We start from the raw sequence: 57,671 nt of genomic DNA on the forward strand, positions 1-57,671 counted from the left end.
TTGAACACTTTCCCGAAGACATCCTGGACCGTGCGGATATTGGCGCCGATCGCCAGCTGCCCGCCCAGCTTGTCTTTCAGATAAGGCGCAGCGGACAGATGGTCGGCGTGCACATGGGTCTCCAGCACCCAGTCCACATCCAGCCCCTGCTCGGTTACATAGGCGATGATGGCGTCCGCGCTCTTGTGATTGGTCCGGCCGGACTTGGAATCGTAATCGAGCACGGAATCTATGATCGCCGCCTTCCGGGTGGCGGGATCGGACACCACGTAACTGACGGTGAACGTGCCAGGGTCAAAGAAGGCTTTGACCGTCGGAATCGATAGGGTGTCGGAGGCTGTCGTCGTCACGTTGCGCTCCCTTTTGACGGTTTCGGACCAAAGGCCAGGCACAGCGCCGCCACCAGCTTCTGGATGCGGGCATCCGCCAGACTGTAATAGACATGCTTGGCGTCGCGGCGCGGGGTCACCAGACCCGCGTCCCGCATGCGGGCGAGATCACGAGACAGGTTCGGCTGCCGGACGCCCGTGCGGGCCTCGATTTCGGAGACCGAACACTCACCCTCCATCAATTCGCACGCCACGAGAAGACGGCCGGGATGGGCCAGGATCTTCATCAGACTGGCGACCTCGTCTGCACGCTCGCGCAGATCAGCCAGTTCAAGTTCAAGCATGTCGGTGTCGGCGGCCATCAGGCGACCCTTTGTCGGTTCAAGAGTTTCCAATTTTGATAATTGATGCGTTGCAGGCCGTCTGACAAGTCTTCCGCTCAGCCCGGGCATCTGTTTGTATGGGCGTGACCAACTGGCGTGCGGTCTTCCGACCTTTCTGACGCCCACAGGAGCCGAACTCGCATCATGAGCGTCCTCAGCCTGCTCGCCCTGAATCTGGGGGCTGTTCTCATATTATTTTCAGCGCTTTGGCTTCTAGCCCAAGTCAATCGCGACCCCAGTTTCGTGGATGCGTTCTGGGCGGGCGGGATTGTGCTGATCGCCTTGATCACCCTGGCCGCAACACAGGGCGCGACATGGCGACACATGCTTGTCACAGGTCTCACGCTGATCTGGGGCGTGCGGCTGGGCGCCCATCTCTTGCTGCGCTGGCGGGCGGAAGGGGCGGACCGCCGCTATCAGAAACTGCTCAGCGATGTGCGTGAGAAGCGCGGCTGGAGCTATGCCCGAACCACTCTGATCTTTGTCTTCCTGCCTCAGGCTGTGCTGCTCTGGCTGACGAGCCTGCCCGTCCAGCTCGGACAGGCCTTCGCACTAGAGACCCCGCTCGGCCTGATCGGGTGTCTGGGCGGCGCGTTGGCGCTGTTCGGTATCGGATTTGAAACACTGGCCGATCATCAGCTTGCGCGCTTCAAACATGATCCCGACAAGCGGGGCCAGGTGCTCGACACTGGGCTGTGGGCCTGGAGCCGGCATCCCAATTATTTCGGCGAAGTCTGTGTCTGGTGGGGGCTCTGGCTGGTGGCGGCCGAGACAGGCTGGGGCGCGCTGGCGCTGCCCGGGCCGGTCTTCATCACCTTCACCTTGCTCAAGCTGTCGGGCGTGACGATGCAGGAAGCGGGCATGGAAACGCGCCGTCCGGCTTACGCCGCTTACAAGTCGCGCACTCCGGCCTTCATTCCCAGGCCGCCGCGTCGTAATGATTGAGAATTAGCTGCGGCGCACCGGAGCGATATCAAACCCGTCAGGCGCGCTGTCCAGGAACCGCTCGACGAAGCGAATCGCTTCTTGCGTCTGTTCCTTGCACAATCCGGTCTTCAAACCGGTCATCGCAAGACCTGACGCACCCAGAGCCAGAAGGCCCACACCAGCAATCACCATAATCAGTCGCATAACGCCCTCCCCGGCGAACACGACTGAAGCGTAACATTACGCGATGTTCATTAACAAGCGGAAAGGTACGGACTAGAGCGAATCCTGCTCCTGAGCCTCGAACATGTCCGATTCCGTAGGAGCGGACATGGCCGCGCCAGCCTGCTTGAGCGCCGCAAGCGCTTCCTGGATGCTGGTCTCCATCAGGCTCGCCGCGCTTTCCACGCGATGACTGGCGGCATCATAGCGATCCACGTCCAGCTGACCCACCGCAGCTTCAATGCGTTGCGCCGCGCCGTCCACGCGCTGGCCCAGCTCGCCCGACAGGGATTCCAGCCCTGCCCGGAAATCAGACAGGGTGGCGTCCAGCCCGCCAGCCGGAATGGACTGGGCGATGGCGCGCATTTCCTCACGGAACGCGTTCAGCTCCGCCGCCACGTCCAGATTGCTGCCCAGTCGGGTCTCATGCAGTGCAGAGGCTGCGATATCGTCAATATCGACCGTGTCCACATCCTCATCCCAGATCTCGGTCTGGGGCGGACGGGATTCCTCATCCTCGAGGACGAAGTCTTCAAGCTCGTCCTCGATATCAAGCGTATCGCGAATGTCGTCCTCGAGCGCCGCATCAAACGCCGGCTCAGTCGCCGGCTCCGCGTCATACTCCAGATCCGGTTCGTCCCGATCAGCTGAAACGTCTTCGTCTGACGCTTCCTCCGTCAGGACGGCATCGGGCTCAGTCGCCGGCTCTGAAATCGTTTCCGGGTCCTGGGCGGTCTCGATGTCTGCGCTCTCGGCCTCAGCCTCAAAGCTGTCGATGTTTGCGACATCGGTCTCTTCGGCTTGAGGATCTTCGATGTCGGGATCGAACGCGATCGGCTCGTCAAACGCGTCCGCCTCACTCACCGCAAACGGGTCTTCATCGGTCGGTTGATCACCTTCAGGCGCTTCAGGCTCCGCAGCCTCGTTGTCCTGAACCGACAAGGCCGCGTCGTCCGCCGCTTCGGCTTCGGACGCTGCGTCCTCCATCATCTCGGACGCTTCAGACTCAATCGGGTTTTCAAGCTCCCAGTCATCCTGAAGCTCGGGCGGCGGCACGAAATCGTCGAGATCGACCGTATCGTCGTCATCATCCGCTTCAAGGTCGACAACGCCGTCATTGGAGGCTTCTTCAGCGTCAGAACGGTCATCCTCGCCCGTTGCGAAGTCCCATTCATGCTCGGCCAGATCATCCATGACAGCTTCGCCCTCTTCATCGGAGAGCGACTGGTTCTGGATGCCGAAATCCTCCTTGCGGGGATGATCGGGCTGGCGGGCGAGATGCACGGCTTCGCTCGACGGGTCGCCAAACAGGGTCTGGGCCAGCTCGTCACAGGCCGCATCCACCTCATCCACGCTTTCGACCGGCGCGCACAACGCCCAGGTCAGAGCGCCCAGCGGCGTGAATCGCACATGCTCGGCCGCTGCCCGTTCCAGATACAGGGATGTGAAGCGCTCAAGCTCCGTCGCCAGCGCATCGGCATGTGCCGTCGCCGGGGGGCGCAATTGCAGGATGAACGCCGCTTCTCCCTCGCGGGGTTGAACAGCGTCTGCGGTGGCCAGCTCCATACGTCCCAGCCGGAGCGAATCACCCCGGTCCCTAAGTCATTTAGACGAACACCAGAGCGCACCGACCTTGCGAAGGTCTTAACATAGAGTGAAATGGACTATTCGAAGCCCATAATGGTCGATGCGCCCGCACCGCCCGGCGACATCGACACGCCGTCGGCATGGATGATGGCGATATCATCCTGCCCCAGATGCGCGCCCAGCATGGACGGCGCATCATCAATGGCGTGCACCACCAGACCGGGAATGTAGACCGGCGCGGCCTGGGCCCCGGACGGCGCAATCTCCGCTTCCGAAACCTGCAACAGGGTGAGGTCTGACAGGGCGCGCACATCCACGTCCAGCCCCGCGCCCGACTGCATCACCAGACGGTCGGCATAGACCCGCAAGGGCGAGCTCACATTGCCCGGGGCATTGTTGATGGCCAGGAAGGGACGCCCCACGGGCTCGGACCGGCCATTATCGGTCGGTACGAACCGATAGCTCAGATCCGCTTCCGCCGGCGCGAACAGAGCCAGCGATTCCGCCGTAACCCGCGCCATGACCAGGCGCTGATCCATGCTCATCATGTCGGGCAGGCGCACTTCCAGCCCTTCGGCGAACGCCCCCGGCAAGGCGGTGAAGCCGCGCTCATCGCGATCGCCTTCAAACAGAAGCGCGCTGTCGCTGGCCAGTTGCACGGGGTAACGCTGCTGGGAAATCTCACAGCCGCCATCGTCACGCTGGCGCTGGAGCGCGACCGCGATCTCATTGGACAGGCCCTGCCCCTGCGCAGGCAGATCCACGCGATAACGCACCTGCCCCGAACCGCCCAGGCGACGGGAATCAATGAGCTGTCCGTTCAGCGCCACATGGGCCACGGTCGTCACGCCGACCGGACCATCAGGCAGCCGGAAATCCAGCCCAACGCCATCGGCCACGCGCCCGTGAGGCGCGCTCGCCAGATCATAGTCAAAGCGCCATTCGCGACGGTCAGAGACCTGCTGCACGCTGGTGTCCACTCCCAACGCATCAAGCGTCAGGACCGCCGGCCCGCGAGCGGAAAAGAACTGGACCGGGTCCACGGAAACGCCGCGGGCGATCGTGGACAGTTCGCTCGTCAGGAAGCGCACGGTGTCGATGCGTTCCGGATCGGTCACCGCCACCATGGTCCCGCCCGCGCGTCGCCAGAGGCTGGCGCCGGCCGGCGCCCCCTGGCCCACAGGCTGGAAACCGGCACGCTGCAAGTTTTCCCGCGAGCCCGCCAGGATCACGCCTTCAAGGCCGGAATCCACCGCCGCCATGGCGTCGGCGAGGTCCATCATGGTCACCACAAATCCGTTGCGGTTCAGACGCGCGCCCAGCCGGGTGGAGATTTCAAACCAGTCCTGGCCCTCATCCATGGCGATCACGACATGACGCGGCGTCAGCGCCAGCACGTCGCGCACCGAGGTGAGCGGACCCTCAAGCTCGATTTCCATGCCCGAACGCGGGTTCAGGGTGAGCACCGCGCCCATGGAGCGGTCCGAATGGCAGACCTCGGCGGAGACATCGCCCGCCAGCTGCACGGCGACGCGGGCTTCGGTCGAGCCATCGAGCTGATCGGTCAGATCAAACACCCAGTTGAAATCACGTTGCCCAGGGGCGAGCACGCGCTCCATGACCCGGCGGCCATTCACCGTGACGCGCAGGGCGGTCACAGCATCCAGGCTGACATCCTGACGCCCCTCCAGAACCAGGCGCACCGCCCGGGTCTTCTGGTCGCGCACCAAGGGCAAGGTCGCGGAGGCGTAGGACGGATAGCCCGACACCACGAGGCCATCAGCATGGCCCGCATCAGCGAAGCTCACATCATAGCGGCCATCGCGCCCAAGCGCCGCCTGGGCGGTGGTCAGCCGGTCAAAGACCTGACGGACGAACAGACCGAACTCGCCATGACCGGCATTGAGCTGCCCGGAGACAAACAGGGTCGCCACGCTGGCGAGCGCGATCACGCCCAGAGAGGCGGAGAACCAGGGAAAGCGTCGCTTGTATTCGCGATTGGTTTTCATATCGAACTCGCCCCTTTTTCAGAGCCGCTCCGGTCTGCCGAATATTCAGCGCCCATCGCGTGCGAGAGAGAAAATCTGTTGATCCCGACGGGCGCTTGCGCCTCGCTGGAGCCTGTTGGACTGGCCTGCGCCATGGGGTAGCCGGCCTTTAGAGTGTGAGCGAAAAGCCGGCGCGGAAAGTCGCGCCGTCATAATCGCGCGCCCGGATATTGGATCGGTTGTCGAGATAGCCCGCCGCCACGAACGCGTTCACGCGCTCTGTCAGCTCCCGCTCATACCGCGCCTCGATCTCGAAGCGCTCGTCTTCGCGGGCGAACGGTTCCTGAGTCGAGAAGGAGGCGTCGTATTCGCGATCGCGGAAGTCCGCGATTAGCGCCGCAGAGCTCTTCTCATCGATATTCCAGACGACCTCGCCGCGCAGGCGGGTTTCATCAAAGGAGAACCGCTCTTCATCGGCGTCGGCCTGCTCGAAATAGGCGGAGAGGCGCACCGTCAGCGCCTCATCCATCGGGCGGAAGAATTGCTCAACGCCAATGCGCAGGCGTTCTGAATCAAGACCCTGCAGATTGGCGCGCTCAAAGTCATAGGCGTTGGCGCGCACCCGAACGACGGTTTCCAGGCTCCGATCGCCTTCGGGCCGCCAGCGCAACTGGGCTTCGGCCTCGGGACGGGTCCAGTGCGCGTCGCCATCGCGGCTGAGCGCGCTATACCCGGCCGACAGGCGCAGCTGGAGCGTGTTGTCCGAGGTCGTGTTCCAGTACTGGACGCGCGGCGTGACCAGAACCGAGTTCAGTTCATCACGATCAGGATAGCCCCGAAGCCTTACCTGTCCTTCAAACCGCAGGACCTGACGACCGGACAAGGGCTGAACGCGGCGCACCCAGGTGTTGGAATCCCAACCTGTCTCAAGATCGAACACCCCCGCGCCGAAAGCGGTCAGCTCTTCATCCGCCGAGAACGGATCCGACCGGGTGAGCATGTTCGTGGAGTGAAGCTCGAAGCGCCCGTCCGCCTGGGCCGCGCCCGTGCAAAGCGCAGCCAGTCCCACGGTGAAACAGCAGATCCGCTTGAAGTCGTTCATCGTGTCACCCCTGATCCCATCTGCGGTCGAGATGGAATTGCCCTTCCTGAAACATGGTTTTAATGCTTCGTTAAACCTGACAGATAATCCAGTACGCGGGCGAACCTGAACGCGTCATGAAGCGGTAAGGCGTCGCGCCCATGCTCAAGGACAAAGACCCGTCACCTGAGACCTTGTCTGGCAAGACTTATGCCGTTGATGCGCCGTCGGAATCCGTAACGGAACGGGACAAGCCCGCAGCCCGTCTGGATGATCAGGGACGCCGGACGGATTTTTTCCGATCCGTGGATTCAGCCCCTGTCGGCGTTTCGGTCGCGCGGCCGCGCTGGATTCAGGACGTCGCACTGGTCACCTTCACCTTCTTCGCGATCATTCTTCTGGCCCTGCCGGAACTGGCGCGCGCCCTGTATGATGTGGCGATACCGCGGGACTTTGTCGGCTTTACGGCGGATCGCATGAATGCGGTTCTGCCCGTACGCACCTTCTTGCTGAGCTTTTTCCTGACCTATGCGCTGTTCGCCCATGGTCGACCGGACAAGCGGCTGATGCTCGCCTTCAGTTTCGTCGTGAAATTCGCGCTGGCATGTGCCCTCGTCGACCTGGCGGCCTTCATGAGCTGGCGATGGGCCAGCGCGGTCTGGCCCGTGCATTTCCAGCAATTCCTGGCCGGCATGGCGGGCCTGATCATATTCCCGCACACACTGATCAGCCAGGCGCGTCTGCCCGTCAGTTCAGGCACGCCCGTCCTGCGTGGCGGCAAGCTGCACGAATACGCCATCCTGTTCGTGGCCGGCGCCATCGCGGCGCTGACGGCCGTGCTGGTCTCCACCGTCTATGCTCCCGAGGCGGAGTATCTGCGCTCGATCGCGCTATTGGGCGGGATGGGCCCGGGGGTCTTCCTCGCCCAGCAGGTCATGGGCGTCCAGCTCGCGCTGATTGGCTGGATCCGCAATAAACTCTCCCGGCGTCGGGCCTTCGCCCCGCCTGTGGCGGTCATGATCCCCGCCCACAATGAAGCCCACCAGATCCGCGAAACCCTCTTGGCCGTGGACGCCGCCGCAGCGCGCTATAAAGGCGATGTGCGCGTGATCGTTATGGAGAACTGCTCCAGCGATGACACTGCGCAACTGGCCGAGAACACGCTGGCCAAATGCGAACACCTCGCCGGCTGGCGCGTGGACGCCAGCACCATTCCGGGCAAGGCCAAGGCGCTCAATCGCGGGCTCGACCTGATTGAGGAAGGGTTCGTGGTGCGCATCGACGCCGACACGGTCATCGGCCGCGATGCACTGAAGACCGGCATGCGCCATTTCGCCAGCAACAAGGTCGGCGGCGTGGGCGGCCTGCCGCTGCCCCATGAGGGCGAAGGCCTGCTATCCAAGGTGCGCGCCATCGAAGTCCTGCTGCGTCATGGCTTCGTGCAGGTGGGCTTTGGCGCCTTTGGCGGCGTCTTCGGCCTGCCGGGCATGTTCGTGATCTATCGCAAGACCGCCCTTGATGAGGCGGGCGGGTTCACCGAAGGCATGAATGGCGAGGACACCGACATCACCCTGCGCATGGCCTCTCTGGGCTATCGCATGGTCGCGGACCCCAAGGCGAAATTCTACACCGAGACGCCCGACTCCCTCGCCTTCCTGCGCGAACAGCGCACGCGCTGGTTCCGCTCGCTTTATCACGTGACCGCGCATAATCGCGATGTCCTGTTCCAGCATGGCTCGGTGATCGGGAACGTGTCCCTGCCCTTCACGCTGCTCAATGGCGCGCGACGGGCCATGATGGCGCCACTGCTGATCTATGGCCTGGTGGTGTTTTTCCTGTTCGGCGGCGTTTATGGCCACCCCGGCTTCGCGACGGTCATCGCCGTGATCATGGGCATGCCCTTCGTACTGGCGCTGTTCGTGCTGATCATCTGGAGACGGCTCGATCTCATCCCGATCCTGCCGCTCTATATGGGCTTTCGCTTCCTGCGGTCGTACTACACGCTCGGCTCGACGCTTTCGCTGATTTATCCCGACACTGCGGCCGAGCGCGCCTTCAACGCGCCCAAGCCCCGTCAGAAGCCGCCCTTCGCCAGCTAGGCCGCGGCCTTGCCCTCGACCTCATCGGGTTTGATCCGGAAGAACAGGGCATAGAAGACCGGTGTGGCGATCATGGTCAGCACCGTGGCGAAAGCGAGACCGCAGATGATGGTCACCGCCATGCCCTGGAAGAAGGCGTCAAAGATCAGCGGCGTCATCCCCAGGATCGTCGTGCCCGCCGCCAGCAGCACCGGCCGCAAGCGGCTGACCGAGCCCTTCACCATGGCGTCAAAGCGGGCCGCGCCGCGATTGATGCGCTGATCCACCTCGTCCACCAGCACGATGGCGTTCTTGATCAGCATCCCCGACAGCGACAGAAGGCCCAGCAACGCCGTGAAGGAGAAGGCCACATTGGTCGCCAGAAGCCCCATCGATACCCCGCAGATCGACATGGGCACGATCAACCAGATGATCAGCGGCTGACGCACGCTCTGGAACAGGACAAAGCTGGTCACCAGCATCACCAGGAAGCTGAGCGGCAGCACGCCGCCAAGGGATTCATTGGCTTCGCTGGACGCTTCATGCTCACCGCCCCATTCGAGCGAGTAGCCATGGGGCAGCTCGATCTGGGTGACGATTTCGGCGAAACGCGGGAAGGCCGACGCCGCCGTGGTGTCATCCGAGCCCGGATTGCCCTGCACGGTCAGGGTGCGGACCCGGTTGCGGCGCTGGATCAGGCTTTCATGGGCCTCGAGCTCGAACCCGCTCACCACCTGGCTGATCGGCACATAGGCGTTTTGTGACGGGCTCCAGATCAGCCGGTCGGTCAGACTGTCCGGCGTCGCGCGTTCTGCGATCGGCGCCCGGGCGATGATGGGGATCAACAGATCGCCCTCGCGGAACACGCCCACTCGGGACCCCGATGTCGCATAGCTGAGCGCTTCGGCGATGTCCGCGCGGGTCACGCCGATTGTCCGGGCGCGTTCGGCCAGGATTTGCGGCTCCAGCACAAGCTCGCGATTGCGCCAGTCCGTGCGCAGATCGCGGAACTCGCCCGCTTCGTTCAGCCGACGCATGGCTTCATTGGCGAGCGTACGCAGCACTTCCGCGTCCGGTCCCATGAACCGGGCTTCGAGCTGGGCGCCGGAGGGCGGACCGAAGACGATCCGCTCGGACCGCGCTTCAAGCTGGGGATGGGTGTTGTCGATATAGGCGAGGATGGAGTCCGCGAGCGGCGGGATCTCGTCCAGCGTTTCGGTCTGGACGATCAACTGGCCATAGGCGGGGTTGGGTTGCTCACTGGCATAGGTCAGCATGAAGCGCGTCGCGCCCCGGCCCACAAAGGCGTCCACGGACCGCGCATCCGCCTGCTCGCCCGCAAACCGGGCCACATCCTGAACCACCGCATCGGTGTCGAGGATATCGGCCCCCTGGGGCATCATCATGTTCACATAGAACATGGGCGTATTGGAGTTGGGGAAGAAGGCCTGACGCACCGAGCCAAACCCGATGATGGAGGCGATGAAGATCACCACCAGCGCGCCCAGTGTCACGATCCGGTGCTTGAGCGCGAGGATCAGCATCCGGCGATAGGCGCCGTACATGCCGTGGCGATGGGGGTCTGACTCAGGGTCCGCCTTCTCCCCCTTGAACAGGTGATAGGCGATCATGGGCGCGACCGTGATGGCCAGCACCCAGCTCAGCATCAGGGAAATGCCGATCACCGCGAACAGGGAGAACAGGAATTCACCGGTGGAGTCCGGCGACAGGCCGATGCCCGAAAACGCCATAATCCCGATGATGGTGGCGCCCAGCAGGGGCCATTCAGTGGAGGACACCGCGTCTTCGGCCGCCTTCATCCGGTCCTCGCCGCGCTGGACGGAGACCTGGATGCCTTCGGTGACCACGATGGCGTTATCCACCAGCATGCCCATGGCGATGATCAGCGCGCCTAGCGAGATGCGCTGCATGGTAATGTCAAAGGCGTTCATGAAGAACAGCGTGCCCAGCACGGTCAGGAACAGGACCGCCCCCACCGTCACGCCGGCCCGCCAGCCCATGAACAGGCACAAGACCCCGATGACGATGCCCACCGACAGAGCCAGATTGATCAGGAAGCCATTGGTCGCTTCCGCCACCACCGTGTGCTGTTCGTAGATCGGCTTGAGCTCGACGCCCACCGGCAGGTCTTGCTCCAGCTGCGCCAGTCGCGCCTCCACCGCTTCACCCACATCCACGATATTGGCGTCGCCCAGACCGGACACCCCCAGCGTGAAGGAGGGTTCGCCATTGTGGTAGATATAGACGTCCGCGCGTTCGACCGGGGCCCGGGTCACCGTGGCGATGTCGGACAGGCGCAGGGTCTGGCCTGCATCGCGGGGCGAGATCAGCAGGTTCTCGATGGATTCCACCCCGCCGATGGATTGGGGCATCTCGATCCGCAAAAGCCGGTTGCCTGACGGCGCCTCGCCGGCCGAAACCACGGCGTTCTCATTGGACAGTGTGGACAGCACCGCTTCCACCGGCAGGCCCAGACGCGCCAGATCCTCCTGGGAGATCTCGATATAGATGCGCTCTTCGGGAACGCCGGAGACCTGAACCTTGGACACCCCGTCCACGACCAGAAGCTCGCGGCGCAGATCGTCTGCAATGTCGCGGATTTCACGGTCGGAATAGCCGGGCGCGACCACCGCGTAGAGAATGCCGTACACATCGCCGAAATCATCCAGCACGACCGATTCCTGGACACCGGGCGGCAAGGTATTGGCGGCGTCGCGAATGCGTTTTCTCAACTCGTCCCAGATCTGGGGCAGCTCGGAGCCGTCAAACTCGTCCCGCATGCGCACATGGATCTCGCTGACCCCTGGCGCGCTCTCGGAGAACACCTCGTCGAGCTGACTCATCTGCTGGATCGCGGTCTCCAGCCGTTCGGTGACCTCATCCTCCACCTCTTCCGCCGTGGCGCCGGGATAGGGCGTCACCACGATCGCTTCCTTGATGGTGAAGGAGGGATCTTCCAGCCGGCCTACCGACATGAAGCCCTGAACGCCGCCAAACAGGCAGAACAGGATCACGATCCAGGTCAGGACCGGGCGCTCGATGGACAGGCGGGCCAGATTGAATTTTCCGCCGGCGTCAGACTGTGCGGTCTCGCTCATAGGTCTCGCTCCCGAACCGGATCAATCAGCGATTGCCCGGATTGATAGGCCGCACGAGCATGCCCTCATGCAGGGCGGTGACGCCTGCCGTGACAATCTCCTCGCCCGGTTCGAGACCGGAATGAATGACCACCTGGCCGCCCTCGATCGGTCCCGCCAGCACATCGCGGCGGCTGACGGCGCCCGTTTCGTCATCATAGATCCAGACCGAGAAGGATCCGTCCGGATTGGAGCTGAGCGCAGACAGCGGGGCGACCACGCCCTGCTGATCGGCCGAGACCGATTGGGGCAGGTTCACCGTCACCGAAGCCGTCATCCCCGGCAGAATGTTCGCCGGCAGGGTGTCGGGCAGCGCCAGGAGAGCCGTGTAGGTCTGGGAGGCCTGGTCCGGCTCAGCAACCAGTTCACGGTAATCCAGCGAGAAGGTCTGATCCGGCAGGAAGGGAAAGCGCGCCGTCATTTCAGGCGTCTCTTCACGGTCGACCTGGGCGATCAGGCTTTCGGGCACCTGAATGGCGACCCGCAGCTCGCTGATATCCTGGATGCGAACCACTGGCTGACCCGGCGACACCGTGGTGTAATTGTCCACCAGACGGCGGCTGATCAGCCCGTCAAAGGGCGCGTTGATGGTCGCGTATTCAAGGTTCTGGCGCGCATTGTCGAGCGCGACCGACCGCAAATCATAGGCGGTTTGGGCGTCTTCGAGCGCCGCGTTCGAGGCGATGCCGCGTTCATTCAGAGTGCTCTGGCGATCAAGATTTTGCCGCGCCTGCTGGAGCTGCACCTGCGCTTCGCGTCGCGCGCGCTCGAAATCCTGCGTTTCGAGCCGGGCCACCATGGCGCCTTGCTCGATCAGCTCGCCCTCGGACACGGGGAACTCGGCCAGCTGGCCGCCCACCTGGAAGGACAGGTCCACGGTCAGACGCGCCTCAACCCGTCCCACGAATTCACGCTGGTTCGAGGTTGCAGCCGCTTCGACCGCCTCGATGCGGGCGGCGCGCGGCGGCGCCTGCTCTTCGGGCTCTGCGGGCGAACAGGCCGCCAGGACTCCAAGGGCGCATATTGCGAGGAGGGTTGTACGGGCGATCATTGGGGAGACTCCGTCACCAGGGCGACGAGGCGGGCTTCTATGGCCCGGCGCTCGTCCGACGAGCAGGATTCCAGTCCGAGAATTTCCGCGAAGTGCAGACCATCCGAAGCCAGAAGCGCAATCCGGCCCATGACCGGATCAGGGGCATGAGTGAGCATGTCATCGCGGATCTGCAGGTGCACTTCACGCACAGGCTCGATCAGCTCGGGGTTCTCCGCCAGGGCGGCGAGCAGGCCCATATAGACTTGCCGGTCCACATGCTTGTCATCGAAAAAGGCGCACAGCATGGCGGGCAGCATGGGCGCGTTTTCTGAAAGCGCGCGCGCTTTGGCGGCCTCATGGCGCACCAGAAAGCGGTTCGTCATGCGTTTGATCATGCCTTCGATCAACGCGATCTTGGACGGGAAGTTATAGAGCACGCCCCCCTTGGAGAAGCCGCTCTCCTTGACCACGGCGTCAATGGTCAGATGTGCGCCGTCACGGGCGACCACACGCTCTGCGGCGTCCAGAATCAGATCCGACGTGCTGACCTTATCGGCGGCCTTTTGGGTGTCTTCGGGCTTCAACCGGCGCTCCATCCTGTCGCGATGCGTGTTTGCTGCACTGCATCTATACCGTCTGGACGGTTTTACAAGAGGCAAACCGTCCAGACGGTACACATATTATTACAGGCGAGCCGCAACACCTTCTACGCGCACAGGGAAGTCGCGAAAGACACAGCGATATGACAGAATTTTGAAAAAGGCGGCTTTAACCGTTCCTTTGACTTTCCGGCTGGCTTCACCCTTGCTATCGGGTGCGCACGGCGGGCGTCCCTGCATCGCCTGAGGGCAGTACATAGAGGATATGATCTCATGGCGGATCTTGGGCAGCTGGGCATTTTCGGCGTCCCGCTCTTCGGGCTGATAGGCTTCATGTTCGCCGCCTATGCGATTGTAGCGAACGATGTCATCCAGACATTGGGCACATTCCTGGCGTCCAACTCCAAACGTCCCTGGCTGGTGCTGTGGGCCTTTGCGGCGGCCATCATCGTCGCAGTCATGCTCTACGGCTATTTCGGTCAGGGCGGCGATATCGCCTTTGGCCGCCTGAACCGCATTCCCTATCCCGAGACCGGCATTCAATGGTGGCATGTGCTGCCGCCGCTGGTGCTGCTCATCCTCACCCGTTTCGGCATTCCGGTCTCCACCACCTTCCTCGTGCTCACCATTTTCACGCTGACCGGCGGCGCCGCCACGGCGGGCGTTCTGGGCAGCATGATGATCAAGTCGCTGCTGGGCTATCTCGTCGCCTTCGGGGCGGGCGTCGTCCTCTTCCTTCTGATCTCGCGCATGTTCGAGACCTGGGTGTTCAAGACCGATGTCGAGGACCATGGCACGCCGGACTGGCACATTCCCATGGTCGCCGGCCTGACCGCGCTTCTGGTCTATCTTCTGGTGAACGGCCCGACCCTGCCGGACCTGTCACAGGCCAACTGGGTCGCCACCGGCCTTGTGATCGCCGTCAGCATCGCCGTCGCCTTCATCACGCACCGCTTCAACACTTGGTTCGTGCTGCAATGGCTGTCGACGGGTTTCCTGTGGTCGCAATGGCTGATGCAGGACCTGGCGAACATCTTCGTCTACCTGCCGCGCGAAACCGTGGTGGACCCGGTCACCGGCGATGTCAGCGTCACCTTCTCCATCGGCCTTCTGATCTTCGCCACCCTCCTGATGCTTGGCCTTCACGCCATCATCTTTGCGGCGCGCGGCGGCGAAATTCAGAAGATCGTCCTGTCCAAGACCAATACCGTGGATGTCCGCGCCGCAACGGTGGTGGACTTCGCCTTCGGCGTCATCCTGATGTACTTCAAGGAAATCAACGACATTCCCATGAGCACGACCTGGGTGTTCCTGGGCCTGCTGGCCGGGCGGGAGCTGGCGATTTCCATCGCTGCGAAACTGCGCGGCATCAAGGACGCCGCCTTTGACGTCTTCACCGACATTCTGCGCGCCTTCATCGGCCTGGTGATTTCCGTGATGATGGCCCTGGGCCTGCCTTTCCTGGCCACCGGCGAGCTGCCCAATATCGGCGAGGCTCTAGGCCTGGCCCAGGCCGAGCCCGCCATCACGGCGCCGGTTGAACAGGTCGAGGGACCGGCCACGCACGCCCAGCTGCGCTGACCCGACCTTTTTCCGCACTCTGAAGGCCCCGCCCGACAGGCGGGGTCTTTGCTTTAAGAGCCCGCGGAAAACTGTAAAATTCCCCATTGTATGATGGCCGCTCCGTCCCGCCGTGCTACATCGCGGATGGGCAGGCAATTGATCAGGGGAAGGGCGAGGCATGCAGACCTCTACCCAGAATGACGCGCAGGATGCGGACAAGAACGGCTGGATCGGCTGGCTGCAGATCGGCGCCATCATCGCCGTCATCGTGCTCGCGATGATACTCACCACCCTTCTGTCGACGGGATCGGACGCGCCCCGGCAAGCCGCGCCAGAACGCCCGGCGACCCCGGTGGAAATCGCGCGCCCCCAACCCGCCGACCATCAGATCGAAATCACCCTGACCGGGACAGTGACGACCCCGTCCGATATCAGCCTGTCTCCGCAAGTGGGCGGACGCGTGATCGCGGTGTCCGACGCCGTGCGCGCCGGGGCGCGGTTTGAAGCGGACGAAGTGCTGTTTGAGATTGATCCGCGCGATTATCAGGTGGCCCTGACGCGCGCCCAGGCCGGCCTGGCCGATGCGCAGAGCGCACTGGACCAGCTGAACGCCGAGGCGGAGATCAACCGCGAGGAATGGCGCCGCGAATATCCCAATCGCGAGATCACGCCACTGGCCGCGCGCGAACCCCAGCTCGCCGCCGCCCGCGCCGCCGTTGAAGCCGCGCGGGCCGACCTGGCCCAGGCGCGACTCAATCTGGAGCGCACCCGGATCAGTTATCCCTTCAGCGGTCGGGTCATCGACAGCGAGATTGTCACCGGACAGCTGGTCAGCGCCGGACAGCAGTATGGCTCCGTCTATGACATCGAGAGCCTTGAAGTGGTCGCTCCGATCGCGCCGTCTGAACTGGCGCGTCTGGATGGCGCCGTCGGCCGGCAGGCCCGCCTCACCCTCACCGAAACCGGACAGACGCTCAGCGGCGAGATTGTCCGCGAAGGCGCCAGCCTGGATGCGCGCACGCGCTTCATCGATCTGTTCATCGCCCCTGAAGCTCCCGGCACGCTTCGCCCTGGCCAGTTTGCAGACGTGCAGGTGACCGGTCCGGATCTGAACGCCGGGCTGGTGATGCCCGGTTCCGCGCTCGCCGGTCTTGATCAGGTGCGCGTGGTCCGCAATGGCGAGATCGAACAGCAAGAGGTCGAGGTTCTCGACCGCTGGGGCGACACTGTTTTCGTCGCACCGTTCGATTATGCGCAAGGGGTCATCGTGACCCCGGTGCCGGAAAACGCCCTGGGACGCCGCGCCAACATCCTCAATGAAGATGAGGCCCGTCAGTGAGCGACTCCGGCCTGCTGCCCTCCGCCCATGCCGGCTGGCCCGGCAAGGGTCTGATCGCCTGGTTCGTCAGCAATCCGGTTGCGGCGAACCTTCTGATGATCCTGTTCCTTCTGGGCGGCGCCCTGACGGCCTTCACCATGCAGACCGAGGTCTTCCCTACCCTGCAGCCGCGCACGGTGCAGGTGGCGGTGATCTATCCCGGCGCCACGCCCGGCGATGTGGAGGATTCGATCACACGCCGGATCGAGGAAGCGGTGATCGGTCTGGAAGGTGTGGATCGGGTGCGGTCCGTGGCCTCGGAAGGCCGGGGCACCGTCACGGTGGAATTGCAGGATTTCGCGGACGCCCAGGTGGTCAAGGATGATGTGGAGACCGCCGTCTCCGCCATCGCCGACTTCCCGCCCGCCGACGCCGAGCAGCCCCAGATCCGCGTGCCCCAGCCGGTCACGACCATTTTGACCTTCGCCCTGTCGGGCAGCGTCGATGAAGCAGGCTTGCGCGAAGCGGGCTCGCGGCTGGAACGCGACATGCTGGCCGAGGACGGCATCTCCACCGTGCGCCTGCGCGGCGTCAGGGCGCTGGAGATCTCCATCTCCGTCTCCGAGGACGCCTTGCGCCAGTACGGGCTGACCTTCAGCGAGGTCGCCGATGCGGTGCGCGCCGCGTCAGTAGACCTGTCGGGCGGGGAAATCCGGACCCAGTCCGGCGACATCCTGCTACGCACCAATGCCCGGCGCGAAACGGGCGAGGAATTTTCCAACATCATTCTGCGCTCTTCCGAAACCGGCGCCCGGGTCCGCCTGGGCGACGTAGCCGTCATCAATGACGGATTTGAGGAAGACCCGCTGATTTCGCGCTTCAACGGCGAGCCCGCCGTCTTCATCGATGTCCAGACCCAGGGCTCCGAGGATCTTCTGGGGGTGAGGAACGCCGCCATCGCCTTCGCCGAGACCGCCAGCCTGCCGCCGGGCGTCGAACTCGAAATGGTGGTGGATCAGTCCCAGGTGTTCCGCGACCGCATCTCGCTGCTCGCTCGCAATGCCATCATCGGCTTCACCCTGGTCTTCCTGCTGCTGGTGCTGGTGCTCGACCTGCGTCTCGCCTTCTGGGTCTCCATGGGCGTGCCGATCTCCTTTCTGGGCGGGTTCGCCCTGTTCGGCATGGCGGGCGTCACGCTGAACTTCATCACCACGTTCGGGCTGATCGTGGTGCTGGGCATCGTGGTCGATGACGCCATCGTGGTGGGGGAAAACACCGACCGCGAACGCCAGAAGGGCCGATCCGCCGAAGAGGCCGCCATCGCCGGGGTCACCGGCGTGGCCGCCCCCGTGCTGGTCGGCGTGCTCACCACCATGGCCGCCTTCGGTCCGCTGATCTTTTCGGGCGGCACCTTTGGCGAGATCACCCGCCCCATTCCCATCGTCGTGATCTCCATCCTGGCGATCTCGCTGATCGAAGCCTTCCTGATCCTGCCCTCTCACCTCGCCCATGGCGGGCACTGGTCGCGGGGACCGCTGGCGCGCATTCAGGACAAGGTGGCCCAGGGTCTGACCGCGTTCGCCGACGGCGCCGTCAGTCGCTGGGCGCGCTTTGCCGCCCGCATGCGCTGGCTCGTCGCGGCAGCGGGCATCGCCATCCTGATCTTGGTGATGACGCTCGCCACATCGGGCATTGTCCGCTTTGTCTTCTTCCCGGCGATCGAGTCCGAACAGATCACCGCCGATATCAGCCTGCCCGATGGCGCGCCCTTCACCGCCACCCGCAACGCCGCGGAACAGATGATCGCAGCCGCCGAAGCCATCCAGCGCGAATACGCCGACAATGGCGAGCCGGTCTTCAAATCCATCGAGGCCACGATTGGCGGCCGCACCAGCCTGTTCGGCGGGCCGGGCTCGAGCTCGACCACCACGATCGCCTCGAACGCCGCCCAGATACAGATCCAGCTGACCCCGTCGGCGGACCGCACCACCAGCTCCTCCGAGCTCGAAGCGCTATGGCGCGAGCGCACCGGCCAGCTCGCGGGCGTGGAGCAACTCTCCATCATCTCCTCCGCCGGCCCCCAGGACGCGGACATCGCCTATGAGCTGTCCCACCCTGAAAACGAGTCGCTGGAAGCCGCCGTGCGCCAGCTGGCGGAATGGCTGGCGGAGATCGATGGCGTGTCCGAAATCGAGGACGGGCTCGATATCGGCAAACGCCAGCTCAACTTCACCCTGACCCCGGCCGGGGAAGCGGCGGGCCTGACCCCGCGCGATGTGGCGCGTCAGGTGCGCCAGGCCTTCTTTGGCGAGGAAGTCCAGCGCGTCCAGCGCGCGTCTGACGAATTGCGGGTCTTCGTGCGCTATCCCGAGGACGAGCGGGTCGGTCTGTCAGACCTCAACGATCTGCGCGTGCGCACCCGCGACGGCGACAGCCTGCCACTGAGCGTCGCAGCAACCATCACCGAAAGTCGCAGCTATACCCAGATCGAGCGCATTGATGGACGCCGCATCGTCGAGGTGACCGCTGATGTGGACGAAGCCCGCCTCACCCCGGGCGAGGCCCGCGCACGGGTGGAAAGCGAGATATTGCCCCAGCTAGTGGAGACCTATCCTGAACTGCGCTGGACGCTGGCGGGTGCGGGCCGCGAACAGGCCGAGGATTTCGCGAGCCTGGGCCGGGGGCTGCTGATCGCCATCGTCATCATGTACGCCCTGCTGGCGACCCAGCTGCGCAGCTATATCCAGCCGCTGATCATCCTGATCGCCATTCCCTTCGGCATTGGCGGGGCGATCTTGGGCCATTTCATCCTGGGCTATCCGCTCTCCTTCCCGTCGATCTTCGGGATGGTGGCGTTGTCAGGCGTGGTGGTGAACGCGTCCATCGTGCTGATCGACCGCTACAACATGAACGTCAACGAGCGCGACATGGCCCCCGTGGATGCGATTGCGGAAGCGGCGGGCCGACGGTTCCGCCCTATCCTGGTCACGACGCTGACGACGGCGCTCGGCCTGTTGCCGATCATTTCCGAACAAAGCCCGCAGGCGCAATTTCTGGTGCCCATGGCGGTGTCACTGGGGGCGGGCCTGGTCTTCGCCTCGATCACCATCCTGATGCTGCTGCCGGCCCTGGTGATGATCATCGACGACGTGCGCGCCTCCCCGCTCACCAGCTTCGCTGTGGTTGGCGGGTTGGTTGTGGCGCTGGTTCTGATCAGCATGGCCGGACTGATCGGGCTTCTGGTGCTCGCAGGTATCGGCGGACTGGTCGGCTGGCGGATCTGGCGCAAACGCCGGGCTCTAAGCGCCGCATGATCCAGAACTGATCCCCAAACAAAAACGCCGGCCCAAGGGCCGGCGTTTTCAGTGTGAACGGGCGAAACCGCCTATTCCGGCTTGGGCTGATCAGTGCGTCCTGACTGCTCCTTGGCGATGCGGGCGATCAGGTCCTCGACCTTCATCGTGCCGATATCGCCATGGTCGCGATGGCGCACGGCCACTTCGCCGTTTTCCGCTTCCGCATCACCGACCACCAGCATGTAGGGAATCTGGCGATTCTGGGCGTTGCGGATCTTCTTCTGCATGCGTTCGGACGCGAAATCGGTCTCCACGCGAATGCCGGTGTTCACCGAGTCCACCTCCGAGAAGAACAGCGTGTCGCGCACGGACTGGGCGTACTCCTCATGGCGGTCCGCAATCGGGATCACCACAGCCTGGGTCGGGCTCAGCCAGGTCGGGAACTTGCCGGCATAATGCTCGATCAGGAAGGCCGCGAAGCGCTCATGGCTACCCATGGGCGCGCGGTGGATCACATAGACCGGCTGCTTGGAGCCATCCTCGGCGGTGTAGACGAGGTTGAAGCGCTTGGTCGCCATGAAGTCGAGCTGGTTGGTGGAGATGGCGTATTCGGTGCCAACCACCGATTTCACCATGAAGTCCACTTTCGGGCCGTAGAAGGCGGCCTCGCCCTCGACTTCCTTGTAGGGATAGCCGGACTCGTCCATGGCCTGCTTGAGGATGCCCAGCGCGGTCTTCCAGCCTTCGGCATCGTCGACATACTTGTCGAGATTCTCCATGTCCGGCAGGGACAGGCGCATCCAGAAATCCTCGATGCCGAAAAGGCGATAATAATCGGCATGCATGTGCATGACGGCCAGGAACTCGTCCTTCGCCTGGTCGGGACGGCAATAGATATGGGCGTCGTTCTGGCAGAAACCGCGCACCCGCATCAGGCCCGATAGACCGCCCGAGGCCTCGTAGCGATAAACCTGTCCGTACTCGGACAGACGCACCGGCAGATCGCGATAGGACCATTGGTCGTGCGCATAGATCATGTGGTGGTGCGGACAGTTCATGGGCCGCAGATAGTATTCCTGCTCGTCGATCATGATCGGCGCGTACATGTCTTCGGCATAGTACGGCAGGTGACCGGAGCGGTGATACAGATCGCCCTTGGTGATGTGCGGGGTCGAGACCCGGCGATAGCCCGCGCGGTGCTCGGTGATGCGGGCGAGCTTCTCGAGCTCGTCACGGATCACATTGCCCGCCGGCAGCCACATGGGCAGGCCTGCGCCGACTTCCTCGACCAGGGTGAACAGGCCCAGCTCCTTGCCGATCTTGCGGTGATCGCGCTTGGCCTGCTCTTCCAGCCGGGTGACTTCGGCCTGCAGCTCTTCCTTGGTTTCATAGGCGAGCGCATGAATGCGCTGAAGCTGGGCGTTCTTCGCATCGCCGCGCCAATAGGCGCCCGCGATGGAGCGCAGCTTGAACTCGCCCACCTGGCCTGAATGGTCCACATGGGGGCCGCGGCACAGATCGACAAAATCGCCGGTGCGATAGAAGGTGATCTCATCAAGCCCTTCGCCCGCGACGGATTCATCACCCGTCTCCTTGGCGATGGCGGTCGAGCCCTTGTCGCGCAGCAGCTTCAGGAGCTCGACTTTGAAGTCCTGGCCTTCCTTGGCCATGTAATCGATGGCCTCATCGATGCCATGGGCTTCGCAGTAGAACTTTTTCTTCTTCTTGCGCAGCTCTTTCATGCGCTTCTCGATCTTGGGCAGATCCTCGACCGTCAGCGGCTCTTCGAGCTGGATGTCATAGTAAAAGCCTGTGGCTGTCGCCGGACCCACGCCAAATTTGGCGTTCGGCCAGAGGTCCTTGATCGCCGCCGCCATCAGGTGGGCGGCGGAGTGACGGCGCGTCTCTACCGGGAAGTTGTCCTGCGACATGGTGTTTAGGCTTCTTTGACAAAAAAGAGAGGTTGGGACGAGCGTAAGAACATTACGCTCATCGACGTTTAAATCCTCGCTTCGCGCCTGTCCACAAAGCCCGCTGCGCCGCAGCGCATCAAACCCTTAGACCGACACCGAATGCCGCGCCGCGCCCGTGGCGAGATAGCCGTCAAACGCCGCCGCCACCAATCGCGCCAGCGGACGATAGGCGGGGTTGACCGTGATCACGCCGCTTTCCACCGCGACGACGCCGGACCGCACCAGATCATCCAGATCCGCTTGCGGCGCCGGCCTGTCATACAGGGCGGCGATCGCTTCAGGATCCACGCGCAGATAGGTCATCACCTGCTCGATGATGGCGGCGCGCATGGCGTCTTCTCGGCTCACCGCTACGCCCTTGGCGATGGGCAGGCGTCCAGCCTCCACATCCTGCATCCAGGCGCGCACGTCCGACCGGTTCTGAACATACCCTTGCGGCGCCCGACCAATGGCCGAAGCCCCTAGCGCGATCAGCGTATCCGCCTTGTCCGTGGTGTAGCCCTGGAAGTTCCGCCGCAGCGTGCCGGTTTCCAGCGCCCGGGCCATGGGGTCGTCGGGACGGGCATAGTGATCAATGCCAATGAGCGCATAACCGCAATCGATCAGCGCTCGCTCCATGGCGTCCGCCTGTTTCAGACGCGCCTTGGCGCCGGGCAGGTCCTCGTCCCGGATCAGACGCTGATGCGACTTCATGTGCGGCACGTGCGCATATCCGAAAACCGCCAGGCGATCAGGATCGAGCGCGGCCGCCGCTTCCGCGCTGGCGCGGGCGCTGTCAGCGGTCTGAAGCGGCAGGCCGTACAGAAGGTCGGCATTGATCTTCATCACGCCCGCTTCGCGCAAGCGATTGAAGGACGCCTCCACCAGCTCATAGGGCTGGACGCGGTTGATGGCGCGCTGCACGGCCGGGTCAAAGCTTTGCACGCCCGTCGAGGCGCGGGTGAACCCATTGCGCGCCAGGGCGAATGCATCATCCTTGGTGAAATGGCGCGGATCGATCTCAATGGCGAGTTCAGCGTCCTCGACGAAGTCGAACCGCTCATAGATCGCCGCCATCAGCCGGTCCATCTGCTCAGGGCTCAGGATCGCCGGCGTGCCCCCGCCCAGCGCCAGATGGGAGACGGTCATGCGGCCCGGCAAGCGGTCCGCGACCAGCGCCAGCTCTTTCAGAAGCACCTTCAGATAGGCCTCGATCGGCCCGTCCTGCGTGGTCGCGCGGGTGTTGCAGCCGCAGTACCAGCACAGGGATTTGCAATAGGGCACATGAAGATAGAGCGAGACCGGCTTGCCGCGATCCAGCGTATCCAGCCAATCGCCATACACCGTTCCATTCACGCCCTCATGAAAGTGCGGCGCGGTGGGATAGCTGGTGTAACGCGGGCTGCGCTGCTGGCCATAGCTGAGCAAATTGGTGATCCGGGACGCCATGACGGGCTCCATTCCTCTGCAAGGAGGACCCGCTTAGCCCGGCTTGCCAAAGGGCAGCAGTTGACCACTCGCCGCAGCGGCGACCGGTCGCAGGGGTTCAGCTCAGCGTCCGACGCACCGCGTCATGCCAGCCCGCCATCTGGCGCTGGCGCGCGGCATCTTCCAGCTGGGGCGCGAAGGCGCGCTCGGCCTGCCACAGGGTCGACGCTTCAGACAGGTCAGAGAACATCCCGATCCCCAGCCCCGCCAGGAAGGCCGCGCCCCAGGCCGTCGCCTCGGCGTTCACAGGGCGCACCGTCTCGACTGCGCAGATATCGGCCAAGCGCTGCATCAGGGCGTCATTGACCGCCATGCCGCCATCCACTTTCAGGGTACGCACTTCCACGCCGTCATTGGCGACGGCGGTCAGAAGGTCCTGGGTTTGGTAGACGGTGGAATCGAGCGCCGCGCGCGCGATCTCCGCCCGGCCGCAGCCGCGGCTGAGCCCGCAGATCAGACCGCGCGCATCCGGATCCCAGTGCGGCGCGCCAAGGCCGGAAAAGGCCGGCACCAGATAGACCCCGCATTCGGGATCCGCGCTTTGCGCCAGCGCCTCGATTTCCGATGAGCGCGCGATCATCCCGAGCCCGTCGCGCAGCCATTGCACGGTCGCGCCAGCCGACAGGATCGAGCCTTCCAGCGCGAAGGCGGACTGGCCGTTCAAACGCCAGGCCGTGGTGGCCAGAAGCCGATTTTCCGATTTCACCGGCTGATCGCCCGTATTCACCAGAAGAAACGCGCCCGTGCCATAGGTGGACTTCACCTCGCCTGGATTGAGACAGGCCTGGCCCAGCGCCGCCGCCTGCTGGTCGCCTGCTGCGCCGCAAATCGGGATGGCGCGACCCAGAACCGACGGGTCGGTGTCGCCATAACGCCCCGCGCTGTCGACGATGTCAGGCAGGACGCTGCGCGGTACGTTGAACAGGCCCAGCAGCTCCTCATCCCAGTCTGCAGCGTCCAGCGCATACAGGCTGGTTCGGCTGGCATTGGTGGCGTCGGTGACGTGAGCTCGCCCGCCGGTCAGCCGCCAGATCAGGAAGCTGTCCACGGTGCCGAAGGCGAGCTTGCCCGCTTGCGCCTTGTCGCGCGCGCCCGGCACGGTATCGAGGATATAGGCGAGCTTTGAAGCGGAAAAATACGGGTCGAGCACCAGTCCGGCCCGGTCCCGAACCAGCGCCTCCGCGCCATCGGCCTTCAACGCCGTGCAGGTTTTGGCCGTGCGCCGGTCCTGCCAGACAATGGCGTTATGAATGGGCTGGCCGGTCGCCCGGTCCCAGACAAGCGTCGTCTCGCGCTGATTGGTCACCCCGATCGCCTCGATCCGCCAATCCTGTTCTTCGGCCGCGCGCATCGCCTTGCGGGCGGTGGACAGCACGGTCGCCCAGATAACCTCGGGATCGTGCTCGACCCAGCCCGGTTGGGGATAGCCCTGGGCGAACTCTTCCTGGGCGGAGGCGATGACCCGTCCCGCCTCGTCAAACACCAGAGCGCGCGACGAGGTGGTGCCTTGATCAAGCGCAAGGAGTGCAGGACGAGACATGGTGAAACGCTCCGGTCGGTCTATGGTGTCGACAAGCTAAGCGGTTCTGACCCGATGGAGAATGCCCCGATGGCGTTTGTTGCGGAAACTTTTGAAAGCCCCACCGGCGCCAGCCTGCGCCTGCACGTGCAAGAGGCGGACGGCCAGCCATTGGGCGTGGTCCAGATCCATCATGGTCTCGCCGAACATTCCGCGCGCTACGCCCGCTTCGCCGCCTATCTCGCCAGCCGCGGCTTTCATGTGGCTGCGCATGACCATCGCGGCCATGGAGAAACCACCGCCGAGGATGCGCCTCGCGGGGTCTTCGGCGCCCCCAAAGGCTGGAGCAAGGTCGTCGAGGATGCTTTGGCGGTCGAAGACCATCTCAAACAGCGCTTTCCCGGTCTGCCCCATATCGTCTTCGGCCATTCCATGGGCGGCGTCGTGGCGATGAACCACGCCATGGAACGCAAGGGCGATTTGTCGGGCCTCACGATCTGGAATTCCAATCTGGCCCTGGGCGGCCGCGCGGGCCTGATGCGCGCAGTGCTCAACATCGAGAGCCTGTTCAAGAAATCACACCAGGGATCGACCTGGATCGAAGCCCTGACCTTCAAGGCCTGGGGCAAGGCTATCAAGGGCCATCGCACCGATTTTGACTGGCTGTCGCGCCTCCCCGAGGAGGTGGACGCCTATGTCAACGATCCCGATTGCGGCTGGCCCGCCTCGATCGCGATGTGGCGCGACCTGATTGACGGCACGGAACTGGGCGAGGACGAGACCCGCCTGCGCAATGTGCGCTCTGATCTCGCCATTCACCTGGCGGCGGGCGGAGATGATCCCGCCACCGACAAGGGCCAGGCGGCCAAGGTGCTCGCCTCCCGACTGTATAATGCGCGCTTTTCGGATGTGACCATGCGCCGAGACCCGCAGGGGCGGCATGAAACGCTCAATGATCTCGGCTTTGAAACCGCCCAGTCAGACTTCGCTGACTGGGCCGAGCGGGTGGCGCGCCAGCAAGGCTAGGAGGCCTGTGCCGACGTCAGATCCGTTGTGGCGGCTTCATGGGCCTGAACCGGCCCTATGGCCGCATCCAGCAATTCACGATCCAGTCGCGACCCCTCAAACCGGGCGGCGTGCAGGGACGCCCCTTCAAAGGAGGGGTGGAACACCCGGCCCGTGGTCCCCGTGAAAGAGCGCAAGTCTGCATTCTGGAAGACCGCATGATTGAGCTTGCAGTCGCGGAACGTCACCCCCTGCAGGTTCGCGCCGGTGAAGTTCGCGCCCCGCAGGTCCGCACCGGTGAAATTCGCGCCCAGCAGAGACGCGCCGGAGAAATCCATTCCCACAGCGCAAACGCCGCGCATATTGGCGCCGATCAGACCCTTCTCCCGACAGCCGCGGCCCAGCACCCGCAGATCCTCGCCTTCAAACACGGCGCGCTCGCCCTGCTCGCCGCGTGAACGCGTGTAAAGATCGCTACGCTCGACCTGTTCCAGCAACGCCGCCGCGCGTTCCTTCGCAGCCGGGTTGGGATCACGCACGACATTGTCCAGGCGGGCGCCATCCAGACGCGTGCCCTGCAGATCCACACCGGTCAGAACCGCGCCGGCGAAGTTCGCATCACGCAGATCCGCCTGATTGAGCTGCGCGCCCTCCATCATGGCGCCTGAAAAGTCGGCGCCCTTGAGCTTGGCCGAACTCAGCCGCGCGCCACGCAGGGAACAATCACGGAAATCCACGATACCGCCCAGCGAGTCTGAATCATTGTCCTGAACCCAATCGGTTTGCTTGAATTCGGCGTCGCGCTCATCCTTGAACAGAACAGCCTTGCGGAAATCGGCGCCATCAAGATTGGCGCGGTACAGGTCTGCGCCGCGCAAGATCGCGCCGCGCAAATCGGCGCGCGACAACACAGCGCCTCTCAGATCCGCGCCCTTCAGACTGGAGCAGTAAAACGAGGCGGTCAGCAGGGAGGCCAGGGCAAAGTTCGACTCCTTGAGATCGCATCCGATGAACTCGATGCTGTCGAGCTTGCGCTTCATCAGGTTGGCGCCGGTCAGGTCCTGGAATCTGAAGAAGGCACGACACCCGCCATTGCGGCCCGCAATGAACGCTTCGTGGGCCGCAATGACCGCCTGGTCGATGGGCATGCCGGTCTCTCCCGCTACTACCCGTCGAGCGTGGAGATTTGGCCTTAAAAATCAGTGTTTCACCTGATCGAGTTATACGCACATTCCCACGAAGTGCTTGTCAGTGCGCTGAAAACCGGAAAGTCTGGGCGATCCAGACGATCAGGGAGACGCGCGTGATTGAAACCATTCCCAAGCAGGGCGCTCTGAGCCTTCGCCGATTGCTCGCTCGGCATATGGCGCGCACGGCCGGCAAAAAGGTGATGTCTCCGGAAAATTCCCGTCAAATTGCGCGTAAGCGCATGGATGCGGGCGCAGACCGCCTGCCGACCCCTGATGATGTCCGCATCCAGAAGACCGAAATCTCCGGCCTTTCGGCCCTGACCTTCACGCCGGACGAGCGCCGTCCGGGCCTGTTGCTCTTTTTGCATGGCGGCGGGTATTGCCTGGGATCGGCCAAAAGCCATCGCCCGATTGTCACGCGCCTCGCCAAGGCGCTGCGCATCAATGCGGTCTCCATCGATTATCGCCTGGCGCCCGAGCATGTCTTCCCCTGCGCGGTGGAAGATGGAACTGCGGCCCTGAACTGGGCCATGGGCCATAGCGACGGCCCTGTGCTGATCGCAGGCGACAGTGCAGGCGGCGGGCTGACGCTGGCCAGCCTGTTGCGCCAGCGCGAACAGGGCCGTCCGCTGCCCCAGGGCGCATATCTGATCTCCCCCTTGACGGATCTCACCGTCAGCGGCAACAGCACAAAGACTCGCGCCAAAGTCGACCCCATGCTCAAGCCGGAATGGCTGTCGGTGGGGGCTCAACTCTATCTGGAGAATACCCCCGCAGAGACGCCGGAAGCCTCACCCCTGTTCGCAGACCTGACCGGTCTGCCGCCCATGTTCATCCAGACCGGGGATGATGAAATCCTGCTCGATGACTCCATCCGATTCGCCCAGAAGCTCGAACAGGCCGGGGTGCCGGTCCAGTGCGAAATCTGGAAAGCGCTCTGGCACGACTTCCCGCTTTTCGCTCCGCTCCTACCGGAAGCCGATCAGGCGCTCGAGCGTCTGACGGACTGGGCCGAACCGATCCTGTCCGCGGACTAGGCGCGCTCCAGGGCGAAGGCGTCACGGTCCTGCCCCGAGACGGCCCAGGCATATCGGCTGGCGGGGCCGGACCAGTTGTTGACGATGATCCCGTCCGGGCTCTTGTACCAGGACGGGCAATCGCCCGCCCAGACCGTGCCCTCGAGCCGGTTTTGCAGATCCGCGTTATAGGCGGCCTGCGCTTCAGGCCGAACCTCCATGCTTCTGGCGTTCTCGCGGAACAGACGGACGATCTGTCGACGGATGAACTCGGTCTGGCGCTCGATCATGAAGATGATCGAGTTGTGCCCGAGATTGGTGTTGGGCCCGTAGAGCGTGAACAGGTTCGGAAAGCCGGTCATCGCCACGCCCTTGTATGCGGTCGGGCTCTCGCCCCACACCGCGGTCAGGCTTTGTCCATCCCGCCCGATGACATCCAGGCTGGGCAGGAATTCGCTGGCCTTGAAGCCTGTGGCGAGAATGACAAGGTCGGCCTTGATCTCTTCACCCTGCCCGGTCATGACGCCGTCCGCCGTAAAGCGCCGAACCCCGTCCGTGACCAACTCCACATGCGATTGCCCGAGGGTGGAGAAAAAGTCGTTCGACAACAGGATGCGCTTACAGCCCGGCGCATAATCGGGCAGAACCTTTTCCAGAAGCGCCGGATCCTGGACCTCGGCCCGGATGCGCCGGCTCAGTCGGTGACGGGTATAGGCCGCGGCCAACCCGCCAGACCGGAAGGCTGGCCAGCGCGATTCATGCAATGCAAAACTTCCCATGCGGTAGAGCCAGTGATAGCCGGGCATGTGCCGAAACAGCCATTTCTCCACCGGGGTGAAGGCCCGGTCCGGCTTGGGAATGACCCAGTTGGGCGTGCGCTGGAACACGGTCAGCTCAGATGCGGCCTTCGCCGCATGGGGCAGGACCTGGATCGCGCTGGCTGCGCTGCCGATCATCACGACACGCTTGCCGGTCATATCGATGTCGGGCGTCCATTCCCCGGTATGGACTATACGGCCCTTGAAAGCCTCCTGCCCTTCAAAACTGGGCGAGAAAGGCTCTGACAACTGGCCGACGGCGCTGATCACCACCCGGGCTTCAAGCTGGGCGCCATCCTCAAACCGGACTTTCCAGAGCCCCACATCCGAATCGTAGATCAGTTCGCGGACAGACCGGCCGTAATGGATATGCGGGTCAAGGCCGAACTTGACGCTGGCGCGTTCGAAATAGGCCTTGATCTCGCCTTGCGGCGCGAACTTCCGACTCCAGTCGGGATTGGGAAAGAACGAATACGAATACAGATGGCTGGGCACGTCGCAGGCCGCGCCAGGATAGGCGTTGGCGCGCCACACCCCGCCCGGCCCGTCCGCACGCTCGGCGATGACCAGGTTCTCATGACCGGCGCGCTTGAGCTGCCGCCCCATGGCGAGGCCGGACATGCCGGCCCCGATGATCAGAACATCCGTACGGGGCGGCAGATCACTCCTCGTCATGGCCTTCAGCGTACATCGCGTCCACCACCGCCTGATTGCGCGCAGTCACCACATTACGCCGCACTTTCAAGGTAGGGGTCAGCTCGCCGGTCTCGACGCTCAGCGGTGCATCCAGGACCCGGAACTTGCGGATATTCTCCACCCGCGCATAGCGCTTGTTCACGCCATCCACGGCCGCCTGCAGCTCATCATGCACCTGCTGGCTCTGGCGCGCCTCGTCGACGCTGAGGCCATGCTTGCGGGCGAACTCGGACAACGCATCCTCGCTCAGCGTGAGCAGCGCGCTGAGATACGGTCGGGCGTCGCCGACCACCACCGCATGCTCGACCAGGGGTGCGTTCATCAGATCGGTCTCGAGATTGGCGGGCGTGATGTTCTTGCCGCCGGATGTGATGATGATGTCCTTGATCCGGCCGGTGATGAAGACGAAGCCGTCCTCGTCGATCCGCACCACATCACCGGTTTTCATCCAGCCATCGCGGGTGAAGGTATTTTCGGTGGCCTCGTTATTGTTCATGTAGCCGACGAAGACATTCGGGCCACGAACCTGCAGCTCGCCTTCTTCGGACACGCGCGCTTCCATGCCGTCGATCATCTTGCCGACCGAACCGATCCGCATCATGCCGGGCATGCTAAAGGCGGTCGGGGCGCTGGTTTCGGACTGGCCATAGCCTTCGCAGATCAGAAGATCGAGACCGGTAAAGAACCACAGCACTTCAGGGCTGATCGGCGCCGCGCCCGAGATCAACAGTCTGGAATCATCCAGCCCCAGCGCCGCCTGCACCTTCTTGATCACCAGCGCGTTGGCGATGGGCTTTTGCAAGGACAGGAGCGGGTTCGGCGCGCGTCCGTTGAGTTTCGCTTCGTGCCATTTGCGGTTCACGCCCATGGCCCAGTTCGCGAGCTTGGCCTTGATCTCGGTCGCTTCCGCCAGCCGACCGCGAATGGTTTCGGACATTTTCTCCCAGACCCGCGGCACGCCGAAAAACACGTTCGGGCGGCAGGCCTGAAGATCATCCGCGAGCGTTTCCATGGATTGGGCGAAATGCATGATCGCGCCGCTCATGACATGGTTGTGCACGCTCGACTGCTGCTCGGCCACATGGGCGATCGGCAGATAGGACAGCGTGCGGTCGCCGGGCTGGGCCTTGAACATTTCGCTGAGCTTGGCCGCGCTCCAGGAAATATTGCCATGGCTGAGCATGACCGCCTTGGGCGGGCCTGTGGTGCCGGAGGTGTAGATCAGCGATCCGATCCGGGTCTCGTTGATCGCCTTGAGCCGTTCGCTGACCGCGTCGCGATGATCCTCGACGCCCAGGGCCATGAATTGCGCCCAGCTGAGCACGTCGGGATGGTCGCCCGCCCCGCCTTCCATGACGATGATGTGCTCGAGTTCGGGACACTCCGCCTTCAGCTCCAGCGCCTGCTCGACATGCTCGCTGGTTTCCACCAGCAGGACCGGCGCCTTGGAGTGTTGCAGGATATAGGCGACTTCGGGCGGCGCACTGGTCCAGTAAACGCCGGCCGGTCGACCGCCTGCCATCATCGCCGCAATGGCCATGATGGTCCATTCAGGCCGGTTATAGCCCAGAATGGCGACCGCCTCGTCTTCACCGAGCCCCAGCGCGATGAGCGCGCGGGCGGCGGTCTGGACCTGCTCGGCGTATTCCGCCCAGCTCGTATAGGCCCAGCCCTCGCCCAGCCTGACGGCATAAGCCGGGTCCGAACCTCGGGTCTCAGCCTTCTCCAGCAAACGGGCCGGGGTGGACGGATACCAGTTCTCCGCCCCTATGCGGGGCAAATCACTCGCGCGCGCCTCCATGCGTCTCCTCCCTATAATACATGTCAGGCATGCGCGGTCTCCGCCGCGTTCAGGCCCATGATCTCGCGCGCCTCCTGCGGCGACGCGATCTCCCGCCCGGCATTGCGGGCGCAGTTCGCCAGAGCCTCGATCAAGGCTCCGTTGCCCGTGGCGCGTTCGCCATCAGGCAGATAGAAGGTATCCTCAAGTCCGGTGCGAAGCATACCGCCTAAATCGGCGGTGGCCTGATGAACCGGCCAGATTTCCTGACGCCCGATCAGGGTCGTCTGCCAGGGATCGCCCTCGCGCTTATAGCCCAGCAAGAGTTTCAGGAGCGCCGCGTCCACCGGCATGCCCGAGGCGACGCCCATCACGAAATTATAATGCGCGGACGGCGCCATGCCGTTCTCGATATACATGTTCACACAGCGCACGATGCCCACATCAAAGCACTCGAATTCGGGATGTGCGCCCACTTCGGCCATGGCGTCGAGCATGGCCTGAACCTTCTCGACGGGGTTGTCGAACATCATGGGCGGCCAGGCCCAGCTGCCGTCGCGCTTGAGCTTGAGATAGTTGAGCGAGCCGGCGTTGCAGGCCGCGATTTCAGGCTTCACCCGCTTCACGCACGCCGCCGGGCCGGACACGTCAGGCCCCACAACGCCCGTAGTGGAGTTGATGATGACGCCCGGACAGGCGTCGCGGATCGCATCAATCAGGCTGGCGGCCACGTCCGGGTCCCAGCTCGGGAAATGGCCGTGATCCTCGTCCTGCATCCGGTAATGGACGTGCATGACGCTGGCGCCGGCGTCGAACGCCTCTTTCGCGCTCGCGGCCATCTGTTCAGGGGTGACCGGGACCGGATGGGTCTTGGGATTGGTCAGCACGCCATTGAGCGCGCACGTCAGAACGGCCTTATCCATCACTCTGCTCCTGCGAATTGAGTGTCAGTTCGATCAGAACCGCGCCGTTCGCGGCCTGCGCGCCCGCTCGCGCGTTGACCGAGGCGATTTCGCCATCAGCCGCGGCGCTCAGGCGCATTTCCATTTTCATCGCTTCCATGACGATCAGCACATCGCCCGCCTTCACCCGGTCGCCGGGTTTGACGTTGACCGCCACCACGGCGCCGGACACGGGCGCGGTAATCTTGGAGGGATCAGACGCGGCGTCCGCGCCCCAGGGCGAGGCCTCGGCGATGACGCTGATCTGGTCACAGAGCGCGATGTGAAGCGCGCCATCCTGGCTGCGCGCCACATGGGCGCGTTGATCCACGCCATTCAGGCGGAAAGCGATCTCGCCCGGCGCATCCTCATCAAGAAGCTGAACCTGAAACGGCGCCTGATCCTCCCCCACAGCCACGGACACAGCGTTCGGACCGGTCTGCTCGACCCGAACCGACAAGGCCTCGCCATTGACGATAAGCGGCAGGTCGAAGCGGCTCACCGATCCCGAGCGGATCACGCCCTGAGGCGTCGCCCCCAGAAGGGCCGCGGCCAGCGCGACCGCCTCATGATCAGGGTCGGGCTTTGCAAACGGGCCGGAGGCGTCTTCAGCCCACAGATCAAGGTCGGCCGTGCAGATCTCGCCCTTGCGGAAAGGCTCACCGTCCAGCAACGCCAGCAGGAAATCGCGATTGGTCGTCACGCCCAGAAGCGGATCGTTTTTCAGGGCGGCGCGCAGCGAGGCGATGGCCTCGTCCCGGTTCGCGCCCGTACCGATCACCTTGGACACCATCGCATCATAATCGGTCCCGATCCGGTCGCCCGTCTCGACACCTGCATCCACACGCCCTCCGGCGTTCGAAACCTCCCCGTCATAGGCCAGGATCAAGCCTGACTGCGGGGCGAACCCGTTGAACGGATCCTCGGCATAGAGCCGCGCCTCGATGGCCCAGCCCTCAATCGACACATCAGACTGGCTCAACGGCAAAGGCGCGCCGGATGCGATCTCGAATTGCCATTGCACAAGATTGGTCCCGGTCACCTCCTCGGTCACCGGATGCTCGACCTGGAGCCGGGTATTCATTTCGAGGAAGTAGTACGCCCCGCTCTCATCAAGCAGGAATTCCACCGTGCCCGCGCCCACATAGCCCACAGCCTTCGCCGCCGCGACAGCGGCCGCGCCCATTGCCTCGCGCAGTTCGGGGGTCACCGCCGGAGACGGTGCTTCCTCGATCACCTTCTGTCGACGCCGCTGGGCCGAGCAATCGCGCTCGCCCAGATGAATGGCGTTGCCTTGAGCGTCGGCGAAGACCTGGATCTCCACATGATGGCCACGCTCGACGAACTTCTCGATCAGGACCGCATCATCGCCAAAGGCCGATTTCGCTTCACGGCGGGCCGAGCTGAGCGCCTCTTCAAATGCTGACGCTTCGCGCACAATACGCATGCCGCGACCGCCGCCGCCCGCCACCGCCTTGATCAGCAGCGGATAGCCGATCGTGTCGGCCTGGCTCTTGAGATTGGCGTCAGTCTGATCACCCCCCTGCCAGCCCGGCAGGGTCGGCACCCCGGCCTTGATCATCAGATCCTTGGCCCGCGCCTTGTCTCCCATCGCCTCGATGGCGTCGGGCGGCGGGCCGATCCACACAAGCCCGGCCTTGGTCACTGCGCGCGCGAAGGCGGCGTTTTCGGACAGGAAGCCATATCCGGGATGGATCGCCTCGGCGCCGGTTTTCTGCGCGGCGTCCAGCACGGCTTCAATGTTGAGATAGCTCTCGCTCGCCAAGGCCGGGCCTATGCAGACCGACAGATCCGCCTGACGCACATGCAGGGCGTTGGCGTCGGCTTCGGAATAGACCGCAATGGCGGTTCGACCTGAATCGCGCGCTTCGTTGAGCACACGGACCGCAATCTCGCCCCGATTGGCGACCAGAACGCTGGAAAACGGTTTCGCGCTCATGCTCAGCTCTCCTCGGCCCAGCGGGCAGAACGCTTTTCCAGAAACGCCGTCATCCCTTCCGCCCCCTCGTCTGACCGCGCCGCTTTTGCAAAGGCCATGGCCGCATCCGCGACCAGGCTCGCGGGCGGCTCGAGCCGCGCCCGGCGCATCAGCGCCTTGGTGGCGGCGATGGCATTCGGTGCGCCCTTGCGGATCTGGGCGAGCTCGGCTTCCAGAGCCGCATCAAGATCTTCAGTTGGATGCAGGGCATGAATGAGCCCCACCCCGAGCGCCTTGCCCGCGTCGAGCTTGCCGCCCGTCACAGCCAGACGCCGCGCCTGGGAATAACCCAACCGCTCAACCAGAAACGGCGCGATCTGGGCGGGCACAATCCCCAGCCCGGTTTCCGGCAGGCGGAACACCGCCGTATCGGCCCCCAGCACCACGTCGGCCACACAGGCGAGACCGAAACCGCCGCCCATGACCGCGCCCTCAACCACCGCCACCACTGGCAGGCCCGTATTGGCATAGGCCACGCACAATTCGCCAAAGCGGGCGTTCACCGCCGCAATCGGGTCATGGTCATCAGTGACGGGTTGGCCCTGGGCCGCGCCCATATCCTTGATGTCACCGCCCGAGCAGAAATGTCCGCCTGCCCCGCGCAAGACAATGGCGCGATCACCCGCCTGTTCCGCGTCAGCCAGCGCCGCGATCAGCTCGTCCACCATTTCAAGCGACATGGCGTTACGCAGCTCGGGCCGGTTCAGCGTGACATGCAGAACCCGCGCGCGGCGCTCGACCAGAAGGGTCTGCGGAGCGGACATGATTATTTGTTGCCTTCAGACTTGCGACGCTTGGGCAGCGTGCCTTCAAGCTTGGCGATGATGCCGAGCATGATCTCGTCCGCGCCGCCGCCAATGGAGATCAGGCGACCATCGCGGAAGGAGCGGCTGACAAGATTGTCCGCCGTATAGCCCATGCCGCCCCAGAACTGCAGGCAGCTATCGGACACTTCACGCGCCAGACGGCCGCATTTGAGCTTGGCCATCGATGCCAGCTTGGTGATGTCCTTGCCCTCAACGAAATCATCCACGCAGCGATAAACCAGCGAACGCAGCAGCTCGACCTCTGTGCGAAGCTCGGCCAAGCGGAAATGGATGGTCTGGTTGTCCAGCAGGGACTGACCGAAAGCCTGACGGTCGCGCGTGTACTCGATGGTCAGGTCGATCTGCTTGTCGAGATTCTTCAGAGAGGACGCGGCGCCATAGATGCGCTCTTCCTGGAACTGGAGCATCTGATAGATGAAACCCGCGCCTTCATCCCCAATGCGATAGCGCTTGGGCACGCGCACATCATCAAAGAAGAGCTGGGCGGTGTCAGACGAGTGCATGCCGATCTTGTGGATCTTCTGCTTCTCGATGCCCGGAAGATCCATCGGCACCATGATCAGCGACTTGCTTTCATGGGGCTTGCCCTCGGACGTGTTCGCCAACAGGCAGCACCAGTCCGCCTTCAGGCCGTTGGTGATCCACATCTTCGTCCCGTTGATGATGTAATCATCGCCATCGGATTTGGCGGTGGTCTTCACCGCCGCCACATCCGACCCGCCGCCCGGCTCGGACACCCCGAGACAGCCCACCATGTCGCCGGCGATCGCCGGGGCGAGGAATTGCTTGCGCAACTCATCCGAGCCAAAGCGCGCCAGCGCCGGGGTGCACATATCGGTCTGCACACCGATGGCCATGGGCACGCCGCCGCAATCGATCATCCCCAGCTCTTCGGCGAGAACGAGCGAATAGGTCATGTCCAGACCTGCGCCGCCATATTCCTCGGGATAGCGCAGGCCCAGAAGGCCCAGATCCCCCATCTTCTTGAAGACTTCATGAGAGGGGAACTGATCGGCCGCCTCCCATTCATCCACATACGGATTGATGTCGTTGGCGACGAACTTGGCGACCGTGTCGCGAAGCTGTTCGTGGGTCTCGGTGAACTGCATTCTCGTCTCCTCCCGGACCGGGCCACGTCTTTAGAACCGCGCGACTCCGAAGGTGTTGGGGTTGAGCTGGCGGTCGTCCGCTTCAGCACAGGTGTTCAGGCATTCGATCAGCACCGCGCGGGTGTCGCGCGGGTCGATAATTCCGTCATCCCAGAGCCGCGCCGTCGCAAACAGCGCCTGGCTTTGCTCATCGAGACTCTGGGTGATCATGGCGGTCATTTGTGCGAGCGCCTCTTCGTCGGTCTCGACGCCGGCGCGCGCATTCTTGCCGCGGGTGACGATCTCCATGACCTTGGCGGCCTGCGCCCCACCCATCACGGCGGTGCGGGCGGTGGGCCAGGCGAAGATGAACCGCGGATCAAACCCGCGCCCGCACATGCCGTAATTGCCCGCGCCAAAGCTGCCGCCCAGAACAATGGTGATCTTGGGCACGCGCGCATTGGCCACGGCCTGGATCATTTTCGAGCCATGCTTGACCGCGCCGGCGCGCTCCGCCGCCGAGCCCACCATGTAGCCGGTGGTGTTCTGCAGGAAGACGATCGGCGTGCCCGACTGGTCGCATAGCTGGATGAACTGGCCCGCCTTGGTCGAGCCCTCAGGCTGGATCGGGCCGTTATTGCCGATGATGCCGACGATCTGGTTGCCGATACGCGCATGGCCGCACACGGTCTCCGCGCCATAGCGCGCCTTGAACTCCAGAAAGTCCGAGCCGTCGACGACGCGCGCAATCACATCCTTGACGTCATAGGGCGTGCGATCATCCGCGGGCACCACGCCCATCAGCTCTTCCGCGTCATAAAGCGGCGCATCCCCCGCGACGGGCGAACGCGCTGCGGACCAGTTGAGCTTGTCCATGATCTCGCGCGCATAAGCGAGCGCCTGGGCGTCATCCTCGGCGACATATTCGCCAAGTCCGGTCACCTCGCCATGCAGGTCCGCGCCGCCGAGGCTCTCATCATCGGCGTCTTCACCAATGGCGGCTTTGACGAGCGGCGGTCCGGCGAGGAAGATTTTCGACTTCTCGCGTACCAGCACGACATAGTCGCTCATCCCCGGCAGATAGGCGCCGCCCGCCGTCGAGCTGCCGTGCACCACCGCGATCTGGGGAATGCCCGCCGCGCTCAGACGCGCCTGATTGGCGAAGCTGCGCCCGCCATCCACAAAGATTTCCGCCTGATACAGAAGGTTCGCGCCGCCCGATTCCACCAGATGGATCATGGGCAGCTTGTTCTCGAGCGCGATTTCCTGGGCGCGCAGGGATTTCTTCAACCCCATGGGCGCGACCGTGCCGCCCTTGATAGCGCTGTCAGAGGCCGCGATCACGCAGCGCTTGCCCGCCACCACGCCGATGCCGACCACCGCGCCGCCGCCAGACGCGCCGCGTTCGCCGTCATCATCATGCATTTTCAGACCGGCCAGAGGCGCGATCTCGAGGAAGGGCGCATCCCGATCCACCAGGCGCGCCACGCGTTCGCGCGGCAGCAGCTGGCCACGCTCTTCAAAGCGGGCCTTCTTGGCGGCGGAATTTTTGCGCACCTGCTCTTCAGCGCTGCGCACGCTGACGAGCTTTTCATTCATGGCGGCCTGGGCCGCCTTGAACTCGTCCGATCCCGGATTGAGGCGATTGGGCAGGACGCTCATGTCTCCGCTCCCTCGCCGCGCAAGACGGCAGGATCAACCGCACGGTGGAAGCCGTTGAAGACCTCCGAATTCTCATGCGGGGTGAGCGGGAAGTGTCGCTCGCCCAGAGGCGCGCCGCCATCCACCTGAAGCTGGACTCCGGTTATGAAGGCCGCGCCCGGCGACAGCAGATAGGTCACCGCCGCCGACACTTCAGCTTCGGACCCCATACGCTGGGCGGGCAGGTTCTGCTTGAGCATGGGGATGATGGCGCGGAAAGCGCCGCCATAGGTATCCATTCCCGAGCTGGCGATCCAGCCCGGCGCGACGGCGTTCACGCGCACGCCCTTGGGCGCCCATTCAAAGGCGAGGGTCTTGGTCAGATTTTCCATCCCCGCCCGGGCTGCGCCCGAATGGGCCATGCCCGGCATGCCATGATGCATGTCGGCGGTGATGTTGACGATGGCGCCGCCATGTTCGGCCATGGACGCCTTGAAGACCTCGCGGCTGACCAGGAATCCGCCGGTCAGGTTGGTGGCGATGACCGCATCCCAACCCTTCTTGGAGATGTCCTCGGCATTGGCGGGGAATTGTCCGCCGGCATTGTTCACAAGGCCATGGATGCGTCCGTGACGCTCAACCATGGCGGCGATCGCCGCGCTGACCGCCTCTTCATCGCGAATGTCAAAGCTCGCGGTTTCACACGAACCGCCATCGCTGCCGATCTCTTCCGCAACAGCGTCGAGCTTGTCCTGCTTGCGTCCCGCCAGAATGGCGTGAGCGCCCAGAGCGGTCAGCTCATGGGCGATGCAGCGGCCAATGCCCGAGCCGCCACCGGTGACAAGGATGACCTGTCCCTTGAACAGGTCATCGCGAAACACGCTGTCATAGCGGGCGTGTGCGGCGTTATCGCTCATCGTGCGCCCGTCTCCTCCCTGACTGGTCCGGTCTTTGTCCGCCGGTATGAGAGGAGCTTCGCAGGGCTTAACGTATACGTCAAGCGCATCTTGTTTGCGGAAACGCATCAGCGTATGAAGGGGTGAACAAGGACACGCTCATGACCCACGCGCCCGACACCCAGACCCAAAGCGCCCTCTATGGCATCGCCGAACTGGCGGATGCGTTCGGCATCACGACGCGGACAATCCGGTTTTACGAAGACAAGGGGCTGTTAAAGCCCCAGCGCGTCGGCGGCCAAAGGGTCTACACCGAGGCAGACAAGACGCGCCTGAAACTGATCCTGCGCGCCAAGACTATCGGCACCAAGCTCAGCGATATCAAGACCTTCCTAGAGCTCTATGGCCAGGAAGGCGAAGGCCGCGTGCGCCAGCTCCAGTTCGTCATCGACATGACAGCCAAGGAAATCGATCGGCTGGAAGAAAAGAAGGCCGAGATCGAGACCACGCTCAACGAATTGCGCGTGATCCATGAAGGCTCCAAAGAGCGGCTGGCCAAGCGCAAGCCCGAATAGGAAGCGTTAGCCGACCTGTCCTGTTTCCCGACGCGTTAGCCAACGCACGACAGGCGCAGGCGCGAATCGCATCAACCACATCGCCCGGCGCATGGCCGCGCCGGTGATGACCTCCGCAGCACCCCGATCATAACCCTTGAGAATATCATCCGCGACTTCGCCGGCCGTGGTCGCCGTGAAGCTTTGAAAGGTCCGTACGGCATCCATCTGCGCGCGCTGCTTGAACGGCGTATCCGCTACTGCAGAGGGGCAGACGGTCATGATCCGCACCGGGCTGCCGGCCCGCGCCAATTCCTGCGACAGGGCATTCGAGTAATGGCGCACAAACGCCTTGGTCGCTGCATAGACCGCGAGGCCGGGGGTGGGGACGAAGGCTGAATTGGAGGCCACATTGATGATGGCGCCGCCGCCGGCCGCCTCCATAACGGGCACGAAAGCGCGGGTCAGGGCGTGCAGGGCCTTGGCGTTCACATCGATCATGGCCTGTTCGGCGTCGACGCTGTTGCGCGCGGACGGACCATAAACGCCGAACCCGGCATTGTTCACCAGGATATCCGCCCCGCCTTCGCCCTGAACCCATTGCACGATACGGGCGACCGAATGGCTCTCGCCCAGATCGAGCGCGCGCCCTTCGATCCGGGCCTCCGGAAACCGGCGCAAAAGCCCGGCCTTCGACGCCTCGATTTCCGCCTCGTCCAGCGACACCCAGAACAGGCGATAGCCGCGCTCGAGCATGCGTTCGGACAGGGCGAGACCAATTCCGCTCGACCCGCCCGTAATCAGGACGGTTTTCGTCATTGCGCAGACTCGGGCATGGCGTAGGCGTCCACGCCATCGCGCTCCAGCCCGGCCACCCAGATCATGCCCTGCCAGGGCGTCACCGTGGTGACCCCGAAGGGCGCGTCATCGGGGCCGTAGAGCGCCCGCATCGGTTCGCCCTCGGCGTTGACCGCCATGCCCATCACGGGTCGCGGCGGAAAGGGCGGCAGGCCTGCGATCTGGATCCAGCGCCAGGCCAGGCGCTTGAGGAACGGATTGGGATGAAGCCCCTCGATCTGCGGCGAACGCTGCGACGGCAACGCGATCCAGACGAGCCCCGTCTCCGCATCAAATTCGAGATTGTCCGGATAGCCCGGCAAGCCATCGATCAGGACGACATAGTCGCCCGTCTCCGGATCGAGCGCGATCACCCGCCCCGCCCAGGTCTCGTTGACATAGACACGGCCCGTGGCCGGGTCATGATCGACGCCGTTGATGAAGCCGAAGCCCTCAGCCAGCACCTCATAGGCGTCCGGCCCGGTGACCTTGTAGATCACTCCGGTTTGCTCGCCTTCCAGAAGCGAGGTCATGTATTCGCCATAGCCATAGCGGCGCGAGGCGTCGGTCAGGATGACGCTGCCATCCCCCAGCACGGTCAGATCATCGGTAAAGACCAGGGGCCCGCCCTCGCTCTCATCGGCGAGCCAGGTTTCAAAGACACCGCTTTCATCCAGCCGCAACAGCCCCTTGAGCGCATCGGCGACGAACAGGGCGCCCTCCGGGCCGAACGCCAATCCCAATGGACGTCCGCCCGTGCTGGTGAACTCCGACCAGCCGCCGGACGCCTCGCGCACCATGATGCGGCCATCGGCGAGACTGGCGTAGAGGCGGCCATCAGGCCCCGGCTCCAGGTCTTCTGCGCCATGCAGGTCCGGGATTTCACGACGTGCTGGTTGCTGCACGGTCTCATAAAGCGCCATCAGCGCAGGGTCGGGCGGTGTGGGGTTGAATGTCTGCGCATCCAGCGCCCCCGGTCCATACGCCGCCAGCCCCAGAATGATCGCAAGGGCGGCCAGACCGCCCAGTATCCAGCGCAGCATCGCGCCCTCCCCTGATGTGTTTTTCTTTTACACTGCGGGAGAAGCGCGAAACGGGCAAGCCGCTTCAGGTCACCGCCTTGCGGGCCAGAAACTCCGGCGCATCCCAGGCGCGCGTATTGATGACATCGGCCAGCGCCTGCGCCGCATCAAACACCTCGACATAGGAATTGTAGAGCGGGTTGAAGCCGAACCGCATCAGGTCCGGCGCCCTGAAATCACCGGTGATGCCGCGCGCAATCAGCGCCTGGACAATAGCGTAGCCTTGCTCATGGCGCAGCACCACATGGCCGCCCCGGTGCTCGCCCCGCCCCGGACAGGCATGCTCGAGACCCAGCGCTTCAGCCTTCTCCAGCAGGATGTCGCCGAGCGCGCCCGCCTTCTTTTCCACCAGCGCCATATCCACGCCGTCATAGGCGCTCACGGCCCCATCAAGCGCGGACAGGGCGAGTATGGAGGGTGAGCTGGTGCGCCAGCGCACAATGGTGTCGTCGGGCTCGTATGCGTCTTCAAATCCGAAGGGGCGCTTGTGGCCCAGCCAGCCCGACACCGGATGCTCGAGCGTTTTGATCTGGTCGTCCGCGCAGTACAGAAACGCCGGCGCGCCCGGCCCGCCCGACAGGAATTTATAGCCGCATCCCACGGCATAGCGTGCGCCCCAGGCCTTGAGCTTGAGATCCACAAGCCCGGTGGCATGGCTGAGATCCCAGATGATGTTGAGCCCGCGCGCCTTCGCTTCGCGCTCATAGCCCTCAAAGTCCGCAATCTGGGCAGATTTGTAGTGCACGGCGGATTTGATCAGGACGGTGACGCCGTCAGGCAGGTCCGACGGACGCGTATTCGGCGCGACGCGGTGCATGGGCGCGCCGGTGATCCGGGCAATGCCCTCCATGACATGGTTGTCGGTGGGGAACTCGCCCGCTTCGGCGGCGATCCCGCCGCCATCGCGATCAAGAAGCGCCGTGGCGAGCTTGAACAGGTTGATGGTGACGGTGTCGACCGCGATCACTTCGTGCGGGTCGACGCCCATCAGGCGGGCCAGCTTGCCGCCCAGGCTGAGCGGCAGATCCATCCACCCCGCATCATTCCATGAGCGGATCAGCCCTTTCGCCCATTCGGTTTCAGAGGCCTCACGCAGACGCGCGAGCGCCGCCTTGGGCGGCACGCCGAGCGAATTGCCGTCGAGATAAATCTCGCCTTCGGGCAACGCGAACAGCTCGCGTTTGTCTTTCAGCGGATCGTTCCGGTCCAGCGCCTCGCAGGCCTCGCGCGTCAGCATGAAATTCCCACCTCTTAAAGCGGACCACGCTGGGTGATGCCGCCATCCACAACAAATTCCTGACCCGTCATATAGCTTGATGCGTCGCTGGCGAGGAAGTGGATCGCTGCGGCCATGTCTTCAGGCTGGCCGACGCGCTTGATGGAGAAGTTGCGGTTCATCATGTCTTCAAGCTTGGGATCGGAGGTCAGCGCCGAAGCCAGCTTGGTCTCGGTCAGCCCCGGGCACAGCGCGTTCACGCGCACGCCCAGATGACCGCATTCCTGGGCCAGCACCTGGGTCAGCGAGATCACCGCCGCCTTGGAGATGGAATACGCGCCCTGGAAATAGCCCGGACGGATGCCGTTGATCGAGGCGACATTGACGATGGAGCCGCCGCCCTGGTCCTTCATGAAGGTGTTGATGGCCAGGTTGGACAGGAAGAACGGCCCCTTGACGTTCACTTCGAACGTCTTGTCCCAGGCATCCTCGGGCGTGTCCTTGGCTTCGCCAAAGTAAGGGCTGGTCGCGCCATTGTTCACCAGCACGTCCAGACGGCCTTCGGTTTCCTTGATGCTCGCCATGGCCGCTTCGCGATGTTCGCCCTCGCCCAGGTGCAGCACCATGGCGCGGGCCTTGCCGCCCTCGCCCTTGATCTCTTCGGCCACGCGTTCGCAATCGGCGATCTTGCGGCTGGAGCAGATCACCATCGCGCCATTGCGCGCCATGCGCTTGGCGGCGGCTTCGCCAATGCCGCGGCTCGCGCCGGCGACGAGAACCACACGGCCTTCCAGCGACAGGTCTTTCTCGGACATGATTTTCCTCCCGTTCACGTCACTTAATGCGTTAAGCGGCACGTTAGCGACGGAATGCTGCAATGGCGAGGGGGCGATAGTACAGATTGCACAGACGCCTCGACCCGCCGCTCACGCCACAAAAAAGGGAGGCGTTTCCGCCTCCCTTTCCAGCACGCTTATTCCGCGTCTTCCAGACCGAGCCGTTCGGGCAGGTCCAGTTCCGGCGCCGGCGGCTCACCGCCTTCGCCCATCAGATAGTGGGTCATCCAGCGCTGCACGCGCAGACCATAGTCATACTGGGCGGCGGCGCGACGATTGCCATGGCCTTCGCCCGGATAGGTGACGAGCCGCACCGGCGCGTCCGAGGTCTGCTTCATGATGCGATACAGGATGAAGGACTGGCTGGTGTCCACGCGCGTATCCGCTTCGCCATGCAGGATCAGCGTCGGCGTGGTCGAGCCCGGCGCGTGATAGGTCGGGCTGTGCTCGAGATAGTTCATCCAGTCTTCCCAGGGCGGCTGCATGAAGTGCACATCCACCATTTCGATCGGGATTTCCGTGGTGCCGTAAAAGCTGATCAGATCGGTCAGCGCCACGAACGGCGCGGCGGCGGCGAAGTGCTCGCTGGCGATGGTCGCGCCCCAGGATGAGGCGAAACCGCCATAGGAGCCGCCCGTAATGCCGACGCGATCCGCATCGACGATGCCCGCTTCGGACAGGGCGCCAATGCCGTCCACCAGATCCCAGAACTCTTCACCCGGCGCATCCAGATGATCAAGCTTGGCGAAGCGCTCGCCGCGCCCCGTTGAGCCGCGATAGTTGGGGTAGAACACCGCAAAGCCCTGGCCCGCGCCGATATGGCCCAGATTGGAATAGCCGTTCACCCAGCCATTGCTGTCATGGGCTTCAGGACCGCCATGCACGGTCATGATCATCGGCCAGCCGCCCTCGGGCGCGTCGCCCTGCGGCGTCACCAGAACGCCTTCGATGCGCTCGCCATCGCGCGCTTCGTATTCGAAGACCCGCTGTTCGCCCCAGGCGATATCCTCAAGCTGCGGATTGTGGTCGGTCCATTGGCGCAGGGAGCGACGGTCGCCCACAAACAGTTCACGCGGATGGGTGGCGGCGTGGATCGTGGTCGCGAGCACGCGATCATCCCGGTCATAATCCATCGCCGAGATCACGCCCGCCTCGGTCGGGGTGCGGCGCTCTTCACGACCATTGACGTTATACTCGACAACCGCCGTGCCGGTGCCGACGCTGGCCACGGTCAGGATGGAATTGCCATCCACCCAGGCCAGCTGACCCACATGCTGTTCGGCATCCCGCGCAATGGCGCGGAACTCGCCACTCTCGGCATCCGCCACATGCAGAGTGCCGGCGGTGGGGTCGGCGCGGTCCGCGGCGGCGATGAACGCCAGACGCGAACCGTCGGGCGAGAAGGCGGCCATGCCGATCTTGCCCTCGGTATCGATCGTGGAGACGACCGCGCCATCCGCCGCGTTCACCACATGCCACTGGCGCTCCATCAGGGAGTCATCGACCAGCGTGGTCGGCGCCAGCGCCACGGCGAGACGGGCGCCATCTTCACTCAGCGCCAGAGAAGAGGCATGACCGGGCAGGTCGAACTTCACCGGGTCAGCGGAAGGGTCGGACAGATCCGCGCGCCAGACATGGGAGAAAATGTCATTCTCCTCATAGACATTGGCAACGAAACCGCGATCGCGCAGCGCTTCGCGGGTCGAGTCCGCTTCTTCGCGGGCGATGAAGAACACCGTCTCGCCATCCGGCGCGATCACATAGGACTGGATCGAGGCGTCATGGGCGAAAATCCGCTGCGCCTGGCCGCCATCCACGGGAATCTCGTACAGCGCTGAGCCCGTGTCCCCGTCGCGATGGGTCAGGAAGGTGATCGCGTCACCGTCCGGGGACCAGTCCGCGCCGGCGATATAGCTCTCACCGCTAACGTAAAGACGCGCCGCATCCGGACCGGAGGCCACATAAAGCTCGGTCTTGGGCGTGCCGTCATCCTCGCCCTCGATCACATTGCGCGGCACGGAGAGGGTAAAGGCGACCTGCTCGCCATCCGGCGAGATGTCGACGCCCGAAACCTGGCGGATTTCGAAGAGGTCTTCCAGCGTCAGGGGCTCTTGCGCCTGGGTCTGCGCGCCAAGCGCGACCGCCGCAGCAAACCCCAGAGCGCCAGTGAACAGTGGACGGTTCATGACGATACTCCTTGGTGAACTCTGCGCGCAGCCTATAGCCAAGCCGATAGGCGCGTCGAGGCAAAGCCCGCAGGTCGCGCCATCACGAATGCTGCAGCCAAACGCCCCGGCGTGCTGCAAATCCTAATGAAAGCCTAATCCCGGCTCGGCGCCTTGGAAAACGCGGCGTACTTGTTCTTTTTCTCGCGGACCTCTTCGGCCCCCTCGATGACAAGCACGGCCTCACCCTTGGGCGGATCGGACAGGCGCGCTTCGAGGTCGGACAGGGTTCCGCGCCAGACCCGTTCAAAGCGCTTGGTCAGCTCCAGCGTCAGCGCCGCCCGGCGATCGCCCAGCACCGCCCGCGCATCCGCCAGCGTTTCCGCCAGGCGTTGCGGGCTTTCCATCAGGATGAGGCTCGCTGGCAACATCGCATAGGTCTCAAACAACGCCTTGCGCTTGCCGGACTTGCGCGGCGGGAACCCGATAAAGGTGAAGCGATCTGTCGGCAGGCCCGAAATCGACAGGGCCATGATCACCGAGGACGCGCCCGGCGCGGCGCTGACTTCCAGCCCGGCCTCCACCACGGCCTGAACCACGCGATAGCCCGGATCGGAAATGGCGGGCGTGCCCGCATCGCTGACCAGCGCGACGGTCGCCCCGTCCTTGATCAGCTTGACGATGCCGCCCGCGCTGGCCTGCTCGTTATGGTCATGGCAGGCGATCAGCCGCTTGTCTGTGATCCCGCCCTGTTCGAGCAGGCGGCGGGTGACGCGGGTATCTTCACACGCAATGGCGTCCGCCTCACGCAATACCGCCCAGGCGCGCGCCGTCATGTCGCCCATATTCCCGATCGGGGTCGTGACGAGCACGAGGCGCGGTCCGGTTTCGGGCGGCGCGTCGAGATCAGCGGTGTTGGCGGAATCACTCATGGCATTATCCTAACGACGCCCCTTGGCGAGACCACCCTGACAGGCTGCGACCTACCATGAGCCTGAGCGCCAAGCGCGCATGACGTCGCTCCAGCTTGCCGCGCCGGAGAGCGTGCGCATGACACCATCCGCCGGCGCGTCATAGAGCAGGGCATGCAGCCCCTGAGCCGCCTGGCGCGGGCTGCGCGCGATCATCGCCTCGATCCGGGCGGCCGACAGGCGCGCCGAGCTGGGCGGCGGCGGCGGCGCATACAGGCTGAGCCCATAGGCGAGCCGACGCGCCTGGGCATGCGCCCAGCGATGCAGGCGCAGCGCGGCCATTCCGGGCGCAAACCGCAATCCATAAGCATCCGCCGGCGCCAGGATCACGCGCCCGCCGCCCCGCTTGTGCGCGCGATAGGCAAGCGGCCAGACGCCGTTGGCGTGACGCAAGGCCTCTTCAGGCACGCCCCAGTCCAGGAGCCGATCCGTGTTCAGCGGTTCGGGCAGCCCTTCGGGCGGCGCAAGGGTGAACCGGGCCTGCTCCTGCACGGCATGGTCCCGGCTCAAGATCCATTGGTCGATCACCGGGGCGCTGGCGCTGGCGAGCTTCAGCCTGAGCCGTTCGATCCGCCCGCCTTCCAGGGGCGCCGACACCAGATGAGACATCTGCACCCCCCGTCCGGCGGGCATGCCCACATCTTCGGGCGGGCGGGTATCGACCAGCCAGCTGGCGCGCACGCTGCCCAGGCTGGTGTCGACAATCACACGGGCGCGCGACCGCTTGATCCGGTCGATGCGAACATCGGTCTCCAGCGCCATGCGCGGCTGGGAAGCGATTCGGTCCAGGGCGGCGTCCTGAACGTTTTGCGCCGGAACCCGGGCCAGGACCAGCTGATCCAGCGACCTTTGCAGCACCGCGCCGTTCAGGCTTTCAACCTCGAACGCGCCCAATCGGCTGACCTCGAACGGACGAAGCACCCATTGGCGCGGATTGGGGCGGATCTGGCGCGGTTCCAGCACCAGCGTGCGCATGCGGCGTCCGGCTTGCGCCATGGCGGCGGCCAACGCCAGGCCGGACAGCCCGGCTCCGATGATGACAAGATCAAAGCGTTCGCTCATGACAATCCAGTGGTGCGCCGCCCCGCGTGGGTCTGCAATCTCTCCGCGTTAAATGATCGCGCACACCTTGGCTTGGCGCAGTCACATTAACAGGCTTTAATGTAGCGCCGCCGTCCGGTGGCGAACATCAATGCGAATAAAACAAAAAGACAGGCGATTAAATGGACCTGCCAACGACAAAACGCGCCCAACGCAAGGCGGCGACACGCGCCGCTGTGCTGCGGGCGGCTCGGGAGGAGTTTCATGCGCAAGGGTATGATCGGGCCAAGATTGTCGACATTGCGCGCGCGGCGGATGTCTCTCCGGGCACGGTTCTGAACGCTGCGCCCACCAAGATCGCCCTATTGTGTGAAGTAATGGCGGACGACTTTGAGCGTCTGCGGGACGAGACCGCCTCTCTCGCGGCGCAGCAGAACGGGGATCTGGCAAGCGCCATCAAGGCGCTTCTGGACCTTCACCTGGCGCGTCACATGGAGGATCTGGAACTGTTTCGCGCCGCCATCGGCCATAACTGGCTCACCAATGAATCAGACTTCAAAACCCTGCATCTCAGCCTGGAAGACGCCTGGTCCCCGGTGCGGGAATTATTGAGCGGCGCCGCGACGGAGACCGAGGGCGGACTTCATGACTGCCCGCATCTGCTCACCGAGAGTCTTCTGGACCTCTATCTCGGCGTTCTGCGCCGGTGCGTCATCCATACCTGGAGCCCGGAATTCGCCCGCGAGCAACTCCATCGCCGTCTCGATCTGGTGTTCCATGATTGCGAGAGCCGACGCGCGCTCCAGTAGCCGATAAAAATGCGGCCGGCATGAGGGCGTGCCGGCCGCAACAGACGCGCTGGTTGATGTCTGGCGCCAGCGCAGGGGAGTCTCGGGTCTGACGCAGGCCCCGCCGCCCAGGGCGGCGAAGCCCGGATCTCGTCAGAACGGATATTTCGTGGACAGGGTGGCGCGGGTGATCGTGCCGCTCTGCCCGTTTTCCAGCTCGCGCTCGCCGAACAGGAGTTCGGCCCCGACGGTGACCGGTCCCACCGGGAAGAAATAGGCCCCAAAGGCGGACCAGGTGCTCTTGGTGACGCCCGTCCCGGTCAGCGTGATGTCATTATCCGCTTCCAGCATGGAATAACCGATGGACACCCGGCGGCCTTCGCCCAGCGCCTGACGCCAGGCCACGAGCCCGCCATAGACCGGGATCGCTTCAAGATCGCCCGAAGCGGTCACCACTGCGCCATTGACGGCGTTCAGGCCGATATAGCGGCCAATCCCTTCGCCGCCGGTCAGCGAGAAGCGCAGATCGGAGCCCTCGCCCAGATTGAGCCGTCCGGACCAGTTCACGCCCCAGCCAAAGGCGTTGCCGTCCACGGCCCCGTCTTCATAGGACAGGTTGCGGCCCAGCGCGGACACCGTCATGGCGCCGTAATCGCCGCTCCAGTTGTAGCGCGCCACCACATCGGGGAATGCGCCGTCGCCGCCATCGATCCGGCCCCCGCCGCCAAAGGGCGTCACCGTGGTGTCCGGGTTCTCGAGCGCGAACTGGAAGCCGCCATTGGTGTAGCGAATCTGCGCCTGACGTCCGAACAGCATGCCGTCCGAGCCGACCAGGAAGCTGGCGCTTTCGGGAATGACCGCAGTGTTGGTGAAGGTGGACCAGTCCTGACCCACGCGCCAATTGCCGATCTGGGCCCAGGCCACGCGCAGGCGCGGATTGTACGAGTTGGACACCCGTTCATTGCCGCCAGGCGAGCCCAGGAAGTCGAACTCGATCCGGCCGGTGACTGTGCCGATATCGGATTCGGTCGAGGTCGCGAAGAAGAACCGGCTCGCCTTCGCGGTGAAATCGAGATCGGTCTCCCCATCGCCCGCGCCGCCCACCGGCGTGGCGCCGGAAATGTAGAAGTCCCGCGCAATGGAGGTCGCACCGATATCGCCGTCACTGAGATCGGTGACATGGGCGTCCAGATCGACGAATCCACCATAGGTGACCTGGGTGGCGCCCATGCTGAATCCGCGTTCGGACGATGCCAGTGCGGCGGGCGCTGCGGGTGCGGACGCGGTGCGTTGTTCAATCTCGATGACACGATCCGTGGCCGCATCAGCCTGTGCGCGCGCATCCTCGAGCTCTCCGCGCAGGTCTGCCACCATGGCTTCCAGCGCGGCGAGTCGTTCTTCCAGCGCCGCCACATCCTGTGCGTCCGAGGCCGCTGTCAGGACCAGCGCAGATGCGGTTGCGGCGAGTACACTTCGAATACCAAGCGTAGTCATTAGGTTGTCCCTCCCAAGGATAGCCATGTGGCCCGTGCCGATTTTTCGGCTTTATTATGGAAGTATCGTTATGCACTGCGCACAGCGGTATGGGACGTTCGTCGAAAGTTAGCGTTTGACGTGTGCTACTTTTTGACGAGACGACGGCGCGCCCCGGCGTGCTTTAGAGTTCGGATCCAGTTTAGGAGACGTGTGTGACGGCACAGAGCACGCAAGGCCGGGTCATTCTGGCCGATGACCACCCCCTGTTTCGCGGCGCGCTAAGCACAGCAGTCAGCAAGGCGGCGCCGGGACGCGCGCTGGTCGAGACCAGCACGCTGGCGGAAACCCTCAAGGCGCTGGACGACGGACGCACTGATCTGGTCTGTCTCGACCTTCACATGGCGGACAGTTCGGGCTTCATCGGCCTTGCCGAACTGCGAAAGACCCACCCCAGCGCGCCCGTTGTCGTGATCTCGGCCAGTCAGTCGCCCGGCGTCGCCGCGCGCGCTCTGGAATTCGGCGCGTCAGGCTTCATCCCCAAAACCGCCAGCATGAGCCAGCTGGTCGAAGCGCTCACCGCGGTCCTGAACGGCGATGTCTGGGCGCCCGATGAGAGCGGCGATCCGCAAGCGCAGGAGGCCGCCGAGGCCGCCGCGCGCATCGCCCAGCTGACGCCCGCGCAAATGCGCGTGCTGCACGGGCTCGCGGCAGGTCGCCTGAACAAGCAGATCGCCTACGACATGGGCATTTCCGAAGCCACGGTGAAAGCCCATGTGACCGCGATTTTCAGAAAGCTCGATGTGATCAACCGCACCCAGGCGGTCCTGGTGGCCCAGGCGCTGAATGTGGAGCCCCCGGCCGAGCAGTCGGTCTAGAACGTCTCCACCCGGCGTTTGAGCGAGCTGAGGCTGGCGCGCAGTACTGCGGGCGAAGCCGGTTTTCGCACCAGCTCCAGACCCGACTTCAGGGCGTCCTCCTCGACCGCGCCACTGCGCTCGGCGGTGACCAACAGGCCCGGCGGACGCCGCCCCCATTCCTCGCACAGGGCGTCGTAGACCTCTGGCCCCGTCACGTAGTTTTCCAGCTGGAAATCAAGAATGACAAGATCGGGCCCCGTCTCGGGGAAGGCCTGGCGGGCAGTGATCATGTCCGATCCGCCGCGCACATCACAGCCCCAGCGCTCCAGCAATGTGCTGAGCGCCTTGAGCACCTCCGGATCATCATCCACGCACAGCACGGACAGGCCCTGCAGATCACCCGGCCGACGACGCGCGGGCTGGGCCGATGTGGACTCCCGTGAAGCCGCCCGCGGCAGGACCACCTCGAAGATCGAACCATCGCCCAAGGCGCTTTTCAGGCTGATCTTGTGTCCGAGCGAGGCGCAGATCCGGTCCACAACCGCAAGGCCCAGACCCAGACCCTGTTCTTCCCCCTGATCCGCGCCGCCGCGATTGAACTCGCGGAAAATGGCGGACTGACGCTCCGCCTCGATCCCGGGCCCGGTATCGATCACCTGCAGGCGCACCTGGTCCCCGAACCGCCGGACTCCGACCAGCACCTTGCCGGTCTGGGTATAGCGCACGGCGTTGGCGATCAGGTTCTGCACCACGCTGGTCATCAACCCGCGGTCGGAGAACGCGGCGAGCCGGCTTTTCACCACGCGCAGCTCCAGCCCCTTGGCCTTGGCGCGTCCCTGGAACTGGGCAGCGGTCTCCTCGACCAGTTCATCAATGGCGAAAACGCTGGGCCGAGGCGACACTCCGCCGGCATCCAGACGCGAAATGTCCAGAAGCGCCCTCAGCAAGCGGTCGGCATGGTCGATGGCGCGTTCGATCTGGTGCGCCAGATTGCGGTTCTCGCTGGACCCGCCCTCGCCCAGCGCCCCCTCCAGCGCGCCCGCATACAGCCGCGCCGCCGACAGGGGCTGCAAGAGGTCATGGCTGGCGGCGGCCAGAAAGCGCGTCTTGGACTGGGTCGCCGCTTCGGCTTCACGCCGGGCGACTTCAAGATCCTGGGCCAGCTGCAAGCGCGCCTCGCTTTCCGCCTTCAGGGCGGCCGTGCGCTCCTCGACCCGGGTTTCCAGAAGGTCATAGGCGCGCTTGAGCGCCTGTTCTGCCTCGCGCCGGGCGGTGTTGTCCTGATAGACGCCGAAATATCCCACGACCTCGCCATCCTCCAGGCGCGGCTGGTAGACCACCTGCCAGGATCGCGCGCGACCGCCGCCCTTGCTGCGGGAGATGTCAAACACCTGCCGCTCGCCATTGAGCGCGCCTTCCATATGCGGTCGACGCAGGGCGTATTCCTCCTCGGTCATGAACTCGGCCAGCGGCTTGCCCACTGCCGAAGGGTCAATGTCGAAAAACTCGAGATAACCGCGATTGGCGAACCGCAATCGGTAATCCCGATCTGCGTAACTGAGCAGAACGGGCAGATTGTCGGTATAGAACCGGATCGAGCGTTCGCTTTCCTTCAGCCGGTCTTCGGAGCTGCGCAATTGCTCGGCGGTTTCATCGATCAGTCTGACCACGTCTCCCGGGCTGACCCGGGCGCCGCGCAGGACACGAGTCATCAGGATGCGTGCAGATGCGGCGCCCACCGCACGCGCCAGCCGGGCTTCGGCCAGTCCGGCGACCGCAGCGGTCAACGCATCGCCCGAGCGTAAGGGTCGCGCCACGGCGCGCGACAGATCATCGAGCGCTCGCTCGGCCTGGGGCGCGCCCAGCACCCGGATCAGCACGGTCTCAAGATCGGAAATCCGCGCGCCTGCGGCGGGCGCGGTTTCCAGGGGCCGGGCGCCGGTGAACGCGTCCGCCTGCAATTCATCCACCAGCCCTGTGGACGAGAAGGCCACGGCGCCGATGAAGGTGATGATGTTGGCGCTCAGACAGGCGATTGCGGCGAATGCGAACGGGTCAACGCCACTGGGGGCCGGCGGGGCGGCGCCGGCATAGCTGGGGATCAGGATCAGCACGACCCAGAGCCCGAGCCCGGCGCCCATGCCCGCCAGGGCGCCGGCGCGATTGGCCTTGCGCCAGTACAGACCGAACAACAAGGCGGGCGCGAGCTGGGCGACGCCGGCGAACGCGACCAGGCCGATCCCCGCCAGCGCAGCCGACCGGTCCAGCCCCAGATGAAACAGATAGGCGAGCCCTACCAGCCCCAGCACCGATGCGCGCCGCCACATCAGGAAGCGCTTGGCGAGATCGCTGCGTCGCGCCTCGGCCAGGAAGAGCGGCCCCACAAGGTTGTTCACCAGCATGGTGGACATGGCGAGCGCTGTGATGGTGACCATGCCGGCGGCGGCGGAAAAGCCGCCCAGAAACACCAGCACCGCCAGCCAGCGCGCATCGAGTTCCAATGGCAGAGCGAGCACATAGGCGTCCGGATTGGACCCGTCGAGCAAGGTCGAGCCGGCCCAGGCAATGGGCGGCACCAGGATCGCCACAAGCGCGAGATAGGCGGGAAAGCCCCAGCGCGACAGCCGGGCGTCACTGGGCTTTGAGACCTCGACCACCATCATGTGAAACTGCCGCGGCAGGCACAGGGCCGCGAAGGCGCCCAGCAAGGTCAGGACCAGGAACCGGAAATCCACCCCCGGCAAGGTCAGCGGCGATTGCGCCAGCGCCGTCATGCGCGCCGCTTCAGGCTGGTGAATCCAGACCTCCACCGCCAGCCACCCCACCGCCAGCATGGCCAGCAGCTTGATGATGGATTCAAACCCCACCGCCAGAACGAGACCGCGGTGGCTGGCGGCGGTGTCGGTATGACGCTGGCCGAACACCATGGCGAAAGCGGCCAGGCTGATCGCCACCGGCAAACCCCAGCCGCGCCCCAGGGGACCGCCGGTCAACAGGTCGAGCGAAGCGGCGGCGCTCTTGAGCTGGAGCGCAATGTACGGAATGAGCGCCAGCAACAGCGCCAGCGTGGCCAGAGCGCCGACGGCGGCGGATTTGCCATAGCGCAGGGACAGGAAGTCCGCGATCGAGCTGGTGTCATGCTCGCGCCCCAGAGCCACAAGGCGGCGAACGATGGGAAACCCCAAACCGAAGACCAGGGCGGGGCCCAGATAGATCGGCAGATAATCCCAGCCCGCGCGCGCGGCCTCGCCCACTGCGCCGTAAAACGTCCAGCTGGTGCAATAGACCGCCAGCGCCAGGGTGTAGAGCACGGCGCGACGGCGCGATGACCGGTCGAACCGCGCCGCACGGGCATCCCCCCAGGCGGCGAGCGCAAACAGCAAGGCCACATAGGCGCCAAGAACCCCGAGCGCGAGACTGAGCGGCACGAAGCCTCCTCCCCTGACCGTCCGGCTCTTATGGGTTTTCCGGACATGGTTGACGATAGCCGGACTGCGCCCCTGCTGACCAGAGTCACGAAACAAGCGCGGCGGCCCCCCCCGCGCCGTTCGTCCGGTTCAGAGCGCGCTTATTCGGCTGGCGCGTTCCCGTGGGTGACATGGGATACGGAGGAAGGCATGCGAATGTCCTCCACCATGTTCTGGATCTCCTCGGGCGGGGCCTTTGTGGCCAGCGCCACAAGGGTCGCGGTGATGAAGCTGATCACCATGCCCACCGAGCCGAAGCCTTCCGGCGACACGCCCAGGAACCATTGGTCCGCCGTGCCCGGCGCAATGTCGGGGAGCACCCCGAACGCACCGCCCAGGAAGATCAGGCCGAAGACGATGGAGCCGATCAGCATGGGGCGGGTGTCCCCTTCCCCTTTCAGACCAAAGTGCATGATCAACAGGACGATGCCGATGATCAGGGCGACGACGCCCAGCACGATGGAGCTGAAGCCGATCTTGAAGTGCACGATGTACGCGGCGGTGATCGACAGACCGACGACCATGCCGGCGATCGCGCCTTCCTTGTTCATGCGCTTCCAGAAAATCCCCAGGAAGATCACCGGGAAGAAGCTGGCCGCGCCCAGACCGAAGGCGAAGGCCACCACGGCGGCGACGAAACCGGGCGGGTTGATGCCCGCATAGATCGCCACCAGTACGGCCCCCACTGCAGCGACACGCGCCACCAGCAGCTCCTGGGTGTCGGACATGTTCTGGAACAGCACCTTGCGACACAGGTCGTGTGACACGGCCGAGCTGATCACCATCAGCAGACCCGCAGCCGTGGACAGCGCTGCGGCGAGGCCGCCCGCCACCACCAGACCGATCACCCAGCCCGGCAAGCCGCCGATCTCGGGATTGGCCAGCACGAAGATGTCCCGGTCGAGCGTGGTCACTTCATTGGTTTCAGGGTCGGCGCGATACTGGATCCGGCCATCATCATTCTTGTCGGTGAAGCCCAGAAGACCGGTGCGCTCCCAGTTGTAGAACCATTGCGGGGTCGCATCCTCGCCCATCTCCGACGCACGCGCTTCCTGGCGGGCGACATCGACGGAATAGACGCTTTCATTGACCGTATCGATGAAGTTCGACCGGGCGAACACCGCCACAGCCGGCGCCGTGGTGTAGAGCGCTGCGATGAAGATCAGCGCCCAGCCCGCCGAGCGACGGGCGTCAGAGGCCCGCGGCACGGTGAAGAAGCGGATGATCACGTGCGGCAGGCCCGCCGTGCCCACCATCAGCGCCGCGGTGATCGCCACCACGTCGATCATGGCCTTCTCACCTTGTAGGTAGGAGGTGAAACCCAGATCGGTCAGCGTCCGGTCGAGACTCATCAACAATGGCGTGCCATCCGCGGTATTGCCGATAAAGCCCAGCTGCGGCAGCGGATTGCCGGTGATCTGGATGCTCAGGAAGACCGCTGGAACGGTGAAGGCGAAGATCAGCACGCAATACTGGGCGACCTGGGTGTAGGTGACGCCCTTCATCCCGCCCAGACCGGCATAGAACAGGACGATGATCGCCCCGATGATGACTCCAGCCTCGATCGGCACGCCGAGGAAGTTCGAGAAGGCGATGCCCGTCCCGCGCATCTGCCCGGCGATATAGGTGAAGGAAATGAAGAGCGCACAGATCACGGCCATGATCCGCGCCGCCTGGCTGTAATACCGGTCGCCGACAAAATCGGGCACGGTGAACTTGCCGAACTTGCGCAGATAGGGCGCCAGCAGAAGCGCCAGCAGCACATAACCGCCGGTCCAGCCCATCAGGAAGACCGAGCCGTCATAGCCCATGAACGCAATCAGCCCCGCCATGGACAGGAAAGAGGCTGCGCTCATCCAGTCCGCCGCAGTGGCCATGCCGTTGAAGACCGGGTGCACGTCGTGACCGGCCACATAGAAGTCCTCGGTGGTCGAGGCCCGCGCCCAGATGGCGATGCCGATATAAAGACCGAACGTTCCGATGACGAAGAACGCGGTCCAGAACAAGGTCGTATCAAGACCGAAAATGGTCGATTCCATTGTCCCCTCCCTACGCGTTTTCGTCTTCAGCGTCGTACTTGCGCTCGATGCGGTTCATCATGGCGGAGTAGACGAAGATCAGGATGACGAAGACATAGATCGCGCCCTGTTGCGCGAACCAGAACCCCAGCGGCGCGCCGCCGATAGAGAAATTGTCGAGAATGTCCCGGAACAGAATTCCAAACCCGTAGGACACGGTGAACCAGATCACCAAGAGAACCCCCATCAGGTTGAGGTTCTCTCGCCAGTAGCGCTTGTAGCGCTCCTCTCGGACCGTATGGTCGCCGGACACGCCGCTTGACGGCTTGTCTCCGGCGGGATGGTCTTGGTCAGCCATCATGCTCCTCCCTTTTTCATCGGGGTTTTCCCCGTATGACTCAAAGGGTGTCAGTCAGATGGCGGGGCGTGCAGCCCGACATTGGTCTGATTGGAGCCGCCTAGGCCTGGCCCGGATCCGCCAGTGCAAACCCGCCCGAAGGCTGGCGCATCACGCCGAACACCTGCGCGAGCGTTTCAGCATCCAGCACCGCGTCCGGCGAACCGCACGCGATCAGGCGCCCGCGATCAAGGACCGCAACCCGATCGGCATAGCGCCCCGCCAGTTCAAGATCATGAAGCGCGCAAACCACGCTGGCCCCGCGATCCGCCTGGGCGCGCAGCACCTGCATCGCCTCGAGCTGGTGACGCGGGTCGAGCGCGGCTATGGGCTCGTCCGCCATGAGAAGGGACGCATCCGACGCCAGCGCCCGCGCCAGATGCAAACGGGCCTGTTCCCCGCCGGACAGGGTGTGGAGCAGTCGGTTCTTCAGCGCCGTGGCGCCTGTCAGTTCAAGCGCCTGATCCACCTTGTCCCGATCGGTCGCGCCGAGCCGGTCATAGGCCGCCCCGCCCCAGGCGAAGCGTCCCAGCGCCGCCAGATCCGCGCCGGTCACCGACCAGGCCACTGTGCGATCCTGCGGAAGGTACGCCATCTGTCGGGCCCGGGCCCGGGCGCTCAGAACGCTGACCGGTCCGCCATCCAGCATGACGCCGCCCGCATCCGGCTCCAACAGACCCAGCAGGGTCCGGATCAGGGTGGACTTGCCCGCGCCATTGGGGCCGACCAGGGCGATCATCTCGCCGCTGTGGACCTCAAGGGAGACATCGCTGAGAATGTCGCGCCCGTCGCGCCTGATCGAGACGCGATCGGCCAGGAGCCGGATCACGGAGCGCTGCGTCATTGGCCCATCCCCCGGCTGCGCGCGGCGATCAGGATGAAGATCGGCGCGCCGATCATCGACACCATGACCCCCAGGCGCAATTCCTGATCCAGCGGCGCCAGACGCAATATCAGATCGGCGAGCGAAATCAGCCCGCCGCCCAGAAGCGCACTGGGCCAGACCAGGTCTGCTGGATCATGACGCACAAACGGCCGCACGATATGCGGCGCGACAATGCCGACAAAGCCGATAACCCCTGAAATCGCCACGGCCGCCCCGGTCAGCAGCGCCGCCGCGCCAATCACGCCCGTCCGCGTGCGGCCCAGATTGACGCCCAGCGACTGGGCCGTCTCTTCGCCCAGGGCGAGCGCCCGCAAGCCGGGCGCCGTCAGGACCGCGAGGACCACGCCCGCCACCCAGAAAGGCGCAACGAACACCAGATCATCGAGCGACCGGTTTGTGACCGAGCCCAGCATCCAGGTGACCATGTCCGACAAGGCGAACCGATTGGGCGCCAGATTGATCGCCAAAGCGCCCAGCGCCCCGGCGAAACTCGACAGACCGACCCCCACCAGGATCAGCTGCACCGCGCTGATCCGCGCCGCGGCGAGAAAGCTGAGCACACCGGTCGCGGCCAGCGCGCCCAGAACCGCCAGCACCGGCACGGTGAACGCGCCCAGAAAGCCCAGTCCGAAATAGAGCGCGATGATGGCGCCCAGCGAGGC

General features: G+C 64.3%; 44 protein-coding genes (2 of these 44 only partly in view). 10 read left to right on the top strand and 34 right to left on the bottom strand.

Annotation, left to right across the window (positions count from 1 at the left end; translation table 11 throughout):
- Both RBA95_RS06815 and RBA95_RS06820 read right to left on the bottom strand, forming a co-directional pair.
- Positions 1-350 carry the 5' portion of an MBL fold metallo-hydrolase gene (locus RBA95_RS06815; RefSeq protein WP_306016099.1) on the bottom strand. The gene continues 541 nt to the left of window position 1, outside the view, so 350 of the gene's 891 nt are visible here — the first part of the coding sequence; it begins with the start codon at positions 348-350; its stop codon lies off the left edge, out of view.
- Positions 347-691, bottom strand: coding sequence for a helix-turn-helix transcriptional regulator (locus RBA95_RS06820; RefSeq protein ID WP_306016100.1), 345 nt, complete (start codon positions 689-691; stop codon positions 347-349). Before RBA95_RS06820 ends, RBA95_RS06815 begins: the two co-directional genes overlap by 4 nt.
- A 165-nt stretch (positions 692-856) precedes the next feature.
- Here RBA95_RS06820 and RBA95_RS06825 point away from each other — a divergent pair, with 165 nt between their 5' ends.
- Positions 857-1,657, top strand: coding sequence for a DUF1295 domain-containing protein (locus tag RBA95_RS06825; RefSeq protein WP_306016101.1), 801 nt, complete (start codon positions 857-859; stop codon positions 1,655-1,657).
- 3 nt (positions 1,658-1,660) lie between these two features.
- Here the strand turns inward: RBA95_RS06825 and RBA95_RS06830 are convergent, their stop codons facing one another.
- The 4 genes from RBA95_RS06830 to RBA95_RS06845 form a co-directional block, all read right to left on the bottom strand.
- Positions 1,661-1,843, bottom strand: coding sequence for a hypothetical protein (locus RBA95_RS06830; protein WP_306016102.1), 183 nt, complete (start codon positions 1,841-1,843; stop codon positions 1,661-1,663).
- Positions 1,844-1,915: 72 nt separating this feature from the next.
- Positions 1,916-3,427 (bottom strand): hypothetical protein, encoded by a 1,512-nt coding sequence (locus RBA95_RS06835; RefSeq protein WP_306016103.1) that lies wholly within the window; start codon positions 3,425-3,427, stop codon positions 1,916-1,918.
- A gap of 98 nt (positions 3,428-3,525) precedes the next feature.
- The gene (locus tag RBA95_RS06840) at positions 3,526-5,457 is read right to left on the bottom strand and encodes a cellulose biosynthesis cyclic di-GMP-binding regulatory protein BcsB (RefSeq protein ID WP_306016104.1); all 1,932 of its coding nucleotides are present in this window, start codon (positions 5,455-5,457) and stop codon (positions 3,526-3,528) included.
- 148 nt (positions 5,458-5,605) lie between these two features.
- Complete coding sequence (locus tag RBA95_RS06845; protein ID WP_306016105.1) at positions 5,606-6,538, bottom strand: hypothetical protein; 933 nt, start codon at positions 6,536-6,538, stop codon at positions 5,606-5,608.
- A gap of 140 nt (positions 6,539-6,678) precedes the next feature.
- Here RBA95_RS06845 and RBA95_RS06850 point away from each other — a divergent pair, with 140 nt between their 5' ends.
- Positions 6,679-8,616, top strand: a complete 1,938-nt coding sequence (locus tag RBA95_RS06850) for a glycosyltransferase family 2 protein (RefSeq protein WP_306016106.1) — start codon at positions 6,679-6,681, stop codon at positions 8,614-8,616.
- Here the strand turns inward: RBA95_RS06850 and RBA95_RS06855 are convergent.
- The 3 genes from RBA95_RS06855 to RBA95_RS06865 are packed head-to-tail and all read right to left on the bottom strand — an operon-like array spanning position 8,613 to position 13,370.
- Complete coding sequence (locus RBA95_RS06855) at positions 8,613-11,714, bottom strand: efflux RND transporter permease subunit (protein WP_306016107.1); 3,102 nt, start codon at positions 11,712-11,714, stop codon at positions 8,613-8,615. The two genes, RBA95_RS06850 and RBA95_RS06855, sit on opposite strands and share 4 nt — an antisense overlap.
- 25 nt (positions 11,715-11,739) lie before the next feature.
- On the bottom strand, positions 11,740-12,804 hold the full coding sequence (locus RBA95_RS06860; protein WP_306016108.1) for an efflux RND transporter periplasmic adaptor subunit: 1,065 nt from the start codon (positions 12,802-12,804) through the stop codon (positions 11,740-11,742).
- Positions 12,801-13,370 (bottom strand): TetR/AcrR family transcriptional regulator, encoded by a 570-nt coding sequence (locus RBA95_RS06865; RefSeq protein WP_306016109.1) that lies wholly within the window; start codon positions 13,368-13,370, stop codon positions 12,801-12,803. Before RBA95_RS06865 ends, RBA95_RS06860 begins: the two co-directional genes overlap by 4 nt.
- Positions 13,371-13,658: 288 nt before the next feature.
- Here RBA95_RS06865 and RBA95_RS06870 point away from each other — a divergent pair, with 288 nt between their 5' ends.
- The 3 genes from RBA95_RS06870 to RBA95_RS06880 all read left to right on the top strand — a co-directional run bounded on the left by RBA95_RS06870 (position 13,659) and on the right by RBA95_RS06880 (position 19,580).
- Entirely contained in the window at positions 13,659-14,966 is a 1,308-nt protein-coding gene (locus tag RBA95_RS06870) for a hypothetical protein (RefSeq protein WP_306016110.1), read from the top strand.
- Positions 14,967-15,126: 160 nt separating this feature from the next.
- Positions 15,127-16,287, top strand: a complete 1,161-nt coding sequence (locus RBA95_RS06875) for an efflux RND transporter periplasmic adaptor subunit (protein WP_306016111.1) — start codon at positions 15,127-15,129, stop codon at positions 16,285-16,287.
- A complete protein-coding gene (locus RBA95_RS06880; RefSeq protein WP_306016112.1) occupies positions 16,284-19,580 on the top strand; it encodes an efflux RND transporter permease subunit in 3,297 nt (1,098 codons plus the stop codon). The genes RBA95_RS06875 and RBA95_RS06880 overlap by 4 nt, the downstream gene beginning before the upstream one ends.
- A gap of 71 nt (positions 19,581-19,651) precedes the next feature.
- Here the strand turns inward: RBA95_RS06880 and thrS are convergent, their stop codons facing one another.
- The 3 genes from thrS to glpK form a co-directional block, all read right to left on the bottom strand.
- A complete protein-coding gene (gene thrS, locus RBA95_RS06885) occupies positions 19,652-21,493 on the bottom strand; it encodes a threonine--tRNA ligase (protein ID WP_306016113.1) in 1,842 nt (613 codons plus the stop codon).
- A 126-nt stretch (positions 21,494-21,619) separates the two neighbouring features.
- Positions 21,620-22,963, bottom strand: a complete 1,344-nt coding sequence (gene hemN / locus RBA95_RS06890) for an oxygen-independent coproporphyrinogen III oxidase (RefSeq protein WP_306016114.1) — start codon at positions 22,961-22,963, stop codon at positions 21,620-21,622.
- A 97-nt stretch (positions 22,964-23,060) separates the two neighbouring features.
- Positions 23,061-24,542: a glycerol kinase GlpK gene (glpK, locus tag RBA95_RS06895; protein ID WP_306016115.1), complete on the bottom strand. Its 1,482-nt coding sequence runs from the start codon at positions 24,540-24,542 to the stop codon at positions 23,061-23,063.
- Between the two features lie 69 nt (positions 24,543-24,611).
- Here glpK and RBA95_RS06900 point away from each other — a divergent pair, with 69 nt between their 5' ends.
- Positions 24,612-25,547 carry an alpha/beta fold hydrolase gene (locus RBA95_RS06900; protein ID WP_306016116.1) on the top strand — a complete coding sequence of 312 codons (936 nt, stop codon included), beginning with the start codon at positions 24,612-24,614 and terminating at the stop codon, positions 25,545-25,547.
- Here RBA95_RS06900 and RBA95_RS06905 read toward each other — a convergent pair.
- Positions 25,544-26,674 (bottom strand): pentapeptide repeat-containing protein, encoded by a 1,131-nt coding sequence (locus tag RBA95_RS06905; protein ID WP_306016117.1) that lies wholly within the window; start codon positions 26,672-26,674, stop codon positions 25,544-25,546. The two genes, RBA95_RS06900 and RBA95_RS06905, sit on opposite strands and share 4 nt — an antisense overlap.
- 155 nt (positions 26,675-26,829) lie before the next feature.
- Between RBA95_RS06905 and RBA95_RS06910 the strand changes: the two genes are divergently transcribed.
- Positions 26,830-27,753 (top strand): alpha/beta hydrolase, encoded by a 924-nt coding sequence (locus tag RBA95_RS06910; RefSeq protein ID WP_306016118.1) that lies wholly within the window; start codon positions 26,830-26,832, stop codon positions 27,751-27,753.
- Here the strand turns inward: RBA95_RS06910 and RBA95_RS06915 are convergent.
- The 8 genes from RBA95_RS06915 to RBA95_RS06950 are packed head-to-tail and all read right to left on the bottom strand — an operon-like array spanning position 27,750 to position 38,439.
- The gene (locus RBA95_RS06915) at positions 27,750-29,225 is read right to left on the bottom strand and encodes an NAD(P)/FAD-dependent oxidoreductase (protein ID WP_306016119.1); all 1,476 of its coding nucleotides are present in this window, start codon (positions 29,223-29,225) and stop codon (positions 27,750-27,752) included. The two genes, RBA95_RS06910 and RBA95_RS06915, sit on opposite strands and share 4 nt — an antisense overlap.
- The gene (locus RBA95_RS06920; protein ID WP_306016120.1) at positions 29,212-31,047 is read right to left on the bottom strand and encodes a long-chain fatty acid--CoA ligase; all 1,836 of its coding nucleotides are present in this window, start codon (positions 31,045-31,047) and stop codon (positions 29,212-29,214) included. The genes RBA95_RS06915 and RBA95_RS06920 overlap by 14 nt, the downstream gene beginning before the upstream one ends.
- 23 nt (positions 31,048-31,070) lie before the next feature.
- Positions 31,071-31,949, bottom strand: coding sequence for a 3-keto-5-aminohexanoate cleavage protein (locus RBA95_RS06925; protein ID WP_306016121.1), 879 nt, complete (start codon positions 31,947-31,949; stop codon positions 31,071-31,073).
- The gene (locus RBA95_RS06930) at positions 31,942-33,927 is read right to left on the bottom strand and encodes a biotin carboxylase N-terminal domain-containing protein (protein WP_306016122.1); all 1,986 of its coding nucleotides are present in this window, start codon (positions 33,925-33,927) and stop codon (positions 31,942-31,944) included. Before RBA95_RS06930 ends, RBA95_RS06925 begins: the two co-directional genes overlap by 8 nt.
- Before the next feature lie 2 nt (positions 33,928-33,929).
- Positions 33,930-34,730: an enoyl-CoA hydratase/isomerase family protein gene (locus tag RBA95_RS06935; RefSeq protein WP_306016123.1), complete on the bottom strand. Its 801-nt coding sequence runs from the start codon at positions 34,728-34,730 to the stop codon at positions 33,930-33,932.
- 2 nt (positions 34,731-34,732) lie between these two features.
- Positions 34,733-35,902, bottom strand: a complete 1,170-nt coding sequence (locus RBA95_RS06940; protein ID WP_306016124.1) for an acyl-CoA dehydrogenase family protein — start codon at positions 35,900-35,902, stop codon at positions 34,733-34,735.
- A gap of 30 nt (positions 35,903-35,932) precedes the next feature.
- Complete coding sequence (locus RBA95_RS06945) at positions 35,933-37,543, bottom strand: acyl-CoA carboxylase subunit beta (RefSeq protein ID WP_306016125.1); 1,611 nt, start codon at positions 37,541-37,543, stop codon at positions 35,933-35,935.
- Positions 37,540-38,439, bottom strand: coding sequence for an SDR family oxidoreductase (locus tag RBA95_RS06950; RefSeq protein ID WP_306016126.1), 900 nt, complete (start codon positions 38,437-38,439; stop codon positions 37,540-37,542). The genes RBA95_RS06945 and RBA95_RS06950 overlap by 4 nt, the downstream gene beginning before the upstream one ends.
- A gap of 140 nt (positions 38,440-38,579) precedes the next feature.
- Here RBA95_RS06950 and RBA95_RS06955 point away from each other — a divergent pair, with 140 nt between their 5' ends.
- Positions 38,580-38,993 carry a MerR family DNA-binding transcriptional regulator gene (locus tag RBA95_RS06955; protein ID WP_306016127.1) on the top strand — a complete coding sequence of 138 codons (414 nt, stop codon included), beginning with the start codon at positions 38,580-38,582 and terminating at the stop codon, positions 38,991-38,993.
- 6 nt (positions 38,994-38,999) lie between these two features.
- On the opposite strand, the gene RBA95_RS06960 is transcribed toward RBA95_RS06955, so the two are convergent.
- The 7 genes from RBA95_RS06960 to RBA95_RS06990 all read right to left on the bottom strand — a co-directional run bounded on the left by RBA95_RS06960 (position 39,000) and on the right by RBA95_RS06990 (position 47,141).
- Positions 39,000-39,791 (bottom strand): SDR family oxidoreductase, encoded by a 792-nt coding sequence (locus RBA95_RS06960; RefSeq protein ID WP_306016128.1) that lies wholly within the window; start codon positions 39,789-39,791, stop codon positions 39,000-39,002.
- On the bottom strand, positions 39,788-40,852 hold the full coding sequence (locus RBA95_RS06965) for an SMP-30/gluconolactonase/LRE family protein (protein WP_306016129.1): 1,065 nt from the start codon (positions 40,850-40,852) through the stop codon (positions 39,788-39,790). Before RBA95_RS06965 ends, RBA95_RS06960 begins: the two co-directional genes overlap by 4 nt.
- Positions 40,853-40,916: 64 nt before the next feature.
- Entirely contained in the window at positions 40,917-42,128 is a 1,212-nt protein-coding gene (locus tag RBA95_RS06970) for a hypothetical protein (RefSeq protein ID WP_306016130.1), read from the bottom strand.
- A gap of 14 nt (positions 42,129-42,142) precedes the next feature.
- On the bottom strand, positions 42,143-42,922 hold the full coding sequence (locus RBA95_RS06975) for a glucose 1-dehydrogenase (RefSeq protein ID WP_306016131.1): 780 nt from the start codon (positions 42,920-42,922) through the stop codon (positions 42,143-42,145).
- 158 nt (positions 42,923-43,080) lie between these two features.
- Positions 43,081-45,129, bottom strand: a complete 2,049-nt coding sequence (locus tag RBA95_RS06980; RefSeq protein ID WP_306016132.1) for a S9 family peptidase — start codon at positions 45,127-45,129, stop codon at positions 43,081-43,083.
- A gap of 134 nt (positions 45,130-45,263) precedes the next feature.
- The gene (rsmI, locus tag RBA95_RS06985; RefSeq protein ID WP_306016133.1) at positions 45,264-46,040 is read right to left on the bottom strand and encodes a 16S rRNA (cytidine(1402)-2'-O)-methyltransferase; all 777 of its coding nucleotides are present in this window, start codon (positions 46,038-46,040) and stop codon (positions 45,264-45,266) included.
- A gap of 51 nt (positions 46,041-46,091) precedes the next feature.
- On the bottom strand, positions 46,092-47,141 hold the full coding sequence (locus RBA95_RS06990) for a lycopene cyclase family protein (RefSeq protein WP_306016134.1): 1,050 nt from the start codon (positions 47,139-47,141) through the stop codon (positions 46,092-46,094).
- Positions 47,142-47,302: 161 nt separating this feature from the next.
- Between RBA95_RS06990 and RBA95_RS06995 the strand changes: the two genes are divergently transcribed.
- A complete protein-coding gene (locus tag RBA95_RS06995; protein ID WP_306016135.1) occupies positions 47,303-47,929 on the top strand; it encodes a TetR/AcrR family transcriptional regulator in 627 nt (208 codons plus the stop codon).
- Between the two features lie 132 nt (positions 47,930-48,061).
- On the opposite strand, the gene RBA95_RS07000 is transcribed toward RBA95_RS06995, so the two are convergent.
- Positions 48,062-49,402, bottom strand: coding sequence for a DcaP family trimeric outer membrane transporter (locus RBA95_RS07000; RefSeq protein ID WP_306016136.1), 1,341 nt, complete (start codon positions 49,400-49,402; stop codon positions 48,062-48,064).
- Positions 49,403-49,596: 194 nt separating this feature from the next.
- On the opposite strand from RBA95_RS07000, the gene RBA95_RS07005 reads away from it, so the two are divergent.
- Positions 49,597-50,259 (top strand): response regulator transcription factor, encoded by a 663-nt coding sequence (locus RBA95_RS07005; RefSeq protein ID WP_306016137.1) that lies wholly within the window; start codon positions 49,597-49,599, stop codon positions 50,257-50,259.
- Here the strand turns inward: RBA95_RS07005 and RBA95_RS07010 are convergent.
- The 5 genes from RBA95_RS07010 to RBA95_RS07030 all read right to left on the bottom strand — a co-directional run.
- On the bottom strand, positions 50,256-53,669 hold the full coding sequence (locus RBA95_RS07010; protein ID WP_306016138.1) for an ATP-binding protein: 3,414 nt from the start codon (positions 53,667-53,669) through the stop codon (positions 50,256-50,258). The two genes, RBA95_RS07005 and RBA95_RS07010, sit on opposite strands and share 4 nt — an antisense overlap.
- 140 nt (positions 53,670-53,809) lie before the next feature.
- A complete protein-coding gene (locus tag RBA95_RS07015) occupies positions 53,810-55,747 on the bottom strand; it encodes a sodium:solute symporter family protein (RefSeq protein ID WP_306016139.1) in 1,938 nt (645 codons plus the stop codon).
- Positions 55,748-55,757: 10 nt separating this feature from the next.
- Positions 55,758-56,084, bottom strand: a complete 327-nt coding sequence (locus RBA95_RS07020; RefSeq protein WP_306016140.1) for a DUF4212 domain-containing protein — start codon at positions 56,082-56,084, stop codon at positions 55,758-55,760.
- Between the two features lie 100 nt (positions 56,085-56,184).
- Positions 56,185-56,967 carry an ABC transporter ATP-binding protein gene (locus RBA95_RS07025; protein WP_306016141.1) on the bottom strand — a complete coding sequence of 261 codons (783 nt, stop codon included), beginning with the start codon at positions 56,965-56,967 and terminating at the stop codon, positions 56,185-56,187.
- Positions 56,964-57,671 carry the 3' portion of an iron ABC transporter permease gene (locus RBA95_RS07030; protein WP_306016142.1) on the bottom strand. It continues 282 nt past the right edge of the window, so 708 of the gene's 990 nt are visible here — the last part of the coding sequence; its start codon lies beyond the right edge, outside the window; it ends in the stop codon at positions 56,964-56,966. Before RBA95_RS07030 ends, RBA95_RS07025 begins: the two co-directional genes overlap by 4 nt.

Origin of the sequence: Oceanicaulis sp. MMSF_3324, assembly GCF_030733545.1 — a bacterium.
GTDB lineage: Bacteria > Pseudomonadota > Alphaproteobacteria > Caulobacterales > Maricaulaceae > Oceanicaulis.

Excerpts from the sequence above, each read along its gene's own strand:
- RBA95_RS06820 (WP_306016100.1), bottom strand. The coding sequence starts at position 691 with ATGGCCGCCGACACCGACATGCTTGAACTTGAACTGGCTGATCTGCGC.
- RBA95_RS06825 (WP_306016101.1), top strand. The coding sequence starts at position 857 with ATGAGCGTCCTCAGCCTGCTCGCCCTGAATCTGGGGGCTGTTCTCATA.
- RBA95_RS06830 (WP_306016102.1), bottom strand. The coding sequence starts at position 1,843 with ATGCGACTGATTATGGTGATTGCTGGTGTGGGCCTTCTGGCTCTGGGT.
- RBA95_RS06835 (WP_306016103.1), bottom strand. The coding sequence starts at position 3,427 with ATGGAGCTGGCCACCGCAGACGCTGTTCAACCCCGCGAGGGAGAAGCG.
- RBA95_RS06840 (WP_306016104.1), bottom strand. The coding sequence starts at position 5,457 with ATGAAAACCAATCGCGAATACAAGCGACGCTTTCCCTGGTTCTCCGCC.
- RBA95_RS06845 (WP_306016105.1), bottom strand. The coding sequence starts at position 6,538 with ATGAACGACTTCAAGCGGATCTGCTGTTTCACCGTGGGACTGGCTGCG.
- RBA95_RS06850 (WP_306016106.1), top strand. The coding sequence starts at position 6,679 with ATGCTCAAGGACAAAGACCCGTCACCTGAGACCTTGTCTGGCAAGACT.
- RBA95_RS06855 (WP_306016107.1), bottom strand. The coding sequence starts at position 11,714 with ATGAGCGAGACCGCACAGTCTGACGCCGGCGGAAAATTCAATCTGGCC.
- RBA95_RS06860 (WP_306016108.1), bottom strand. The coding sequence starts at position 12,804 with ATGATCGCCCGTACAACCCTCCTCGCAATATGCGCCCTTGGAGTCCTG.
- RBA95_RS06870 (WP_306016110.1), top strand. The coding sequence starts at position 13,659 with ATGGCGGATCTTGGGCAGCTGGGCATTTTCGGCGTCCCGCTCTTCGGG.
- RBA95_RS06875 (WP_306016111.1), top strand. The coding sequence starts at position 15,127 with ATGCAGACCTCTACCCAGAATGACGCGCAGGATGCGGACAAGAACGGC.
- thrS (WP_306016113.1), bottom strand. The coding sequence starts at position 21,493 with ATGTCGCAGGACAACTTCCCGGTAGAGACGCGCCGTCACTCCGCCGCC.
- hemN (WP_306016114.1), bottom strand. The coding sequence starts at position 22,963 with ATGGCGTCCCGGATCACCAATTTGCTCAGCTATGGCCAGCAGCGCAGC.
- glpK (WP_306016115.1), bottom strand. The coding sequence starts at position 24,542 with ATGTCTCGTCCTGCACTCCTTGCGCTTGATCAAGGCACCACCTCGTCG.
- RBA95_RS06900 (WP_306016116.1), top strand. The coding sequence starts at position 24,612 with ATGGCGTTTGTTGCGGAAACTTTTGAAAGCCCCACCGGCGCCAGCCTG.
- RBA95_RS06905 (WP_306016117.1), bottom strand. The coding sequence starts at position 26,674 with ATGCCCATCGACCAGGCGGTCATTGCGGCCCACGAAGCGTTCATTGCG.
- RBA95_RS06915 (WP_306016119.1), bottom strand. The coding sequence starts at position 29,225 with ATGACGAGGAGTGATCTGCCGCCCCGTACGGATGTTCTGATCATCGGG.
- RBA95_RS06920 (WP_306016120.1), bottom strand. The coding sequence starts at position 31,047 with ATGGAGGCGCGCGCGAGTGATTTGCCCCGCATAGGGGCGGAGAACTGG.
- RBA95_RS06925 (WP_306016121.1), bottom strand. The coding sequence starts at position 31,949 with ATGGATAAGGCCGTTCTGACGTGCGCGCTCAATGGCGTGCTGACCAAT.
- RBA95_RS06930 (WP_306016122.1), bottom strand. The coding sequence starts at position 33,927 with ATGAGCGCGAAACCGTTTTCCAGCGTTCTGGTCGCCAATCGGGGCGAG.
- RBA95_RS06935 (WP_306016123.1), bottom strand. The coding sequence starts at position 34,730 with ATGTCCGCTCCGCAGACCCTTCTGGTCGAGCGCCGCGCGCGGGTTCTG.
- RBA95_RS06940 (WP_306016124.1), bottom strand. The coding sequence starts at position 35,902 with ATGCAGTTCACCGAGACCCACGAACAGCTTCGCGACACGGTCGCCAAG.
- RBA95_RS06945 (WP_306016125.1), bottom strand. The coding sequence starts at position 37,543 with ATGAGCGTCCTGCCCAATCGCCTCAATCCGGGATCGGACGAGTTCAAG.
- RBA95_RS06950 (WP_306016126.1), bottom strand. The coding sequence starts at position 38,439 with ATGAGCGATAACGCCGCACACGCCCGCTATGACAGCGTGTTTCGCGAT.
- RBA95_RS06955 (WP_306016127.1), top strand. The coding sequence starts at position 38,580 with ATGACCCACGCGCCCGACACCCAGACCCAAAGCGCCCTCTATGGCATC.
- RBA95_RS06960 (WP_306016128.1), bottom strand. The coding sequence starts at position 39,791 with ATGACGAAAACCGTCCTGATTACGGGCGGGTCGAGCGGAATTGGTCTC.
- RBA95_RS06965 (WP_306016129.1), bottom strand. The coding sequence starts at position 40,852 with ATGCTGCGCTGGATACTGGGCGGTCTGGCCGCCCTTGCGATCATTCTG.
- RBA95_RS06970 (WP_306016130.1), bottom strand. The coding sequence starts at position 42,128 with ATGCTGACGCGCGAGGCCTGCGAGGCGCTGGACCGGAACGATCCGCTG.
- RBA95_RS06975 (WP_306016131.1), bottom strand. The coding sequence starts at position 42,922 with ATGTCCGAGAAAGACCTGTCGCTGGAAGGCCGTGTGGTTCTCGTCGCC.
- RBA95_RS06980 (WP_306016132.1), bottom strand. The coding sequence starts at position 45,129 with ATGAACCGTCCACTGTTCACTGGCGCTCTGGGGTTTGCTGCGGCGGTC.
- rsmI (WP_306016133.1), bottom strand. The coding sequence starts at position 46,040 with ATGAGTGATTCCGCCAACACCGCTGATCTCGACGCGCCGCCCGAAACC.
- RBA95_RS06990 (WP_306016134.1), bottom strand. The coding sequence starts at position 47,141 with ATGAGCGAACGCTTTGATCTTGTCATCATCGGAGCCGGGCTGTCCGGC.
- RBA95_RS06995 (WP_306016135.1), top strand. The coding sequence starts at position 47,303 with ATGGACCTGCCAACGACAAAACGCGCCCAACGCAAGGCGGCGACACGC.
- RBA95_RS07000 (WP_306016136.1), bottom strand. The coding sequence starts at position 49,402 with ATGACTACGCTTGGTATTCGAAGTGTACTCGCCGCAACCGCATCTGCG.
- RBA95_RS07015 (WP_306016139.1), bottom strand. The coding sequence starts at position 55,747 with ATGGAATCGACCATTTTCGGTCTTGATACGACCTTGTTCTGGACCGCG.
- RBA95_RS07020 (WP_306016140.1), bottom strand. The coding sequence starts at position 56,084 with ATGGCTGACCAAGACCATCCCGCCGGAGACAAGCCGTCAAGCGGCGTG.
- RBA95_RS07025 (WP_306016141.1), bottom strand. The coding sequence starts at position 56,967 with ATGACGCAGCGCTCCGTGATCCGGCTCCTGGCCGATCGCGTCTCGATC.